Origin of the sequence: Thermanaerothrix solaris (genome assembly GCF_032334255.1) — a bacterium.
GTDB lineage: Bacteria > Chloroflexota > Anaerolineae > Anaerolineales > Anaerolineaceae > Thermanaerothrix > Thermanaerothrix solaris.
In genome coordinates, this window is the sequence record NZ_JAUHMF010000001.1 from 460,867 (window position 1) to 518,537 (window position 57,671).

General features: G+C 50.1%; 56 protein-coding genes and 1 tRNA gene (2 of these 57 only partly in view). 18 read left to right on the top strand and 39 right to left on the bottom strand.

What is annotated here, in order from left to right:
• The 13 genes from QYE77_RS02095 to QYE77_RS02155 all read right to left on the bottom strand — a co-directional run.
• Positions 1 to 247, bottom strand: partial view of an AzlD domain-containing protein gene (locus tag QYE77_RS02095; protein ID WP_315623692.1) — the 5' portion only. Its footprint begins 71 nt before the window's first position; 247 of the gene's 318 nt are visible here — the first part of the coding sequence; its start codon is at positions 245 to 247; its stop codon lies beyond the left edge, outside the window.
• On the bottom strand, positions 244 to 936 hold the full coding sequence (locus QYE77_RS02100) for an AzlC family ABC transporter permease (protein WP_315623693.1): 693 nt from the start codon (positions 934 to 936) through the stop codon (positions 244 to 246). Before QYE77_RS02100 ends, QYE77_RS02095 begins: the two co-directional genes overlap by 4 nt.
• Positions 937 to 1,050: 114 nt before the next feature.
• The gene (locus tag QYE77_RS02105) at positions 1,051 to 2,037 is read right to left on the bottom strand and encodes an ABC transporter permease (RefSeq protein WP_315623694.1); all 987 of its coding nucleotides are present in this window, start codon (positions 2,035 to 2,037) and stop codon (positions 1,051 to 1,053) included.
• Positions 2,030 to 3,550 carry a sugar ABC transporter ATP-binding protein gene (locus QYE77_RS02110; protein ID WP_315623695.1) on the bottom strand — a complete coding sequence of 507 codons (1,521 nt, stop codon included), beginning with the start codon at positions 3,548 to 3,550 and terminating at the stop codon, positions 2,030 to 2,032. Before QYE77_RS02110 ends, QYE77_RS02105 begins: the two co-directional genes overlap by 8 nt.
• A gap of 75 nt (positions 3,551 to 3,625) precedes the next feature.
• Positions 3,626 to 4,663 carry a substrate-binding domain-containing protein gene (locus tag QYE77_RS02115; RefSeq protein WP_315623696.1) on the bottom strand — a complete coding sequence of 346 codons (1,038 nt, stop codon included), beginning with the start codon at positions 4,661 to 4,663 and terminating at the stop codon, positions 3,626 to 3,628.
• A gap of 41 nt (positions 4,664 to 4,704) precedes the next feature.
• Positions 4,705 to 5,859, bottom strand: a complete 1,155-nt coding sequence (locus QYE77_RS02120; protein WP_315623697.1) for a sugar kinase — start codon at positions 5,857 to 5,859, stop codon at positions 4,705 to 4,707.
• Between the two features lie 14 nt (positions 5,860 to 5,873).
• A complete protein-coding gene (locus QYE77_RS02125; RefSeq protein WP_315623698.1) occupies positions 5,874 to 6,650 on the bottom strand; it encodes an SDR family NAD(P)-dependent oxidoreductase in 777 nt (258 codons plus the stop codon).
• Between the two features lie 63 nt (positions 6,651 to 6,713).
• Entirely contained in the window at positions 6,714 to 7,886 is a 1,173-nt protein-coding gene (locus QYE77_RS02130; RefSeq protein WP_315623699.1) for a Xaa-Pro peptidase family protein, read from the bottom strand.
• Between the two features lie 32 nt (positions 7,887 to 7,918).
• The gene (locus QYE77_RS02135) at positions 7,919 to 8,599 is read right to left on the bottom strand and encodes an RraA family protein (RefSeq protein ID WP_315623700.1); all 681 of its coding nucleotides are present in this window, start codon (positions 8,597 to 8,599) and stop codon (positions 7,919 to 7,921) included.
• A 40-nt stretch (positions 8,600 to 8,639) separates the two neighbouring features.
• Positions 8,640 to 9,443, bottom strand: a complete 804-nt coding sequence (locus QYE77_RS02140; protein ID WP_315623701.1) for an IclR family transcriptional regulator — start codon at positions 9,441 to 9,443, stop codon at positions 8,640 to 8,642.
• Positions 9,440 to 9,727, bottom strand: coding sequence for an antibiotic biosynthesis monooxygenase family protein (locus QYE77_RS02145; RefSeq protein ID WP_315623702.1), 288 nt, complete (start codon positions 9,725 to 9,727; stop codon positions 9,440 to 9,442). Before QYE77_RS02145 ends, QYE77_RS02140 begins: the two co-directional genes overlap by 4 nt.
• Before the next feature lie 9 nt (positions 9,728 to 9,736).
• Positions 9,737 to 10,384 (bottom strand): bifunctional 4-hydroxy-2-oxoglutarate aldolase/2-dehydro-3-deoxy-phosphogluconate aldolase, encoded by a 648-nt coding sequence (locus tag QYE77_RS02150; protein ID WP_315623703.1) that lies wholly within the window; start codon positions 10,382 to 10,384, stop codon positions 9,737 to 9,739.
• Positions 10,385 to 10,636: 252 nt separating this feature from the next.
• Positions 10,637 to 10,709 (bottom strand) — tRNA-Asp (locus tag QYE77_RS02155).
• Positions 10,710 to 10,785: 76 nt separating this feature from the next.
• Between QYE77_RS02155 and QYE77_RS02160 the strand changes: the two genes are divergently transcribed.
• Positions 10,786 to 12,066, top strand: a complete 1,281-nt coding sequence (locus QYE77_RS02160) for a hypothetical protein (protein WP_315623221.1) — start codon at positions 10,786 to 10,788, stop codon at positions 12,064 to 12,066.
• Between the two features lie 122 nt (positions 12,067 to 12,188).
• Here the strand turns inward: QYE77_RS02160 and QYE77_RS02165 are convergent, their stop codons facing one another.
• On the bottom strand, positions 12,189 to 12,797 hold the full coding sequence (locus tag QYE77_RS02165) for a gluconokinase (protein WP_315623704.1): 609 nt from the start codon (positions 12,795 to 12,797) through the stop codon (positions 12,189 to 12,191).
• The gene (locus tag QYE77_RS02170) at positions 12,787 to 13,734 is read right to left on the bottom strand and encodes a VOC family protein (RefSeq protein WP_315623705.1); all 948 of its coding nucleotides are present in this window, start codon (positions 13,732 to 13,734) and stop codon (positions 12,787 to 12,789) included. Before QYE77_RS02170 ends, QYE77_RS02165 begins: the two co-directional genes overlap by 11 nt.
• Positions 13,735 to 14,019: 285 nt before the next feature.
• Here QYE77_RS02170 and QYE77_RS02175 point away from each other — a divergent pair, with 285 nt between their 5' ends.
• Genes QYE77_RS02175 through pckA form a run of 4 tightly spaced genes read left to right on the top strand, consistent with a single transcriptional unit; the run spans position 14,020 to position 18,954 of the window.
• Complete coding sequence (locus tag QYE77_RS02175) at positions 14,020 to 14,358, top strand: Asp23/Gls24 family envelope stress response protein (RefSeq protein WP_315623706.1); 339 nt, start codon at positions 14,020 to 14,022, stop codon at positions 14,356 to 14,358.
• 18 nt (positions 14,359 to 14,376) lie between these two features.
• Positions 14,377 to 14,844: a transcription antitermination factor NusB gene (gene nusB, locus QYE77_RS02180; protein ID WP_315623707.1), complete on the top strand. Its 468-nt coding sequence runs from the start codon at positions 14,377 to 14,379 to the stop codon at positions 14,842 to 14,844.
• A gap of 58 nt (positions 14,845 to 14,902) precedes the next feature.
• Complete coding sequence (locus QYE77_RS02185; RefSeq protein WP_315623708.1) at positions 14,903 to 17,317, top strand: glycoside hydrolase family 113; 2,415 nt, start codon at positions 14,903 to 14,905, stop codon at positions 17,315 to 17,317.
• 47 nt (positions 17,318 to 17,364) lie between these two features.
• Positions 17,365 to 18,954, top strand: coding sequence for a phosphoenolpyruvate carboxykinase (ATP) (pckA, locus tag QYE77_RS02190; protein ID WP_315623709.1), 1,590 nt, complete (start codon positions 17,365 to 17,367; stop codon positions 18,952 to 18,954).
• A 39-nt stretch (positions 18,955 to 18,993) separates the two neighbouring features.
• On the opposite strand, the gene QYE77_RS02195 is transcribed toward pckA, so the two are convergent.
• Together QYE77_RS02195 and QYE77_RS02200 are read right to left on the bottom strand one after the other, a co-directional pair.
• The gene (locus QYE77_RS02195) at positions 18,994 to 19,758 is read right to left on the bottom strand and encodes a prepilin peptidase (protein WP_315623710.1); all 765 of its coding nucleotides are present in this window, start codon (positions 19,756 to 19,758) and stop codon (positions 18,994 to 18,996) included.
• Positions 19,755 to 21,086: an MFS transporter gene (locus QYE77_RS02200; protein ID WP_315623711.1), complete on the bottom strand. Its 1,332-nt coding sequence runs from the start codon at positions 21,084 to 21,086 to the stop codon at positions 19,755 to 19,757. Before QYE77_RS02200 ends, QYE77_RS02195 begins: the two co-directional genes overlap by 4 nt.
• Before the next feature lie 118 nt (positions 21,087 to 21,204).
• Here QYE77_RS02200 and QYE77_RS02205 point away from each other — a divergent pair, with 118 nt between their 5' ends.
• Genes QYE77_RS02205 through QYE77_RS02225 form a run of 5 tightly spaced genes read left to right on the top strand, consistent with a single transcriptional unit; the run spans position 21,205 to position 26,222 of the window.
• Complete coding sequence (locus tag QYE77_RS02205) at positions 21,205 to 23,757, top strand: DEAD/DEAH box helicase (protein WP_315623712.1); 2,553 nt, start codon at positions 21,205 to 21,207, stop codon at positions 23,755 to 23,757.
• Entirely contained in the window at positions 23,750 to 25,012 is a 1,263-nt protein-coding gene (locus tag QYE77_RS02210) for a ribonuclease H-like domain-containing protein (protein ID WP_315623713.1), read from the top strand. The genes QYE77_RS02205 and QYE77_RS02210 overlap by 8 nt, the downstream gene beginning before the upstream one ends.
• Entirely contained in the window at positions 25,002 to 25,568 is a 567-nt protein-coding gene (locus QYE77_RS02215) for a class I SAM-dependent methyltransferase (protein ID WP_315623714.1), read from the top strand. The genes QYE77_RS02210 and QYE77_RS02215 overlap by 11 nt, the downstream gene beginning before the upstream one ends.
• Before the next feature lie 13 nt (positions 25,569 to 25,581).
• A complete protein-coding gene (locus QYE77_RS02220; RefSeq protein ID WP_315623715.1) occupies positions 25,582 to 25,920 on the top strand; it encodes a hypothetical protein in 339 nt (112 codons plus the stop codon).
• A complete protein-coding gene (locus QYE77_RS02225) occupies positions 25,920 to 26,222 on the top strand; it encodes a putative signal transducing protein (RefSeq protein ID WP_315623716.1) in 303 nt (100 codons plus the stop codon). The genes QYE77_RS02220 and QYE77_RS02225 overlap by 1 nt, the downstream gene beginning before the upstream one ends.
• On the opposite strand, the gene QYE77_RS02230 is transcribed toward QYE77_RS02225, so the two are convergent.
• The 16 genes from QYE77_RS02230 to ssnA all read right to left on the bottom strand — a co-directional run bounded on the left by QYE77_RS02230 (position 26,211) and on the right by ssnA (position 44,109).
• Positions 26,211 to 27,074 (bottom strand): aminotransferase class IV, encoded by an 864-nt coding sequence (locus QYE77_RS02230; RefSeq protein ID WP_315623717.1) that lies wholly within the window; start codon positions 27,072 to 27,074, stop codon positions 26,211 to 26,213. The genes QYE77_RS02225 and QYE77_RS02230 overlap by 12 nt on opposite strands.
• 41 nt (positions 27,075 to 27,115) lie before the next feature.
• A complete protein-coding gene (locus tag QYE77_RS02235) occupies positions 27,116 to 27,739 on the bottom strand; it encodes a nucleotidyltransferase family protein (protein WP_315623718.1) in 624 nt (207 codons plus the stop codon).
• A gap of 7 nt (positions 27,740 to 27,746) precedes the next feature.
• On the bottom strand, positions 27,747 to 29,081 hold the full coding sequence (gene yqeC / locus QYE77_RS02240) for a selenium cofactor biosynthesis protein YqeC (protein WP_315623719.1): 1,335 nt from the start codon (positions 29,079 to 29,081) through the stop codon (positions 27,747 to 27,749).
• A complete protein-coding gene (yqeB, locus tag QYE77_RS02245) occupies positions 29,078 to 29,899 on the bottom strand; it encodes a selenium-dependent molybdenum cofactor biosynthesis protein YqeB (RefSeq protein WP_315623720.1) in 822 nt (273 codons plus the stop codon). Before yqeB ends, yqeC begins: the two co-directional genes overlap by 4 nt.
• A 50-nt stretch (positions 29,900 to 29,949) precedes the next feature.
• Positions 29,950 to 32,172 (bottom strand): xanthine dehydrogenase family protein molybdopterin-binding subunit, encoded by a 2,223-nt coding sequence (locus QYE77_RS02250; RefSeq protein WP_315623721.1) that lies wholly within the window; start codon positions 32,170 to 32,172, stop codon positions 29,950 to 29,952.
• 22 nt (positions 32,173 to 32,194) lie between these two features.
• Positions 32,195 to 32,572 (bottom strand): hypothetical protein, encoded by a 378-nt coding sequence (locus tag QYE77_RS02255; RefSeq protein ID WP_315623722.1) that lies wholly within the window; start codon positions 32,570 to 32,572, stop codon positions 32,195 to 32,197.
• Complete coding sequence (locus QYE77_RS02260) at positions 32,572 to 33,996, bottom strand: FAD binding domain-containing protein (protein WP_315623723.1); 1,425 nt, start codon at positions 33,994 to 33,996, stop codon at positions 32,572 to 32,574. The genes QYE77_RS02255 and QYE77_RS02260 overlap by 1 nt, the downstream gene beginning before the upstream one ends.
• 12 nt (positions 33,997 to 34,008) lie before the next feature.
• A complete protein-coding gene (locus QYE77_RS02265) occupies positions 34,009 to 34,809 on the bottom strand; it encodes an XdhC family protein (RefSeq protein WP_315623724.1) in 801 nt (266 codons plus the stop codon).
• Positions 34,810 to 34,822: 13 nt separating this feature from the next.
• Positions 34,823 to 37,837: a molybdopterin-dependent oxidoreductase gene (locus QYE77_RS02270; protein ID WP_315623725.1), complete on the bottom strand. Its 3,015-nt coding sequence runs from the start codon at positions 37,835 to 37,837 to the stop codon at positions 34,823 to 34,825.
• A 20-nt stretch (positions 37,838 to 37,857) separates the two neighbouring features.
• A complete protein-coding gene (locus QYE77_RS02275; RefSeq protein WP_315623726.1) occupies positions 37,858 to 38,610 on the bottom strand; it encodes an FAD binding domain-containing protein in 753 nt (250 codons plus the stop codon).
• Positions 38,611 to 38,675: 65 nt separating this feature from the next.
• Complete coding sequence (locus tag QYE77_RS02280) at positions 38,676 to 39,671, bottom strand: LLM class flavin-dependent oxidoreductase (protein WP_315623727.1); 996 nt, start codon at positions 39,669 to 39,671, stop codon at positions 38,676 to 38,678.
• 18 nt (positions 39,672 to 39,689) lie between these two features.
• Positions 39,690 to 40,304, bottom strand: coding sequence for a 2-phospho-L-lactate guanylyltransferase (gene cofC / locus QYE77_RS02285; RefSeq protein WP_315623728.1), 615 nt, complete (start codon positions 40,302 to 40,304; stop codon positions 39,690 to 39,692).
• Entirely contained in the window at positions 40,301 to 41,248 is a 948-nt protein-coding gene (gene cofD, locus QYE77_RS02290; RefSeq protein ID WP_315623729.1) for a 2-phospho-L-lactate transferase, read from the bottom strand. The genes cofC and cofD overlap by 4 nt, the downstream gene beginning before the upstream one ends.
• Positions 41,249 to 41,257: 9 nt before the next feature.
• The gene (cofE, locus tag QYE77_RS02295) at positions 41,258 to 42,031 is read right to left on the bottom strand and encodes a coenzyme F420-0:L-glutamate ligase (RefSeq protein ID WP_315623730.1); all 774 of its coding nucleotides are present in this window, start codon (positions 42,029 to 42,031) and stop codon (positions 41,258 to 41,260) included.
• A 14-nt stretch (positions 42,032 to 42,045) separates the two neighbouring features.
• Positions 42,046 to 42,738, bottom strand: a complete 693-nt coding sequence (gene npdG, locus QYE77_RS02300) for an NADPH-dependent F420 reductase (protein ID WP_315623731.1) — start codon at positions 42,736 to 42,738, stop codon at positions 42,046 to 42,048.
• A 24-nt stretch (positions 42,739 to 42,762) separates the two neighbouring features.
• Positions 42,763 to 44,109, bottom strand: a complete 1,347-nt coding sequence (ssnA, locus tag QYE77_RS02305) for a putative aminohydrolase SsnA (protein ID WP_315623732.1) — start codon at positions 44,107 to 44,109, stop codon at positions 42,763 to 42,765.
• Positions 44,110 to 44,430: 321 nt separating this feature from the next.
• On the opposite strand from ssnA, the gene QYE77_RS02310 reads away from it, so the two are divergent.
• A complete protein-coding gene (locus QYE77_RS02310) occupies positions 44,431 to 45,819 on the top strand; it encodes a dipeptidase (RefSeq protein WP_315623733.1) in 1,389 nt (462 codons plus the stop codon).
• Between the two features lie 9 nt (positions 45,820 to 45,828).
• The gene (locus QYE77_RS02315) at positions 45,829 to 46,788 is read left to right on the top strand and encodes a DUF1385 domain-containing protein (RefSeq protein ID WP_315623734.1); all 960 of its coding nucleotides are present in this window, start codon (positions 45,829 to 45,831) and stop codon (positions 46,786 to 46,788) included.
• On the opposite strand, the gene QYE77_RS02320 is transcribed toward QYE77_RS02315, so the two are convergent.
• Positions 46,727 to 47,143: a secondary thiamine-phosphate synthase enzyme YjbQ gene (locus tag QYE77_RS02320; RefSeq protein WP_315623735.1), complete on the bottom strand. Its 417-nt coding sequence runs from the start codon at positions 47,141 to 47,143 to the stop codon at positions 46,727 to 46,729. The two genes, QYE77_RS02315 and QYE77_RS02320, sit on opposite strands and share 62 nt — an antisense overlap.
• 134 nt (positions 47,144 to 47,277) lie before the next feature.
• Between QYE77_RS02320 and QYE77_RS02325 the strand changes: the two genes are divergently transcribed.
• The 6 genes from QYE77_RS02325 to QYE77_RS02350 all read left to right on the top strand — a co-directional run bounded on the left by QYE77_RS02325 (position 47,278) and on the right by QYE77_RS02350 (position 52,205).
• Positions 47,278 to 47,856: a ComEA family DNA-binding protein gene (locus tag QYE77_RS02325; protein ID WP_315624910.1), complete on the top strand. Its 579-nt coding sequence runs from the start codon at positions 47,278 to 47,280 to the stop codon at positions 47,854 to 47,856.
• A 25-nt stretch (positions 47,857 to 47,881) separates the two neighbouring features.
• The gene (locus QYE77_RS02330) at positions 47,882 to 48,340 is read left to right on the top strand and encodes a GatB/YqeY domain-containing protein (protein WP_315623736.1); all 459 of its coding nucleotides are present in this window, start codon (positions 47,882 to 47,884) and stop codon (positions 48,338 to 48,340) included.
• Complete coding sequence (locus tag QYE77_RS02335; protein WP_315623737.1) at positions 48,337 to 50,475, top strand: HD family phosphohydrolase; 2,139 nt, start codon at positions 48,337 to 48,339, stop codon at positions 50,473 to 50,475. The genes QYE77_RS02330 and QYE77_RS02335 overlap by 4 nt, the downstream gene beginning before the upstream one ends.
• A 5-nt stretch (positions 50,476 to 50,480) precedes the next feature.
• Complete coding sequence (ybeY, locus tag QYE77_RS02340; protein ID WP_315623738.1) at positions 50,481 to 50,930, top strand: rRNA maturation RNase YbeY; 450 nt, start codon at positions 50,481 to 50,483, stop codon at positions 50,928 to 50,930.
• Positions 50,931 to 50,942: 12 nt separating this feature from the next.
• Positions 50,943 to 51,320, top strand: a complete 378-nt coding sequence (locus QYE77_RS02345; protein ID WP_315623739.1) for a diacylglycerol kinase family protein — start codon at positions 50,943 to 50,945, stop codon at positions 51,318 to 51,320.
• A gap of 111 nt (positions 51,321 to 51,431) precedes the next feature.
• Positions 51,432 to 52,205 carry a TIM barrel protein gene (locus tag QYE77_RS02350; RefSeq protein ID WP_315623740.1) on the top strand — a complete coding sequence of 258 codons (774 nt, stop codon included), beginning with the start codon at positions 51,432 to 51,434 and terminating at the stop codon, positions 52,203 to 52,205.
• Positions 52,206 to 52,269: 64 nt separating this feature from the next.
• Here the strand turns inward: QYE77_RS02350 and QYE77_RS02355 are convergent, their stop codons facing one another.
• The 5 genes from QYE77_RS02355 to QYE77_RS02375 all read right to left on the bottom strand — a co-directional run.
• Positions 52,270 to 52,923 carry a response regulator transcription factor gene (locus QYE77_RS02355; RefSeq protein ID WP_315623741.1) on the bottom strand — a complete coding sequence of 218 codons (654 nt, stop codon included), beginning with the start codon at positions 52,921 to 52,923 and terminating at the stop codon, positions 52,270 to 52,272.
• Positions 52,924 to 53,016: 93 nt separating this feature from the next.
• Entirely contained in the window at positions 53,017 to 53,448 is a 432-nt protein-coding gene (locus QYE77_RS02360; RefSeq protein ID WP_315623742.1) for a hypothetical protein, read from the bottom strand.
• Positions 53,441 to 55,030 (bottom strand): hypothetical protein, encoded by a 1,590-nt coding sequence (locus QYE77_RS02365; protein WP_315623743.1) that lies wholly within the window; start codon positions 55,028 to 55,030, stop codon positions 53,441 to 53,443. The genes QYE77_RS02360 and QYE77_RS02365 overlap by 8 nt, the downstream gene beginning before the upstream one ends.
• 303 nt (positions 55,031 to 55,333) lie before the next feature.
• Complete coding sequence (locus QYE77_RS02370; protein WP_315623744.1) at positions 55,334 to 56,215, bottom strand: hypothetical protein; 882 nt, start codon at positions 56,213 to 56,215, stop codon at positions 55,334 to 55,336.
• 276 nt (positions 56,216 to 56,491) lie between these two features.
• On the bottom strand, positions 56,492 to 57,671 hold the 3' portion of the coding sequence (locus QYE77_RS02375) for a peptidoglycan DD-metalloendopeptidase family protein (RefSeq protein ID WP_315623745.1). 143 nt of this gene lie beyond the right edge of the window; the window shows 1,180 of its 1,323 coding nt (coding positions 144-1,323); its start codon lies off the right edge, out of view; its stop codon occupies positions 56,492 to 56,494.

Genomic DNA, 57,671 nt, shown 5'->3' on the forward strand with positions numbered 1-57,671 from the left:
TTTTCCACGCCACACCACAGGCAACGAATGCCGCCAAGTAGTACGAGTTCGTCAAAGGCGATGGCGCGGACGACGCATAAGAAGTCAATTGGGAAATTACCAACGCAGATAACATAGATGCTGGGATAAAACGAAAAGCCCTCTCCACACGCTGTGGAATCCGAACCTTCCCCAAAAGCCCAATCAACGAAAAACGAATAAAAAACGTACCTATCCCCAAAGCCAACATGATCACCCAAACTCTCATGATGACCTCCATTCGTCCACCATAGCGCCAATGCCAATCCCGATGATCGCAGCAATTACAACTCCAATTTTGAATGGAAGCCCATTCATCAGTAAGGCAGCTAAACTAGCCACGAGTGCAGAAAATAGGGTTGATTTGTCTTTAACAGTGGGTACTGCAAGCGCTAAAAATGTTAATGGCACTGTGAAATCCAGAGACCAACCCGGGGGCACGTTAACCCCCACTACCATTCCCAAGAATAAGCTTCCTTGCCAAGTTAACCACATGGCAATAGCTGCTCCTAAAAAATACCAGTGCCCTGTTTTTTGGTTAGAAGGATCTTCTAGATAGGAAATAGATACAGCATATGCCTGGTCGCTTAAAAGATAGGCGAGTAATATTTTCCAACGAGATGAGAGCTTCTGAAAATGGGGAGCCAAAGAGGCACTATACATCAAAAATCTCAAGTTAACCATCAGCGCACTTAAAATAGTTATTAGAATCGGGGTTCCCAATTGAATTAACTGAAGCGCTACCAACAAGGCTGCACCCGAGTAAACCAGTAGGGACATAATTATCCCGTCATTGGGAGATATTCCCGTTTGAGATACAGCAATCCCTGTGATCAATCCAAACGGAACAACTCCTACTAAGAGGGGAAGAAAGGCCTGAACTCCCCTCATGAATTCGTTCCTTACCCATTTGTTCATCGCTTCACCCCATAATTTCAGAACCGAACTTATCAGGATAAAAAGTGCGCCCAAATCGCCCTATGACGATCTGGACGCGCTAAAAACAAGGCGGAAAAAAGATTTATACCATTTTTATCCTTTCACCTGTGTCCGATTTTTACGACGCTCGTTCACTACATCAATGACGACCGCCCCAATCAGAATCAGACCAGTGATCAGATTCTGCCAATACACATCTACTCCGAGGAGGTTGAGCGCATTGGCCAAAACACCCATGAACAAAGCACCCAAGAATGCACCCAACACCGAACCCTCACCGCCGCTCAGACTGGCACCACCAATGATGGTTGCTGTGATTACCCGAAGTTCTGTGCCGCTTCCAACCGTAACCGAGGCCGATCCAAAGCGCGCTGTAATCATCAGACCCGCTACACCAGCCAATAAGGCCACGATGCAATAATTTATGACCTTTACCCAATCCACATTAATACCGGATAAACGTGCTGCTTTCTCATTACTACCAATGTAATAATTTTGGCGGAAGAAGCGCGTATTCCTTAAAAGGAAGTCGCCAATGAGAACTAAAGCCAACATGACATAGATGGGATATTGAATACCGAATAGGCGACCTTGACCGATGATCGTGAATTCCGGCGGAAGGTTGAGCACGGCACGGCCTTGCGCAATTACTAATAACAACCCGCGAACGGCCATATTCGTGCCCAGAGTAACAATAAATGGATTTATCTTCATTTTTGCGACCAACAGACCGTTAACCAAGCCAACACCGAGCGCTGCCAATAGCCCCAACAGGATGGATATCACAACTGGCACACCAGCATTTAAGGCCAAGCCAGTAACAACGCCAGTAAAAGCCAAGGTTGAGCCTACTGAAAGATCTAATCCACCCGAAATAAGTAGATTGACCATGCCCACTGCGATAGTGGCTTCAACCGACAGCGCCAAGAGAATCGCCTCGATGTTTTCTTTTGTTAAGAACACCGGTGAGGCTAATGACATCACAAATCCAAACACCACTAAAACAATAATTAATGCAAATTCGCGGAATGTGGACAGCATCCGAAATGTTCGAAGGACCAGCGATTCCCGCTTAACCATGATTCACCTCAAGGGAAACCTGAGTTTGTAAACCTGCTGCATAGGTCATAATCCATTCTTCTGAAAATTCCTCACGTGAGAGTTCTCCGGTGATTCGCCCCTGATGCATGACCAAAATACGATCGCACATACCAATGAGTTCTGGAAGATCCGATGAGATCATCACAATTCCAACTCCGCTTTGAGATAATTCACGCAACTTATGATAAATCTCCGCTCGGGCTCCAACATCTACACCTCGGGTTGGTTCATCAAAGAGGATTACGCGCGGATTAATTCCCATCCACATCGCAATGAGACATTTTTGCTGATTACCACCAGATAAATTGGAGACTTTCTTTGCCAATGAGGGCGTGACAATATCATAATCACGAGCCGCTTTTTGCGCGAAGGCTTCAATACTACGGAAATCCAACAATCCCCGCGCCCTGGTAAAAACCGGAAGCGAAGGCGCGACCAGATTTTCCCGAATCGTCATGTTTAAAAATAGGCCATCACCTTTTCGGTCTTCTGTAAGATAAGCAATACCATGCTGAATTGCATCCCGAGGATTGCGAATGAAAATCTCCCTACCTTCCAGGAATACTCTCCCTGACTGTTTAGGATATAACCCCACGATCGCACGGGCCAGTTCACTCCGTCCAGCCCCAATTAGGCCAAAAAAGCCTAATATTTCGCCTCGTTTCAATCCAAAGGAGATGTTCTCAAACGCGCCCGGCTGGGTAAAATCTTGGACGCGGAAATATTCATCACCCTGGTTCTTCTTGGCGTCTCCATAGAGGCTAGTAATCTGCCGTCCAACCATCATTGATATTAGGTCGTTTTCAGTGACCTCGCTAACGGCGCGAGTTCCTACGTGCTTGCCATCTCGCATGACCATAACACGGTCAGCAATTTGAAATACTTCTGACAATTTATGAGTGATGTAAATGAAAGACATCCCTTGTTTCTGGAGTTTGCGGATGTTCTCAAAGAGATAACCGGCCTCCGATTCGGTGAGGGATGAAGTCGGCTCATCTAGAATCAGCACCTTGGGGTTAATGGAGATAGCTTTCAAGATCTCAAGAATCTGTTGCTGTCCCATCGAAAGGTGCTTTACCAACTGACGTGGGTTCAAGTGCAAGTTGAAACGGCTCAAGAACTCTTGGGTCTGTCGGTAAAGTTCATCCCAGCGGATGGTGCCAACTGCCCCAACCGGTTGCCGATTGGCAAAGATATTTTCAGCAACTGATAGACTCCCAACTAAAGATAGTTCCTGAAAGACAATAGCGATCCCCGCCCGAATGGCATCTACCGGTGCATTGAATGAGACGGGCTTACCCTCTAGGTAAATCGTGCCGCTATCGGGTTTGTGAATGCCGCTTAATATTAGCGAAAGGGTACTTTTACCAGCACCATTCTCGCCGACTAGAGCCAAAATTTCACCTTTGTTCAGGGTAAAGGAGACATCATCTACGGCTAAAACCCCCGGGAATTGCTTTGAGAGGTGCTCAGCACGCAAAACCTCTTCCATAAGACCTTCCTCTTGAGTCATCGGGGCTGTCGAGGGAGGGGCAAGGTCATCCTTACCCCTCCCAATTTTTAGAATTTAGGGAACGTACAGTTTGTTGGCGTCCAGGAAGTACTGGAGGTTGCTCTTGTCAATATAGTTGACCGACATGTAGACGATGGTGGGACCAGTGCGGACACCGGCTTTGGCGTTATCCACGGTTAGAGGCGCTTGATGATGATTGTAGTTGTAGAGGACGAGCAGCGCCCAGTAAGCCATAGCGGCATCATCCTGAGCCACAGTACCGGTCAAAATCCCATCTTGGATGGCCTGCAATACATCGGAGTTGCGGTCCATGGCTACTGTCTTAACTTGCCCGACTTTGCCGGCCTCTTTCACTGCCGTGGCTGCTCCAATACCGCCAGTGGAGTCGGTGCCGACAAATGCGGCTAGGTCCGGATGGCGTTGCAGGATATCCTTAGCCACACTGATAGCGGTTACGGTATCAGCCTTGGTATCGCCGACCTGCACCACCTCAATGCCAGGATACTCAGAGAATGCGGCGCGATAGCCTTGCTCGCGCTCATCAAACATCTGCACGCCGGGGATGCTCAGGATAGCCACTTTACCTTTGCCTCCAAGGGCTTCGGCCAACTTCTTACCGCCAACATAACCGAGATCAAACTGGCGCGATCCCACAAAGGCCAACCGCTTGGAGTTGGGGAGATCGCCCAGGATTGTCACCACCGGAATACCAGCATCAACAGCTTTGTTAATGACCGGCTCAAGCACAGGTTCAACCGCGAAAACCACGATACCAGCAGGTTTCTTGGCGATCGCCTGGTCAAAAGCGGCCACCATGGCATTTAGATCATACTCGGCGGGGCCAACATAAGAGGTTTTCACGCCCAGCACTTCACCCGCCCACTTCCAACCGTATTTGTGGGCATTAAAGAACTCCAGGTTACCCATGCATGAAACATAGATATATTCCTCGTTCGAAGTAGCCGGTTTTGCTGATTGCCCTTCGTTCCCCGATGCGGCCGCCGGCGTCGCCGTTTGGGCTGAAGAGCAGCCCGCAATTAGAGTTGCTACCAGGGCAAGCACAATCATTAGATAGACGGCTTTGAATTTCATGGGATTTCCTCCTTCTTTGAAAGTTGGGGGTTGGTTCGGGTTTAGCGGGAGACTCTCTTCCCACCACCCTCAACATCGGCTTTTAGCAAGTCTTGCACTTCGGTTTTGGTAACCACAGGTAGATCGAACATGAGCGTTTGTTTGATTCGTGTGGCGGCATCACCAACCAGAAGACCCTTCTGAAGGCCTTCGACGTTAAAGCCAGCCGTCAATAGGCCGTAGTAAAAGCCGCCGTTCCAGGTATCACCTCCTCCTAGACGATCAAGTAATGTAATGGATTTAACCGCTGGGGAGCGGAAGAAGTAACCCTGTTCATTCATGACCGCACTCTCCCAGCGATTCTCCTCAAACGAATCGGGATAACGGATCGTGATAGCCACGATTTTGGCCTTAAAATAATCCCCGAGATGCGAGGCGAGCGAACGGAGATCGTTATCGGTAATGTCTCCCATCTCCCCTTTATCAATCTGCTCGGGTGAATATTGACCACATCCAAAACCATAAACCGCTGCCATGTCTTCGATAGTTGTAATGAGGATGTCAACATGATCTCGGATCAAGGGCGTCATAACCTCACGGCATTGCTCGGGAGTCCATAAGGTTGCTCGATAGTTGAAGTCAATACCCACCCAGCAGTGTTCTGGTTTGAAGTTCATGGCCTCGTAGAAAGCTTCCAGCAAATAGTTTTGTTCATATTTGCTGTGGTAGGCCAGCCCAAACGTGATCCCCGAGGTGTGGAACAGTTCGCAGTCTCGCAGGGCTTCTTGCCAATTGACCATTCCAGCTCCCATTTTGCTGGCCGCCGAAAACATCCGTTGGTACCAACCGACACTCTTTCGAGGCGTTCGGCCAATTTCGTAGAGTAGTCGCCCGATGGGTTCTGCTTTATTAGCCCAAACAAAGTAGCGAGTATCAATACCGTGACTGCGGGCTGTATCACGAACCAACCATCCATATGGGTTATCTGGAACTCGAGTGATATAAGCCGAGGGGATACCAAACCGTGCCAGCAACGTAGCAACGGTTAATTCACTACCAGCGAGAGAAATATGCACGTTTGCTGTCCGTTCCAGGCGTTGAAAATCTGCCGGTGTGTCGCGAATCAGTGTTTCCCCAAATGTGACAAAGACGGGACCTTTTCCCGAGAAGCGACTGAGATCGTCTTTGGTGATGTTGAAACGGAGATTTTGCATCATGGCACGACCCCGGCTTACCAGGTTTCAAGTTGGGCGGTCAGACCACCATCCACAAAGAGTTGGGTACCGGTGATAAAACTGGCTTCGTCACTTGCCAGAAATGCAGCTGCATACCCGATATCCTCAGGCCGACCGATTCGTTTCATCACCTGACGTTGTTCCACGGCTTTACGCTGTGCTTCGGGGTCCGGATAACTATCAAAGATGCTTTGGATCAGTGGAGTAAGCACCCAACCAGGGGCAATGGCATTAACTCGGATGGTCGGGCCATAATCAATTGCCATATTACGCGTGAGCGCCGTAATCCCGCCTTTGGATGCTGCGTAGGGCGCAACGCCGTTGACGGTCTGAAAAGAGTGCACCGAAGAGATATTGATAATATTGCCCTTGCCCTGTTTCTGCATATAGGGAATAACATACTTCGAGCACAGGAAGACCCCTTTGAGGTTGACATTCAAGCACCGGTCCCAATCTTCGCTGCTCGTATCCAGGACAGATTTGTACACACCAATCCCTGCATTATTGACCAAGACATCAATGCGGCCAAAGGTCTGAATAGTTTGTTCCACCATAGCCTTGACTTGTTCTTCGTTTGACACATCACACTTTACGTAAATAGCCTCTCCGCCGGTTTGTCGTAGTTCTTCAGCGGTTTTTGGTCCATTAACATCGTCCCAATCTGCGATGACGACTTTTGCGCCTTCCTGGCTGAATACTTTGGCAATTCCCCAGCCAATTCCTTTGGCTCCCCCGGTGACAATTACTACTTGGTCAACAAACCGTTTGCACATAGTGCCCTCCCTTCTTTTAGTAAATTGGATCTATTGGACAAAATGACATGGACGGATGTGGATTTACCACGGTTTCCGTGGCGTTGAGAGGAAAATTGGTCCCGTGGCACCGACGACCACGTTATCTTCAATGCGAAGACCACCAAAGTTGGGAATATAGATGCCAGGTTCTACACTGCAAACCATGCCTTCTTCCAGGGTTCCTTGAGCCCCAGGGGCAAGCACGGGAATAAATTCGTGATACCGCAATCCCACGCCGTGCCCGGTAATGTGGACAAAATAGTCTTCCAGACCCGCTTTTCGTAAAACTTCACGCGCGGCGCGGTCGGGGGCTTCAAAAGAATTACCTGGGTATAATTCGCTTGCTGCAGCCTGTTGAGCCTCCAAGAGAACGTTATAGACCTCTTTTTGGCGTGCCGAGGGTTCGCCGACTACTGCCATGTAGGTAAGATCGGAGAAGTAACCATCCACCATCGTCGCCAATTCAATCATCACCAAATCGCCCTCTTGAATCCGATAGGTTGTTGAGGGGACGAGTAATGTACCCTTTGCGCTCCCAACTGGCCCGGCCCCTACCTCTGCTTCAGCCCGCACTAACTTTGCGCCTTGATAGCCAGGACCCTTAGCGCGAATGGTGTATTCTATAAGCGCTCCGATTTCGGCTTCGGTTTGACCTGGCTTGAGGTTTGAGAGTGCTTCATTAATTCCTAGTTCAGCAATATTATTGGCTATGCGCAATTTTTCGATTTCGTATTCTGTCTTAACTGCCCGCGATTGAAGCAACAACGGCGCAGCATCCACAAGACTTGCGTCTTCAAATAAGAAGTGCAAAAGTGCTTGCCATGGCCCTGAAGGAACAACAGGCTCGGCAATCCGATAACTGGGGGCAACGACCTCAAAAGAGAGTTCGGCACCGACCTTTTTACCTTTAAGCCCCCAAGACGCCACTTTTGAGGCGATCAATTCGCGATAATTTTCGTAGAGATCTCTATCTTTGAGCAATCCCCATCCAAACGGAACCACCTCTGCCCATTCCGATTGGGTGTACTCCTGTTCAACCTCGGGAACGAAGAGTACAGGTAGTCCTTCACGCGGAAGAAGCACAACCGAAATGCCATGATGTGGCCAATAGTCAGTGATATAGACCACATTCTCCGGTAGGCGACAGATAATGGCACTCAGGTCCTCTTTTTGCATCAAGCGTTGTAATTTTTCAACCCGCGATCGCTTGGACATGTTCATTTCCTCCTTCTATTCACATCAAAACCTTAGAGACGACCAAATTCCGCAAGCAATTCTTCAACAGTTTTCCCTTGCCGAATCCGTTCCCGTGTGCGCTCCTCCTTCTCGGCTTGGGCGCGCGCTTTTTCGAGTGTTTCGGCTGCCTTTTCAAGTGGAATGACCACCACACCAATCTCATCACCTAGGATTAAATCACCCGGTCGAACTAGCACACCACCGCATTGAATAGGGACATTGATTTCAATAGGTTCGAGACGACCGGAGAATGGTGAATGAGTCGAACGAGGTACAATGGCTTTAGAGAAAATATAGAACCCCAAATCCCGAATCTCGTCGGTATCACGGATGGCGCCATCCACCACCGCACCAACTACACCTTTCATTTTGCATAATCCGGCCATCAACCCACCCCAAACGGATGTTTCAGTCTCACCCGCCGCATCAACTACAATCACATCTCCCGCCTCGGCTACCGCTAATGCATCCAAACAATCTACCTGATTACCCGGTTCCAAACGAACCGTCAGTGCCGGGCCTACGAACCGCGTTTCGCGACTCAACGGACGCAAGTATGAGTGCATAACACCATACCGCTCCTGCGCATCAGCCACCACGCACGAAGGACTATAAATTTTCAATAAATCCTTAAAACCCTTTAATATTTCGGGGTCAATTTGGACATTTCTCGGGTTGATTATCCTGCGCATATCTCGCCTCACTCGTGTTTTTTAGAATTCCAAGGGAAAATCATGCTCTGGGCCGAAAGCCCAGTTTTTCGGAAATTGCCCGTGCCGCCTGACATGCCCTTTCAATCAGCCCAAGATTGGCATCAAGGGGCTCCATTCTACCCGCCGGTCCCGAAATGCTGATCGCAGCCACGACTGCGCCGTGCATATCAAAGATTGGCGCAGCCACACAACGGACTTCTGCCTCATGCTCACCGCGATCCAGCGCATAGCCCATTTTTCGAATCTGTTCTAATTCACATTTCAACGTTTCAGGATTGGTTATTGTTTTTTCGGTGAACGGAGCAAGGGGCTGTTTGCGTAAAAAGTCCTCAATTTCTTCCGCCTTGAGATGTGCTAGTAACACCTTCCCCAAACCAGTGCAATAAGCCGGTGCCCGCCCCCCAACCCGAGAACCCATCAAGCCAATGGCGTGCAATCCTGGTAATTTCTCAAGATAAACGACCTCTGTTCCTTCCAGAATCGCAAGGTGAACCGTCTCCTTCACCTCATCCCGTAGAGCTTCAAGTTCGGGTAAAGCCACCTTGCGCAGGTCATTACTTTCATAATAGGCTCGCGCCAGTTCTAAACAGGTAAGCCCAAGGGAATAGCGCCCCAAAGCATCCTTTTGCACAAATTTATAACAAGACAACGTCGCCAGCAGACGAAAAGTTGTGCTGGGGCTCAGCGAAATGGCATCGCTGACCTCCTGAAGCGTGCGGGGTTTTCCATCTGCCAAGGTCAAAAGGATATTAATGGCTCGATCTAGAACGCGAACATTATAGCGATTATTCTTCTCTTCAGAACTGGCACGGCGCGGACTCATGCGATTACCTCATACACCTGCACCTGACTCTCTTGATACAAAGCCTTTAGTTTAGGCTGTAATGATTGATGCAACACAGAATTACGCCATGCTGCTGCTTCCTCAAGTGAACGGAAGCGGATCACCATGTGATAAAGTTGGGGATTTTCACTATCTACCAGAAGATGAACATAAACATATCCTGGCATGGAAGACATCGCAGGACGATATTCTTCTATAAAGAGACGTTCAAAATCTTGTTCTTTACCGGGAATAACCTTGAATGTAACATGGCGTTCGATCATGACGTCTCCTCATCGTCCTCGCGCTTTTTCCACCTCTTGTCGGAAAGCACGCGCGCGACGGGTAATTTCATCAAATGCGCCGCTTTCTAGCAATCGAGCGTTCACCAATTCAGCACCAACCCCAATTACATCAATCCCTGCGCTGAAGAATTGAGCGGTATTCTCGATTGTCACCCCTCCTACTGCTGCTAGACGAATCTGAGGGAGTGGAGCTTTGATCGCCTTGATATAGGCCGGTCCGCCCACGCTGGCCGGAAACACCTTGACAATATCAGCCCCATGCTCCCACGCTGTCAAAATCTCCGTGGGCGTGAAGGCACCAGGGATCACCGGAACTGCGTATCGCTTACACATCTCAATTGTTTCCAGGTTTAAGGTGGGGCTAACCACAAATTGAGCCCCGGCCAATATGGCTAAGCGGGCTGTCTCGGGATCCAGAACAGAACCAGCACCAAAGAGCACTCGATCACCGAACTGGGACACCGCCTGTTCAACGACATTTAATGCACCTGGAGTTGTCATCGTGACCTCAATAATATTCACTCCCCCTTCGTAAATGGCTTTAGCGGCATCGAGTAGCTGAGTAGCGCTGGGCGCTCGCATAATAGCAATCACGCCACCGGATAGGATTTTCTGTAGCGATTGCAAGGCGTTCATTGCATCTCCATGGGATTAAGTTTTGGGTTCACTTCGAGACTATGGGGGAATTCTCTAAAATTTTCATTGTATGAAACCACAATTCACTATATAAAATTATAGTCAAAGTCAAACCAAAGTCAATAGGTGTTTCCTTAAAAATTTCATGTTATATCGAGTATTTGCCTCTATATACGCGTAATTACCTATTTGGGGGATTCGCAGTTAAAACCAAAAACCGGGCTTGTTGCCCGGTTTTTGCCTCTTATTCAGCGGGAGCGACGGGATTCGAACCCGCGATCTCGGCCTTGACAGGGCCGCATGTTAACCGCTACACCACGCCCCCAACTGAGCGATAGTTTATCATGCCCTGGGCTTATCGTCAAGATTCCGCGTTCTATCAAATAAAATGTTACCGAGGTATGATCGTTCACTCAAAAGAAAATGTTACCGGAGTGAACGAGATGGCCGAAACCGATCCAATGACCGTAGATGAGCGTCGCAAGTACTTACACAAGATACGGCTGCGGTACTGGCGGGCGGAAGGGCGCAAAGAGCGCAGCCGTCTGCTGGATGAAGCCCAGGCCGTGACCGGGCTGCACCGCAAATCGCTGATCCGTTTGCTGAATGGGGAGCTAGGACGCAAGCGGCGTAAGCGGGAGCGCGGCAAGAGGTATGGGCCGGAGGTAGATGCGGCGATTGCGGTGATCGCTCGCAGTCTGGATTATCCCTGTGCCGAACGTCTGCAACCGAACCTGGTCTGGATGGCCAGGCACTTGCAAGCGCACGGTGAATTGCTCCTGAGCGAGACAACGCTGGAATTGCTGGGAAAGATCAGCATTTCCAGTGTGCGGCGGCGCTTGCCGGCTTCGCAACGGGCTGCCCAGCGCCTGGCGCATCGGGTGGGACGCCCGGCCCCGACTTCCAGCGTGAAGTCGTTCATCCCGATGCGGCGCATTGCCTGGGAGGAACGTCAGCCCGGGCACCTGGAAGTCGACCTGGTGCACCACTGCGGCTTAAGCTCCCAGGGACAATACGTCCACACCCTGCAACTGGTGGACGTGGCCAGTGGCTGGAGTGAGTGTGTGGCAGTGCTGGGACGCTCCTGGCTGGTCATGCAGGACGGCTTTGAGCGCATTCGCCAGCGTTTACCCTTCGCAATCCGCGAATTGCACCCGGATAACGGCAGCGAGTTCCTGAACGCCCATCTCCTGCGGTACTGGAAGGACAGAGTGAAAGCAGACGTTTCGCGCAGCCGTCCCTTTCACAAGAACGACAATCGCTTTGTGGAAGAAAACAACTTCTCGCTGGTGCGCGCCTATGTCGGCTATGGTCGGCTGGACACGGTGGAACAGACCCATTTGCTCAACCAACTCTATGACAAACTCTGGCTATACCATAACTTCTTCCAGCCCGTCCTGCGCCTGCAAGAAAAACGCATCCGCTCCGAACAAACGCCTGCCAAAGTCAAACGCATGTACGCTCCTGCCATCCCGCCTCTCGAACGGCTCATCCAGGCCGGTGCACTCTCCCCGGAGAAACAGGCGGCCTGCCTGGCCCTGCGTGAGCAAACCAATCCCATGCGCTTGCGTGAAGAGATCCAGGCGCTGGTTGACCGCCTCGCCCACCTGCCCTGTGCTCCAGAGGGTCAGGTGGAGGATGTCCGCCTGACCTTACAACAGCCAGAGCATTCACATGTCTGATCGGCTGGTCGTTGGCTATCAGCGCTTGTGTGGCACCCCCGAAGGCCAACTGGCCAGATTGTTCTTTGACATTCAGCTTTTCCATCCCACCTTCCCTGAAAGGAGTGGCCGCTTGGGTAACATTATCTTTTGGCAGAACAATAGCCGTTCGGTAACATTATCTTTTGGCTTGACACGGATTCAGGTAAGAATTCGATTTTCCTCTCGATCTGGACCGATTCATCCGGGTTTTTAAAGAAAACCGTGATAATCCTTCTGACAATCTCATCCACAGTTAAGCGAATATCTACGGTGAACGCATGATCAGGCTCTTCGAGAGCCTCAAGTTGGCTATCTAGCAACTCAGGTTTCATATAGTGGCCCGAGCGTCTTAGCAAACGATCTCTGATCAAGGCATAATCACCCTTAAGATAAATAAGTTGCCCGCCCGGATTGTCTTTCAGCAAGACATCACGGTATTCTGCTTTTAATGCCGAACAGGCTAACACAAAGGACCTTCCATCCCTCAATCGCGAGGCGATCAGACATCGCAAAGTTTCCAGCCAAGGGTAACGATCCGCGTCCCTTAAGGGAATACCGGCCGCCATTTTGGCAATGTTCTCGGGCGGGTGATAGTCGTCACCATCGTAAAATTCCCATCCTAGAGCCGCCGCCAATGCCCGCCCAACCGTAGTTTTTCCACTACCGGCGACACCCATGATGATGAAGAAACAAGGCCCATTAAAAGACATTCACCGATGTAGAGACCGTAGGATCTATGAACAAGACGCCATTTTGGGACGGATCACGGAGAAATATACCCTCGGACCAACGTTCGAAAGGAATAGACTGCCTGACGAGAAGACTTTCAAAGGCTTGATACTCATCAGGGGCATCCAGAGCAAATGCAATGTAGAACAACCCTAAGGCATCCGGAGGCGAAGGGGGTGCTCCAACACCTTGCCAAGTATTGTAACCGATATGATGATGGTACCCACCAACAGAGACCATCCCCATTTGAAAACGTTGGGCTATCCCCATATCATCGAACCCCAATTGTTCGTGATAAAAATTCCGGGTTGCCATCAAATCCGCCACATAGAGATGAAAATGACCTATCCGTGTCTCCATGGGCACAGTCCCTGTAAGATTATCCTCGGGTTTCAGGTGAGAAAACAGACTTTGCAGATCCAAAGGTTCACGCCCATTACTTGGACGGCCATCCGCCCATTGAGCAATCAATTCACCATCCCGTAACAGAAAAACCCCATCCTCAGGTGACTCACAATACAACTCGATCGTGTTCCCTTCGGGATCATCTAGATAAGTGGTTTTGGTCATTACATGATCCGTGGGATAGTTAGGCCAGCCTAAAGCAAATAAACGGGCAATTGCACGGGCTAGTTCACGCCGATTGGGAAAAAGAACGGCAAAATGATAAAGTCCCGTCACACCACGATAACGTTTTCCATTCGGGATTTGGGTTAAGCGCACTAAATCCCGTGATGAGACCCCTAAACCTGCACGATCATCAGTCTGCCAGTTTAATTCAAAACCCAATACATGTTGATAAAAGGTTATCTCGCGGCCAAGATCGGCTACCTTAAGATGAACATAGGCCGGCCTTGTTCCAAGGGGAATTCGATGCGGAGAAATTGCAACAGGCATAAGCGATTGAGCAGCGCTCATGGTTTGACCTTTCGTTCCCTGCAATTACAGATACCATTTCCCTTAAAGAGTGAACACTCTATTCGGTTTTTGTTGATATTATTTATCAACTAATGTTGTATATTTAACACCCAAGTCTCAACAATGTCAATCATTCTCTCGTGGTTTGTCCAAAAAAGAGATACACAGCCTTTTCCTAACAGCCTGCTCTGTTTTTGGGGTTTATAATACTGGGAAGCAAAATGCTTGGGGGCCAGTCCTTTGGGGTTATAATATTTATAGATATCGTCTACACTCGGAGGCTGAATGGTGACAAATGATCGCCCCCCGGGCAAAACAACAGTCGCACCAGAAGTCCTGGTAACCATCGCCCGCCTGACGACCCTTGGTGTTACCGGGGTTAACCGCCTTGCCACCCACCCTGGTGAGGTAAACCGCTGGTTTGATCGTGGCGTAAGCGAGGGAGTCAAGATCGAGGTTGAAGACGGTAAAGTTTACGTCGACGTTTACGTCATCCTTAACCGCGACGTCAATGTGCGCGAAGTGGCTCGCAATATCCAAGCTCAGGTGGCCCGGGCGATTACTGAAATGGTAGGGATGGACGTGGGACGGGTTAATGTGCACATCGAAGATATCCAATACTAGACTATTTCGATTAATCCCATGAAGCAGCGAACCAAAGCCCGCAGTGTCGCGCTTCAAGTACTTTACGAATGCGATCTCACCCGGCACGCCCCCGGGCAAGCGCTTGAACAGCGCTTAGCCGAAGAGCACCTTGAACCGGAGTTAGCCGAGTTTAGCCGCCAAATCGTATTTGGCGTTTATCCCATCTTAGACAAACTAGATCGTTATATTGCTCAACACGCACCGGAATGGCCACTTGACCAGGTTTCGGTAATTGATCGTAATATTTTACGGATTGCGTTGTGGGAATTCGCAGTGGCGGGATGCACGCCGGTAAAGGTCGCTATCAATGAGGCAATTGAACTGGCAAAAACCTTTGGCTCCGACAGTTCACCGCGATTCGTGAACGGCGTTCTGGGGAGTCTGGCAAATCGCTCAGAAGAAATCCGTCAGCAATTTCACCGCGAAAAGGCCCAAGAAGAAAGTCTTTCGCCACGCACTACTTGAGCCACAGGTTAGGGGGATAATGTCCTCAGACCCACGCCTCAGGAGGAATCATCCTCAAATGAAATCATCTCTTTTCCCTTATACCCCTCGCGCTTATTCTCTATTTTTATTCTTGATCCTATTTGTCCTTGCGGCCTGTCAGAATTTTTCTCTCCCTCGCTCTGCCCCCACACCCACTACTTCCATCCCCAATCTCCCCCTTGTACCCCTCACATTTCAAGTTAATGTGCCCACTTCCGCCTCATCAGGCGACGTTATCCTTGAGATTGTAGACGAAGTTACCGGCATTGCTCTGAATTCAGAACGTTATACCATGCAACTGGAAGGCAATCGTTACATACTCCAGTTAGCGTTTCCAATTGGCAGTGTTGTGTGTTATCGCTATCTTCATCAAGAGGCAGTTCCCCAGGTCGAACGCAATCCATATGGGCAAATCGTCCGATATCGCATGGCTGTGGCACGATCACCAGCCGTAATTGAAGACCATGTGTTTGCGTGGCAGGGCGGAAAAGCACCCACTGAAGAAGGAGGAACCCTTCTGGGTCTCGTATATGATTCCACAACACGTGCCCCTATATCTGACGCTTTGGTTACGATGGCTGGTATTCAAACCTTCACCACCGCAGATGGAACCTTCACCCTTGAAAATATCCCGCCTGGAAAACACAACCTAGTAGTCTTACCCACCGAAGGTGCCTACCAGGTATTCCAGCAAGAAGCGGTCATTGCTAATGGTGCCGTTACACCGGCACAAATCGGGCTACAACCGGTACCCATGGTCAATGTCACTTTTGTGGTTCAGCCCCCATCCGAACATATACGCGGCCTGCCAATGCGAATCGTTGGAAACACGCCCTCACTAGGCAATACATTTTCTGATCTTGAAGGTGGGCTAAGCGTTCTGGCATCACGAGCACCACTTCTTAGCCTACTTGAAGATGGAAAATACACTTACACTCTCAGTCTTCCCGCGGGCACTGACCTGCGTTACAAATATACCCTCGGAGATGGATTCTGGAACGCTGAGCATACCGCCGACGGTGGATTTAAAACGCGCCAATTGATTGTGCCTGATCATGATATTACTATCACGGATAAAATTGAAACCTGGCGAGTTAGTGCATCCGAAACTTCGCCGCTTACCTTCTATATTAAGGCACCACCTGAAACACCAGCCGACGAACGCGTTTCGATCCAATTTCGCCTCTATGCTTGGACACCAGCGATCCCTATGTGGCCGCTTGGCAATCAACAATGGCTCTATGTGTTTTATGGTCCACAACGTGCGTTAGGAGAAGTCAATTACCGGGTCTGTCGTAATGAGCAATGCGGCCTTGCCGATGACGTAACCACCGCAGGCAACACGGCAACGGGGCTTTCTGTTTCTTCTCCTGACGGCACTACCATAACCCATGAAGTCCAACAATGGAATTACTTGGTGGCCCAATCACCGATTTCAGTATCCACCCAGGATGCCACACCTCGATCATCCTTTGTCGCCGCGGTTGAATTTGCGCCACAATTTTCCCCAACAACTTTGCCCCATCTACCCGCTACCCTCCAAGGTCTACGGCATCTTGGCGCCAATTGGGTCATTTTGAGCCCAACCTGGTCGTTGATTTCCGGTCACCCCCCACGTTTAAACTACGATCCTGCCCATGATATGAAGGGGTCCGATCTAAACGCCCTCGTTGCCAATGCAAAGCAACAAGGGCTTTCGGTGGCTATTTTCCCACGCCTTAATCCTTACGCAATTACCCAATCTCTACAAGATAGTCCTGAACTTATTAATGCATGGTTATCCCAATACCTCCACTATATAACCGATATGGCGATAAGGTCAGCCCAATCCCAAATTCACACCCTTATCTTGGGCGGGCCTGAGATTGAACCTTTCCTTGATGGTCAGGATGATTTTTGGAATGAATTAGTGCTCACACTACGGCAGAAATTCTCCGGTCAATTGGTCTGGGCTGTCCCTGAAAACCGGATAGCTTCGTTACCCGACTGGGTAACCCAGATGGATGCCCTGTACATTCTTGTATCCTCCCCTTTCGAAGATAGGAATCTCAATGAAGAAGCCATCACCGAAGCGTTCGGTAATTACCTTGACACCCACCTTTTACCCTTGTACCAACAAACCGGGAAACCCGTCTGGCTCGGCTTGGAACATCCCTCCGCGCAGGATATTCAAAATGATTGCGTTCTAACAGCCGAAGGGTGTTTGCCTTTTGAGCGCTTGATTTGGAGCGGGTCACTCCCATCATCAGCCGTTGATCTCGAACGACAAGCGAGGTTTTACCAAGGAGCGGCCATGGCGATCAACTCTCGTCCATGGATCAGAGGTTTAGTAACTCGAGGATATCAGCCAGCGGTTACTCTAATAGATGCATCACCTTCGATACGTGGTAAGCCAGCCGCCGATGTCATTAAGGCCTGGTACCAGATCTGGACCAACACGACTTCACCTTAATCTTAAATACCACGAATCAATCCTACTTTAAAAGGAGCCATTCCTACATGAAAAATTCAACCCAAACCGTAATCCGCCGCAACTTAGAGCGTCAAGGGATTTACAATCCGGGTGAAATCCATTGGAACTATCCCACTGCGCGGCTGATTGAAGAAATCATACGGAATAAAGAGGGTTGGTTATCCCATTACGGGGCTGTGGTTGTACATACCGGCAAGCATACCGGACGAGCGCCCAAAGATAAATTTATCGTCGCACACTCTGATCATGATGAATTTTGGTGGGGGCCAATAAACACGCCAATGCCTCCGCAAGCTTTCGAGCGCCTGTATAGAAAAATAACCACATTCTTTCAACTTCGCCCTCTTTACATTCAAGATCTCTGGCTAGGTAATCACCCCACTCACCGCGTATCTGTGCGCATAATCACCGAGACAGCTTGGCATAGCCTATTTGCGCGCAACCTTTTTATCCATAAGGATATCTTAAGCACCCCTCACCCAGATCCGGATTTTACTCTCATCCATGCTCCCTCTTTTCGTGCCAACCCTGTTGAAGATGGAACCCGGTCCGAAACGGTTATAGCCATTGATTTCCAACAGCGCCTCATCTTAATCGGGGGCACAGCATATGCAGGCGAAATTAAAAAGGCGATGTTTACCGTCATGAATTACCTGTTGCCCCAAAAGAATGTGCTTCCCATGCACTGCTCGGCCAATGTTGGCCCTGAGGGGGACGTAGCACTCTTTTTCGGATTAAGTGGGACCGGAAAAACCACCCTTTCCTCGGATCCCAACCGTTATCTAATCGGCGATGATGAACACGGTTGGAGTGAGGATGGCATATTTAATTTTGAGGGCGGCTGTTATGCCAAAACCATTCACCTCAACGCCCAATTAGAACCGCTAATCTGGTCTGCCGTTCATCGTTTCGGTACCGTGCTAGAGAATGTCGTCCTGAATTACGACTCTCGCCTTGTTGATTTCGAGGCAGATACAATTACCGAAAACACCCGTGCCGCTTACCCGCTTGAATTTATTCCCCATGCCTTAACCGAGGGACGAGGTGATCATCCACAACATATCTTTTTCTTGAGCGCAGATGCCTTTGGAGTTCTTCCTCCATTAGCGCGATTAACTCCAGATCAAGCCCTTTATTATTTTCTCACCGGTTACACCGCCAAACTGGCCGGCACAGAAACCGGCTTAGGACGCGAACCCCAAGCTACGTTTTCCGCATGCTTTGGGGCGCCTTTTTTACCCCTTCATCCCATGATCTACGCTCGAATGTTACGAGACAAAATCCAGCGCCACAACACGCGTGTTTGGCTGATCAACACCGGCTGGACCGGGGGGCCTTATGGAGTGGGATCGCGAATTCCTCTCCCCTACACACGTGCCATGGTACGTGCGGTATTATCAAATGCCATGGAAAACACCGCATACTATCAGGATCCGATCTTTGGTCTTTGGGTGCCCGAAACCTGTCCCGGAGTTCCCAGCGAAATACTTCATCCGCGTCAGACCTGGGCTGATCCAAACGTCTATGATCGTCAAGCCCTTCTCTTAGCCGAACAATTCCACACCAACTTCGAAAAGATTACCAAGGATTCGCCCGTCGCCATCCCGCACCGGTGAGTTTCTTCATAATGTAGCGAAAACCCTTATACAGTGCTCTTAAGCCAAATACATTAAAACAGCCGCCACAATCAATAAATAAGGGGTGTATGGCAAGGCGGCAAAGGGCTGATAATGCCGCCGCAGTACCAGCCACAATAAATATAATCCACCTACCAATCCTCCCAGTAGAATGGCAAAGAGCAATCCAATGCCAATCCGTGGCCAGCCCAACATTAAGCCCAATACGCCGCTTAAAGTCACGTCGCCAAAGCCGAGCGCGACCTCATCGCCAACCTCAAGCCCTCGCCGCCGCGCCGTCCAGCGCAAAAAAATCTCGCCCAGATAATATAAGACCAGCATGATTCCAAACCCTAACCCACCCCCCAGCAGGGCAGACCGCCAACCATTCAGCCAGATACCAATTCCCGCACCGAGCACGGCGCCCGCAGCACTGACCTGATAAAGGACCACCCGATATTCCCAATCAATAACAAACACAACTCCGAAATAAAAAAGAACGCCCCATGCCACGACAAGCGGAAGCCGATCCGGCGGCGGCCACAACCATAAAGCCAGGGTGAGCAGCGAGAACACAATTTGTACTATATACGCGCGTCGGGACCGTCTCGTTCCACAGGAGGAACAATCGCGTAACAAGAGGTATTCCTTCCAAGAATAGGATTGCTGGCAGTGGTGACAATAAGCCGGGCTCAAGCGTCGTGCACGCGGAAGAACGTCTGCCAAATAATTGACCACAGCCCCTAAGACATATCCCAGCAACAGAACCGCGAACGTTTCAATCACAAAGAAAAAGGCACTCATGCCCGAGCCTCTGGGGATTGAATCGCAGTCGGTTGATAGGTCTGGCGTGCCAATTCTTGTTCAGCACGGGCTCTAAGTTCCGCCCGTAACGTTTGAATATCCTGAGGGAGAAAATAAATAGCGAACAAAAAGAAAAAGAAACATAATAACCACGCTCCAATACAGATGATCAGAATGGCTTCCCGTAAAGAGCCATTAACAGCAATTAGACCCGCAATTGCTGGCGCCGCTGCCGATCCACCCTGCTCAATTAAGTTCTGTACCGAGTTGGCTGTGCTGCGCACTTCTGGCAAAGTAACATCATAAACAGTTGAAAGAACGTTGGGAGATGCAAAAGGAATAAAAATTGCAGTTAAACAAAGCAAACCCATAAACAGTCCCTTTTGCTCCAAGGGGACATTAATCGTGATCCAAAGTAGCAAAGCCCCGGTAATGACCCCAAACGCACTGACGATCAAACGCCCACGCGGTGTTCGTTTGAACAAAAAATCCCCTATCGCCCCTCCAATGGGATAACCGGCAGCCAGGAACAGTACCGCTGCCACCATTGTAATAAGCACCTCGTTCGACGAAAACCCCCGCTCTGTCTCTAAATAACGGAAAAACCAGAAAGTAATGACTTGCCAAGGGAAAACTCCAAAGAAGCCCTGCGTGAAAAGAAATAAAAGACTCCGTTTTTTGAACAGACCAAGAGCAGTTTTCCAATCAAACCGGTAGGTACCGATCTGCTCCAGTCCTTCAAACTCAGGCTCAGCGCCACCGCGCGGCATTTCTTTAATCCCGAAAAAGATAACAATAGCCAGAAGTATTCCCAACGAACCAGTAAGATAAAAAACTCCTTGCCAATGCCATCGTGAAACCAAGGTGAGTGCCAACACTGTGCCAGTGATATAACCCAAAGGGGCGGTGATTTGTAGAAACCCATAAACTTTGCCTCGGATCTTGGGAGGAAAATAGTCAGACACCAAACTGTAAAGACCCGGATAACTGGCATCATCAATTCCAGTAGAAGCACGTGTGATGACAAACATCGGAAATGTGCGCGCTAAGGCGCTTAACCACGTGGTCGCTCCCCAGATAAACGAAGCCAGTGCCAGCAATTTTGAACGGGCATAGCGATCGTATAAATACCCCCATAAAGGATAAAAAATACCCCCCACCAGCAGAGCCCCCGAAAACACCATACCCATTTGGGCTTCATTAATTCCGAAATACTCCATAATCGGGGTGGTCAATGGACCAATGAGAAGTTTATCGGCCTGATGTAAAAGCATGAAAGCAAAGAAAACGGCCAACACAAACCAACGATAGCGATTCTGAGATCTCATTCCCTGGCTCCTGAGTATCAAATTTATTCCGTGCTCTAAAAGATGGGATGTAAAGAGTATAATCTGAAAGCAAATACTAGGCAACTTTGCCGCAAGAACGAGTTAATCGGAGTTCAAAGTGCCGATCTCGAAGTTACATGCCCTTATCGAGGCTTGGTTAAGTCACCCCAGATATTCTGAGGGCATACGCTTTCGAGTTACCCTCCCAGCTCAACCCGGCCAAGCCCATCCCGTACCCCCAACAATACCGAACACTCTGCGTCAGGCCTTGGAAAAGTTGGGGATTTACAATCTATATCTTCACCAAATATCTGCCTGGCAAAGCGCCCTTAGCGGTGAACATATAATGATTGCCGCTGGCGTTGGTAGTGGAAAGTCTCTTTGTTACCATCTTCCAGTATTACATTCCTGGTTAGAAACACCAAACGCTACAGCGTTATATTTATTCCCCACCAAGGCATTGGCGTACGACCAATACCAATTTCTTCAAACCTTTCTGGATGCCCTCCCTTTTTCGCCCACCGAAAGAAAATCATTCAAGAAGCACATTGTTACCTACGACGGAGATTCCACACCCTCTCAACGCAAGCGGAGTCGCGAAATTGCCCGTTTGCTTTTAACGAATCCGGATATGCTTCATTACGGCATTCTTCCCTACCATCCGTATTGGCAGGAATTTCTAGCGAACTTAAAATATATAATCCTTGACGAAGCACATCTTTATCGTGGCGCTTTTGGTTCTCATGTTGCCAATCTCATTCGCCGACTAAAACGCATTGCAGCATTATACGGTGCAAACCCGAGATTTTTAATGACCTCTGGCACTATTGGCAATCCATTAGAATTAGCCCAAACTCTGATTGAAGCCCCTGTAACCCTTATCAGCAATGATACTGCACCAAAACCGGAACGTCATTTACTCTTTTACAATCCCCCCTTTGAAAATGAGGTCACTGGCATCCGCCGTGATGCTACCGATGAAGTTCTCGCTCTAGCGCAGGAATTGTTAGATCACAATGTGCAAACCTTAGTTTTTCTCAATTCACGGCGAGGAGTAGAAATTGCCCTACGCACATTACGTGAAAGCCTCCCTAACACCGAGGGCATTGAGGCTTATCGTAGCGGTTATCTACCCCAGGATCGTCGTTGGATCGAGCAAAGCCTTCGCGAACAAACCAACCGCCTGGTTTTCACCACCAATGCCCTGGAACTTGGAGTTGACATTGGGGGCGTTGAAGCCATTATCATGATTGGTTATCCGGGTTCGGTAACTGCATATACCCAGCGCATTGGGCGCGCTGGTCGCAAAGGTCAACCTGCCTTAGGCCTCTTGATCGCGTCCGATAATCCCTTAGATCAGTATATTATTCATCATCCCGAACATGTGCTTGAGCGCCTTCCTGAAAAGGTCATTCTCAACCCCGATAATCCCGTCATTCTTTACCAACACCTAAAGTGTGCCAGTTATGAGAAGCCTTTCGAAGCAGGTGAATCGTTCGGCGCCCTCACGTGGGAGACGATTGAACCTTATATCAATGTGCTCGCTCATCAAGGCATTCTACGTTCGTCGTTTAACCGATTTACATGGTTAGATAAAACCCAACCTCACCGCGAAACATCTTTGCGCGGCAGTGCCCACTCCACTATCAAACTTCATGTCCAGGCTGCCCCTACCACCTCACTTCTCGGCGAAGTAGACTACGAGAGTGCTTACTGGATGGTGCATCCCGGTGCTATCTACCTCCACCGGGGAGATGTTTATGGGGTTGAAACCTTAGACTTAGAATCTGGTAAGGCATCTCTTAAACCCACTCATTCGGACTATTATACTGAGCCATTGCTTGAAACACAGGTCACGGCTTATAAAGCATGGGAATCGCAAGATTTTTCCTGGGGTACACACGCCTGCGGTGAATTACACCTAACCACCTGGCTCAAAGGATTTAAAAAGCGTTCTTGGGACGATCATACGGTTTTGGAACAGGTATCTCTAGACTTTCCCCCGCTAACTCTCGAGACCACAGGATACTGGCTTAGCCTAAATTCCCGCACCGTCAAACAATTAGTAGACCAAGGACTTTGGACCAATACACCCAATAATTACGGTCCCAATTGGGAGCAGCAGCGCCAACTCGCCCGCGCACGCGACCACTATACCTGTCAGCAGTGTGGTGCGCGTGAGAATGGAAACGCATTTCACGTTCATCATCGGGTTCCTTTTCGTCGTTTTTCCTCTCCCGAGGAGGCAAATCACCTCGAAAATCTAATCACGCTTTGCCCGCGTTGCCATCGTCGCTTGGAGAAGGCAGTCTGGATCCGAAGCGGGCTTTCGGCCGTGCGGCACCTCTTACATCATTTAGCCCCTTTATTTGTCCTCTGTGATCATCATGATCTTGGCTCATTTATGGAACCGCGTTCTAAATTAAGTCATAACCAACCCACCTTGGTTTTTTATGATACATTTCAGGGTGGGCTGGGTTATGCCTTGCAATTTTTTGATCGCCATAAAGATTGGTTTGAGAGCGCTTTCGAGGTCATCACTCATTGCACATGTCAGAATGGCTGTCCATCCTGCGTCGGTCCAGCCCCTGAACAAGGAAGCGGGGGAAAAGAAGAAGCCAAAGCTATCCTCCGCGCCATCTTAGAAGTTAAGCCGGCCTTCCATGGATGAAGAACTCTTAAGACGATTCGAGGCGCTGGGAATTCATCGCGGTTTCCCTCTAAAGGGTAACACCGAAAACCACACCTCCCGCATGATGCAAGGCATAGAAACCGCCATTCCAACAGGAAAGTTCCTGGAAGAACGCCTCCATTCGGTATTCCTATTAGAGCACATTTATCGCAGTGGTTACCTCCATGGGAAAATATCGCTCGAAATAAATCCCGAGGCACCAATCTACGCCGGTTTTATCAATAGCGAATCCATCGTCTCTCACACACAATTGCTGTTTTTAGATGTCGAGACCTCGAGCCTCAGCCCCGGATCAGGCACTCTTGTTTTTCTGGTTGGGTTGGGCTATTGGACTTCTGAGGGCTACCATACCCACCAAGTATTTCTCAACGAACCAGGGGACGAACTTTCGTTTTTGGCCTATCTCGATGATCTGCTTGGTCGGTATCCGGTTTTGGTCACCTTCAATGGCCTAGCCTTTGACCTTCCCATCCTAAATCAACGCTTCTTGGTCAATGGCATCCGCTCAGAGATTCTAAAAAAACACCATCTTGACGTCCTGAAACTGGCTAGACGGCTTTGGCGCAAGCGTTATCCCTCACGACGGCTGGCGTTCCTTGAGCAGGAAGTCTTGGGATTCGCGCGAAGTGAGGAAGAAATTCCGTCTTGGATGGTCCCAGAGATTTATGTGCATTATCTAATGCAGGGGGAAACTCAACATTTACCGGGAGTCTTTTATCACAACGAAATGGACATTCTTTCACTTGCCGGTTTGTTTTTATATATTGAAAACCTGCTTCATAACCCTCGCAGTTGGAACAATTTGTCTGCGGGTGAGATTTATGGGTTGATCACTGAAATGGAGCGTCAGAACCGCAATACAGAGAATCTCATTGCTTTCCTAAATACAATGCTCAAAGATTTTAAGGATCAAGAAAGCGAACCTTCTGAATCTGCCCATCTGCTTCTCACAGCCGGACGAATTTTCAAGCGTTACGGGATGCTCTCCCAAGCTCTCCATTGCTGGGAAAAAGCCGCCCAAAGGGAGTCTATTGACGCCTGTCTAGAACTTTCGCGGCACTATGAACGTAACCAGAGTGACCTTGTAAGTGCCTTAGCCTGGGTAGATCGCGCGATCAAAATCCTAGATGCTCACCCTGGCCCGTCCCACAAAGGACGCTTTTCGATGCTTTCACAACGTCGTCTCAGATTATTAACCTTAATGGGCAAGGGAAGACAGTCCAATGCCACGTGAAGACGCTGAACGCTGGAATGCGCGTTATCGCGAATCCAGTAATATCCCAATCGATGTCCCGCGGGATTTACTAGTGAACTTTTCCCATTTACTCCCCACCTCGGGTTGGGGTTTAGATATAGCCACCGGTCGAGGGGCTAATGCAATCTTCTTATCTCAACGCGGCCTAGAGGTCGTGGCCATTGATATATCCTGGGTGGCGCTTTATTCCACACACCTCCGTTGGCCATCGCTTCACCTTATATTAGCCGATCTAACCGAATATCCGCTACCCTGCCGAGAGTTCGACGTTATCCTCAATTTTTACTACCTAGACCGTTCACTTTTTCCCTTGTTTTCTTCTCGCCTTAAGTCTGGAGGTTTGCTGTTTATCGAAACCCTGACGGAAAAAATGGAAGAGATCTTTCCCAACCGCATAGACCCCATGTATCTACTCCGAGAAGGTGAACTCTATAACATCTTTTGCGATTGGGAAATTCTTTACTATAATGAAGGCGTAACCCAAGGACATTCAGGGTTGAAGGCAATTGCAAGCCTAGTCGCCCGAAAGCCGTAACGCGGAGAGAGGAATGAAAGAATCGGCCATTTTACGGCTACGCAAAGCCATTATCCAGCAAAAGACGGTTCACCTGGATGAGCCAACGCATTGCCTACTGTGCCGTCGGGCTTATGAGCAATTCCAAGATTATGCCGCTTTTATAGCCACGCAGAGCGTCGCAGCGCTCCAAGGTCATCCTAAGAGCGAAGCTTACCCTCATGCCGAGCGGCTTGAAACAGCGATCAGGCAACTTGAAACTTCCCTCGATCCCGAAGATGTCCGTTTTTTCCGCCTTCTAATTAAAGCCAAGCAACAATTGGACACAATTGGTTCATTGATTAACGAGGTTCTACAAGAAAGAGAGTCCTGATGCCCCCTAACCCACCTGGCTATGAAGAAGTCTACCGTGCCAACGGTCGCCTCCATGCCGACATTATTCGTGGTTTCCTGGAGGCCGCCGGCTTCACCGTAGTGTTGTATCAAGAAAGCGCCGGGGCAGTCTACGGGTTAACTGTCGGACCGCTCGGCGAAGTTCGGATTTTTGTTCCCTCCGCGCAAGCGGCCGAAGCCCGGGCACTTCTCGCGGCGATGGACCGTGGCGAAACCAACGCCTCAGAAGAGGACGAGGTTGATCTCGATGAAACGCCATCTGACCCCGCCTCACCTCACTAAATAAATGGGCTCAATCATCCGATCCACACTTAGATCATATAAGCGCGCGATGGTTTGCGTTATCAAACCTGGGTAGCCATTTCCAATGTCACGCTTATCTACTCGCACTATCGGCAATACCCCGCGACTGCTGCTGGTGATAAATGCTTCCTCAATTGTTCCTAAGTCGTTAATGGTTATCGGGCAAAAGAGGATCGGAAACCCCGCCCGCTGAGTTGTATTGATAACTATCGAACGCGTCACACCTGGCAGTATATCTTTGCCCGCCGTAAAAATTTGCCCTTTCTTCACCGCAAAAAAGTTACTCGATAAGCCTTCTAATATCTCCCCCTGCACATTGACCATTAAGATTTCGTTGATTCGGGGATGTTGTTTTAATTCCTGTTCCCGAAACGAAACTGTTTGGTGAATAAACTGACTGGATTTAGCCTCGGGCTGATGGCGGGTTAGAATCCGAGTGATTGCCCAGGCACCTTCTTGAAAAAGCCAATCCGCAGGAACTGCCAACGGTTCAACCAAGATGTAACACCCCGGTATTTCCTCAGCCACAGGCACAAGTAAGCGCACTCGATAATTTTCACTCATACCCGCATGAGTAATCGCCGTGTAAATACCCAACCGAAGTGCCTCCCGGGGTAAAGATATAGAATAACCCTGTAAAAATGCCGTTCTCTCTAAGCGCTGAAAGTGTGTTTCCAGGGCTAGGGCATAATACCCCCGAAACGTACGAAATGTGGTATATGCCCCGGGTGGAAACTCAAGCGTAATAGCATCCAGCGTTCCTTCCCGCTGTCCCAAATTTTTTAGTTGCAATGTCTTAAGATCCAAAAACCAGATCGAAACCATCCCCATTGCCAACCAACCTCAGAGACTAAATTGGCCTTATTATAGCCCTAATCTGCCCCCGAAGAATGGGGAGGTTTCATCTGCTCATAATCTTCTGGCGTATCCAAATCCTGGATGACGCTTGGAGTGTTGACAACTAGATAATCAATTTCATCCGCGTGACGGGCAAGAAAATCCCGTAAAGTTTGTTCCGCCGGTAATGTAATGAGTTCGCTCCATAAACGACGATCCACCAGCCAGGGATGCCCCCGCCGCATCTGGTAACTCGGCACAACCAGCAGTGATTTTTGCTCGGTATACCGCTTGACCAATTGAGTAATAACATCTTGCTGAATTTGAGGTTGATCGCCCAAAACGATCAGCGCTGCCTCAAGATCTTGGGGAAGGTGTGTGAGCCCTACTTTCAGGGACGAAATCATCTCCCCTTCCGCAAACTCGGGATTGTGTACCCATTGAATGGGAAAGGACAACGCCTTCAATAAATTTTCCACTTGCTCGCGATATCCTCCTGTAACAACCTCAATACTCTTTATCCCTGCCTCCCACAGCGTCACGACGACGTGCTCCAGCACTTTACGCTCCCCCCAGGGCAACAAGAGTTTCGGTGCCCCCATCCGCCGCGAGAGCCCGGCAGCCAAAACCACTGCACCGATCTTCACCCCTGCTCCCATAGCCTCCTTACCCCATTCTCTGAACTTGCTCCCAATCCTCAGGTTGGTCAATATCCAATAGAACACGCTCATCAAACCATTCCAAGGGTAATACCGGGAACTGACCGAAAATCGCCCTTCCTCCTACATCACCTTGCAACTGCCTTAACGCAGGAAAGGTTACTTGATCGAATAAAACTGGATTAGCGCGATGCCCTCTAACAAAGGGAGCTACAATTGGCGCTAGCGTGTGCGCATGTTGGTCTCTGAGAGCGCGTATAAGTTCCACAGAAAGATAGGGCTGATCACTTAACAAAAAGACTGCTCCTCCGACACCCTTTGGTAATGCCTCCAGGCCACACGCCACCGAGGTAGAAACTCCGTTGGGCCATCTGGGGTTGACCACAATACGCACTGGCAGGTCAGCCAGCACTTGCTGGATGGGTTCAATCCAAGCCCCTACCACCACAATCACCGGAGAAAGGTGTGCACCTAAGGCAGTTTCCACAATCCATCGGATAAGGGGTTTCCCCTTCCACGACAATAACTGCTTAGGAATCCCAAGCCGCTGGGATGCCCCCGCTGCTAGAACTATGCCCGCAATAGGCTCATAAACGGCGACAACAGCATCCTCACCGCCATGAATGACATTACCCAACACAACCGCATCATAAGATTCATGAAGGAGCGGCACATTTTGCAAAAGAAGAGTTTGATCCTCCGGTTTGCATTCGTCCCACTGGTTAAAAAGTACTATTCGGCGCGCATGCTGCGGAATATTTTTCAAGCCACCTTGGGGGTGTAGTAGATATGCGATCAAAGCGGTAGGTGTTACTGGCTGACCAAGAGGCAAACCCGCCCGTTGGCTAAAAATTTCGGGACGAAAGACAGTAGAGTCATTCAAAGGTTTGCCTAACCCCGAGAGACCACAAACCACTATAACTGTATCTACCCAATCGGGAATGGGGGGTTCATGCTCTGCAGGGGCTTTAAGTGGACGCATCCGCGAGCCATCGGCTTCAATAATAACCGGAAGATTTAACCTTTCGGCATGAGAGTATACCTGGTTTAATACATCAGGCGTTAGACCGATGAGTCGTCCACTTTCTCGTTCAACCCCTGTAATTAGCGTGACTCCATCCCCCAGGGAGGCAAAGATTTCGTCTACCTCTTCGCGTGATTCAACGATCACATGATAATCGGCTAGTGCGGCCTGAGAACGGCCTAGATGAGCACTGTTAGTGAGAATGACAGATCCTTCCAAGGAACGGGCGAGAGCGAACAGCGTGGTCGTTTTACCCCCGGCGCCAACCAACGCCACTTTAGAACGTTCAGAAATTCTTAAGGCATGCTTTAAATTCATGCCCAGTCATCACTATAAAGAACAGATCTAAGAGTCGAAACTGAGAGGATGGCCGTCAGGGCAGCCCCACCAATTGCTAAGGATTTATCTGAAACCAGGTAACAGTACTTAGGATTCTGCCGTGGATCCACATCCCCGATTTTCATCCCCTGGGTTACATACAGCCCATCTGCCACCAAACCCCGAACCACACCATCAAAAGGAGCAAGAACTTTATGCCCGTTTATGGTAGCGATCGGTTGACCTTGCTTAACTAGATCGCCAATTTCAACACAAGCGGTTAAAACCCCTGCCACCGGTGCCCGCAATACTCGCTGAGCATCATACCCCCCTACGCTCTCGGGAATTCCTGTATCCGGTTCAGTACTACCTTCCCAATAAAGGCGCCCCAGCGTATGCCCTCGCATGGACTCTATAACCACATGGCAATCTTGGCCGGCTACAAAACCGGGGCCAATTCCGATCACCAATGGCGCGGCAGGGTGAGGCAAATCTGAACCCTTTTTGGTTAGACGGGCATCCACAAGCACATGGGGTTTGAACCAAAAACGTGCTTTTGCCTCTGGGTCTACCATCACCGGTACATCACCGCGCAAAAAGCATTCTCGGGCTTCCTCCGCAGTGGCAACCCGGTGTGCTAAGATTTCCTCCACATGGGTGACTCCGGCATAAATGGCCTCGGCAAAAGCCACTTTACGCCGTACAACTAGAGGCTTTTCTAATTCAGTCACCAAAACCCAGAAGCCAGCCTGGTGCAACCGCATCACCACGCCGCTTCCCAGATCACCACCACCGCGCACCAAAACCCGTAACGGCATTACGCAATTCCTCTTTGACAGAGGGGACGGGAAATCCCGTCCCCAGGTGTTTACTTCGTTTCCAATCCCTGACGGACTCGTTCGGGGGTATAAGGAAAAGCGTCATACCACCTTCCGGTGGCCTGGCGCAACGCTGCAGAAATCGCCGGTGCTAAGGGTAAATAGGGCATCTCTGCCATGCCACGCGCGCCCCAAGGGCCAATTGGATCAGGAATTTCGACAATAAGCGATTCAATCTGCTCCGGAATGTCCAACACAGTAGGGATCAGATAAGTCGAAAGGGTCTTGGTCAGTACCTGACCCTCTTGAGTAATGAAGTTTTCCAACAGGGCATAGCCCGCTGCCTGTACCACCGCCCCCTCGATTTGCCCCTGCACTTGCTGTGGATTGACCGCTTTTCCCACATCGTCGGCGCACCACACATTGACCAAACGTGCTTGCCCAGTTTCGAGATCCACTTCTACCTCAACGGCTTCGGCAACGTATCCGTAAGCAAAATTTGGCTCCGATTTACCCGTTTCTGGATCCAAAGGGGTTGTCTTAGGTGGCCGATATTGATAAACGGCTCGCGCTGGGCGTTCTTCGTTTCGCCATTTTTCCAGTGCGAGTTCAGCCGCCCCTCGAATGGCATTACCCGCCATGAAAGTCATCCGCGATGCTGAGGCGCTTCCGGAATTGAGGGTATAAGCGGTGTCCGATGCTACCAACGAGACTTTTTCAATTGGCACCCCCAATGCCTCGGCAGCCATTTGAACGAATACCGTATGTGCCCCCTGCCCAACATCAGCGCCTGCATGGTAAAGGGTAGCCTTTTCAATTTCTGCTCCACCTTCCAACTCTATAATCGCCCAACAATTTTCCGGTGCGCCAAAGGAGAAACCCACATTTTTGAAACCACACGCAAACCCTATCGCGCGGCGCAGGTTAGGTGAACCCTCAACTTGCCACACATATCCTGTTGGGCGCTGCCAACCTTGCTCCGTTTTTTCCCATCCCGCCGCAAGTGCGCAAGTTTCAACCACTTGTTTAATGCTGACCCCTTTGGGAAGCGGGGTCCCTACTGAGAGCAAATCGCCTTCATCCAAAAGATTTCGCATCCTAATCTCAACCGGATCCATTCCCAAGGCTTCAGCCAATTTATTCATCTGGGATTCAGCCGCAAAGATCGCCTGAGGACCTCCAAAGCCACGGAAAGCACCAGTGGGAATATTGTTGGTATAAACCGCGTAGGAATCCACTTTTACATTTGGAATGTTATAAGCCCCCGTGCAGAGCAGGGTTGCGTTGCCTAAAACTTTTGTCGAGGTGTAGGCATAAGCCCCACCATCTGCAATTAGTTCTACCTCTGCAGCGATGACTTTACCTTCACGGTTGGCACCCCACTTGGCCCGGATGTAATAGGGATGACGTTTATGATGCCCGATGATAGACTCTTCACGCGACCAAACAATTTTCACCGGGCGGTTAATGCCCCGCTGATACAGTCGCCAAGCAGCCAACGCTAACACAATTTGTACCGACATATCCTCGCGCCCACCAAAGGCTCCGCCAATGGCCGGGTAAATGACTCGTACTTGATCCTCAGGCAAATTGAGCGCATGAGCGATTTGCTCGCGATCTTCATGCGTCCATTGCCCGGCGACAACTACGGTAACTCGTCCTTCCTCATCAATATAAGCCACCCCCGCCTCGGGTTGCAGATAAGCATGTTCTTGAAACGGGGTCTCATAATAACCTTCGACAATCACATCGGCTTGGGCAAAGGCTTTTTCAACATCACCTTTGCGGATACGATAGCGGCAGAAAACGTTAGAGCCCTTATCGGGGTGTAGCAAAGGGGCATTCTCTTTCATTGCCTCGCGCGGATCGGTAACCACCGGTAAATCTTCATACTCCACGCGAATGGCCTGGAGGGCCTTTTCGGCAATGGCTTCGTTTTCCGCCACCACCAATGCGACTTGATCACCGATAAAACGCACGCGATCCGCATACGGCTTATTTGAACCTGGCCCGCATAACACCGGTTGATCAGGCATAATCAGGCCATATTCATTAACGGGAACATCTGCTGCGGTAAAGACGGCTATAACCCCTTCCATGCTCAATGCTTCTGAAACATCAATTGACCGAATGCGTGCATGTGGGCGGTTAGCGAAAAGAATTTTCATATAAGCCTGATTAGGAAAATTGAAATCGCCCGGGTAGAGTGCCTCACCTTTAACTTTTGCGATTGCATCCACCCGAGTCACAGATTGCCCAATATATGTGTTCATAAAGTGACCTCCAAACTACGGCTCAGCGCTGCTTTTTTCGGCGTTTCGGATATGAGACCGGGGGTACATCTAGAGGCCCGTAACGCGAAGGACCGAATAGGCGATAGAGCACATAAGTGAATAATTGAAAAACGGTAAAGATAACCAACATCAACGCCACCGTTAGAATAATTTTCGCAAACAACAACGGGTCTTTCCCAGGGGCTAATAGATCTGCTGGGATCGTAACCCAATTGCGACGCGAGTTTTCTTCCAGCAGGACTAAAGCCCCAAAATAACCCAGTAACGGCGTGAGAATCATCAGTCCAAAACCCACCCCCTGCCAAATAGGGTGCAATTTTGTGCTGGCTTCACGCTCGCTCATGGACGGTTGGCGTTTGTAGTCGGTATATTTACCCATCACACCCTCTCCTCATGTTGCTCCGCTGCCCGCTCAATGGCCTGAATGATCTTATAGTATCCCGTGCACCGGCACAAATTGCCAGTAATCGCATACTGAATGTCCTCAATCGAAGGGCGCGGTTTTTCTTCCAGCAGTTTAACCGCCGACATGATGAACCCAGGTGTACAATAGCCGCATTGAACCGCACCTTCCTCCACAAACGCTTGTTGCACCGGATGTAAGCGATCACCCTCTGCAATACCTTCAATGGTGCGGATTTCAGCCTGATGTGCCCGCACCGCTGGAACCATACAACTCATCACGGCAACCCCATCTAAGAAAACGGTACATGCACCACATTCCCCTTCTGCGCAGCCCTCTTTAGTACCAATGAGGCCTGCTTCCTCGCGCAAGAGCCGTAAAAGGGTTTTGTTTTGACCGGTGCTGAATTCGTAGTGTTTACCATTGATAACGGTTTGAATGGGAGTATTATGAGTATGAACAATCGTTTTAGTTAAACCATTCGAATTGGGACTGCTCTTTCCCCACAACAAAACAGGCATATCGGGCAAATTGCCCCGTTCTTGCCCTTGAGCAATGGCAGTTAACCCGCGTCGGATCAAAACTCCCACCATATAACGCCGATATTCGGCTGATCCGCGGATATCTGAAATAGGGCGCGCTGCTTGCATGGCCAACTCAGCCGCACGTTGTATCGTTTCCGAATCGAGCGACTTACCCACCAGATAGGCTTCTGCTTCAGTAGCGTGTATAATCGTTGGGGCTACGGCGCCTAATGTGATGGCTGCCTTGTTCACCCGTTGATTTTCAAAAGTCAACACGATAGCCGCATTGACTACCGATATGGCTTGCGCCCGGCGCAGGGCATATTTTAAGAAGATTCCGCGTTGATTGGCTTTTAGCGCCGGGAAAACAATATCCACAAGCATTTCATCCGGTTCAAGCACTGTTCGCCGAACCCCGGTGTAAAAATCTTTCAGCGCCACCACGCGCTCGCCACGTAATGAGCGCAAACGCACCTTGGCATCTAAAGCCATAAGGGGGGTAATTGTGTCATTTGCGGGCGAAGCAGTAATGAGGTTCCCGGCGATTGTGCCACGGTTGCGAATCTGAGGCGACCCCACTTCCCAAGTCGCCTGGGCTAATGGCAGTGCGTATTCTCGGATTAATTTAGAAGCCACACAGTGATTATGAGTTACCAGTGGTCCTAAATGCAGGTTGCCATCCTCGTCCAGGACAATCTGATCCAATTTAGGAATACGAGTTATATCAACCAGGGTTTCAATGCCTTTACGAACACCCCGTTCTATCTCTAAAATAAGATCGGTTGCACCGGCTACCACACGCGCTTTTTCGCGTTTTTCAGCCAAAACTCTTAATGCATCATCTAAAGATGCCGCGCTGACATAGGTCTGCCACATAGGGATTCCTCCTTATTGGTTTTCTTTCATCCGCTTTCCGTTACCACCGTTGCGTAACATGATGATTTCGGCCATGATACTTACAGCAATTTCTTCAGGGGTTTCAGCATTTATTTCCAACCCAATCGGCGAAACTACACGATTAAGCGAGTCTTCTGAAACACCACGCTCCAATAGCGTCTTGCGCGTTACCGCCCAACGGCGCTTTGACCCAATGACACCAATGTATGCTGCCGAGGTTTCCAGAAGTGCAGGTAAGCCTTCCACATCCACAGCGCTACCACGCGTCGTAAGGATAAGATAGGTTTGCGAGTGGATGCGCAGGTGCTGCGGTAATTCGGCCATGGGCACCGGATAGAATTCGTCCGCTTCAGGGTTAAATTCGGGGTTACAAAATTCTGGGCGATCATCACAAACTGCAACTCGAAAGCCGAGCCATTTCGCCAAGTGAACCACGGCCTTTCCTACGTGGCCTCCCCCAATAACAACGATCATCGGTTTGGGGAGAATCGGTTCCACATAAACCTCCAATTGGCCACCGCAAACCCCAGGATCGCCCCGCTGGGGATCAACCATATCATACCGCAACAAGCGAGCCCGTCCATCCTGGATAGCCGCCAGCGCTTCTTTTATAACTCGACTCTCTAATTCACCACCGCCGACGGTACCTATGAAGTGACCATCGGCATACACTAACATTTTACTTCCGGTGTGGCGAGGCGTGGAGCCCCGTGCATAAACAATCGTGCACAGAGCCCCAGCCTCGCCCTTTTCCGCCAAGTTGACCACTTCCCGATAAATCTCTTCATTCATAGCCCAACCAACCTTATTTCTGTTTCAACACGCGCCAGACCTTTTCCGGAGTCAATGGATTATCCAGAATATCAGCACCGCATGCATCGAGAACTGCGTTTGCGACGGCCGGCGCCACGCCATCCATTGGAATCTCTGCTACAGCCTTAACGCCAAACGGATGAGAGGGTTCAAATGTCTCAACAAAGATGGTCTCCAACTTCGGCATCTCGTTGGCGCGGAAGATATGATAATTTAGCCAGTCTTTTTCGCGCGGACGCCCTTGTTCGTCATATTTGAGTTCTTCGCAAACCGCGTACCCTAAGGCTTGGGTCATGCCCCCCTCAATTTGCCCAGAAGCCGTGATCGGGTTGACGATTACCCCAGAATCCACCGCCATCACCAACCGATCCACCGTCACCTGGCCGGTTTCGATATCTACGGTTACCTCGGCAAATTGAGCCGCGAAGGGCGGGGGGGCAACCGGAGAAACATAAGAGCCAATGCCCATAATTTGCTCTTGATCGGCGTGGTGTAGGCTATTGAGTGCAATCTCTTCCATGGTCACGAAACGTCCATCTGGGGCAATTGCCTTGCGGTCGGCCAAGCGAATTTCCTCAGGTTTCACTGTGCCGTGGCCATTACCCTGCTCGTTCAGCATCTTCGCTGCTCGGATCCGAATTCGCTCTGCCGCTTGTTGAGCCGCTTTTACGACTGCCGCGCCGGAGATATACGTCGTGCTAGAGGCATAAGCACCCTTATCAAAGGGGGTGAAATCGGTATCGGAGGAATAGACAATAATATCCTCAAGGGGTACCCCCAAAACCTCTGCTGCCATCTGCGCTAACACAGTATCCGAACCGGTGCCTAAATCGGTCGCTCCGACCATCAAGTTGAATGAACCATCATCGTTCATCTTTATTGAGGCGCCTCCCATATCCAGGTATGGGATAGCCGTTCCCTGCATAACCATTGCCACACCAATACCACGGCGCAAGTGGGGTTTTCCTGGTACCTGATGCCACTCCGGGTTTCCAAACTTTTGATCCCAGCCGATAACAGCTTTGCCCTGGGCGACGCATTCCTCCAAACCAACTGTATGAATGATCTCCGGACGGGGCTCACGTCCTTCGCTCCACGCCGTGCTGAACGGATGCAACTCACCGGCACGAATGGCATTCTTCAAGCGAAACGCAATCGGATCTAAACCCAAATCGCGGGCTATGCGTTCCATATGGCGCTCAACTGCCCAGAACCCCTGAGGGACACCATAGCCCCGAAACGCACCGGAAGGCGGTTTGTTGGTGTAAACCACATCTGCGTAGAAGCGGATATTTGGCGCCTTGCGATACTCTCCATCACCGACGTACAGCGCCATCGCCTTGTGCCCTGTGTTCCCAGTGACCGTCAAACCATGACAGCCATAAGCGCCGGTATCACTCAGCACATACATCGCGTTAGCCGTAATCGTGCCATCCAGTTTAACCCCGGTTTTCATCCGTATTCGCATAGGATGACGCGAACGTGCTGCCGTGAATTCTTCTTCGCGGGTATAAACGTACATCACAGGGCGGCCGGTTGCAATGGTCAGATGAGCTGCCACATCCTCAATGAGCACTTCTTGTTTTCCGCCAAAGCCGCCGCCAATGCGTGGTTTAATCACTCGAATTCGCTTAACCGGCAGACCTAGCACTGGCGCCAAGATACGGCGTACGTGGAATGGCACCTGGGTGCTGGTGCGAATCACCAAACGATCATCCTCATCCCAATAGGTAACGACGACATGAGGCTCAATGTGAGACTGTTGAACCTTGGGAACCTCGTACTCAGCCTCATAAATGCGATCGGCTTCCTGGAAACCCTTTTCGACATCGCCGATGTCTATTCGGATCTGGGCGGCAAGGTTACGTTTTGGATCCGACTCGGCGAAGTTTACATAATCGGGTTCGTCATGAATGATCGGCGCCCCCTCTTTCAACGCATCCGCCGGATCTAATATTGCCGGAAGTGGTTCATATTCCACTTCTATCAACTTAAGGGCTTGTTCGGCAATTTCCTCGGTTTCGGCCGCCACGAACGCCACACGATCCCCCACAAACCGCACTTTCTCATCTAATGAGAAAGTATCCAATGGGCCAGGGATAGGATCAGATTGGCCGGCAGTGGAATATGGAACGCGCGGAATATCCTTATAGGTTAGTACTGCCGCAACACCGGGCAGCGCACGTGCCTTCGAAACATCGATCCGCTTTATCCGGGCATGAGCCACTGGGCTATGCAAAACCTTGGCAATTAACATGCCCCTCATCTCGATGTCGGCGGCAAAGGCCGGTTTACCTTGGACTAGTTTAACTGCATCCACTTTAATCTCGGGTTTGCCGACCCGCTGCATTGCTTGCCGCTCCGGACGCATGACTGTCCAGATGCGCGGCATCACCTGGGTACGCACCATAGGTGAAGGCGTCGATCCGGATTTTGCTATTGGGGTATCCTCACCCGAACCCGGCCAATCGGTTGGAAACGCTAAAGTTTCGACCTCACCCTCAATCGGAGGCACCTGTTCACCACGCATTATCGCCGCAGCGCGTAGGATTGCCTGCACCGGTTTCAGATACCCGGTACAACGACATAGCACGCCCGATATGGCCTCCCGAACTTCGTCTTCGGTCGGCTTTGGATTACGATCCAACAGAGATTTGGCTGCAAGGGCAATGGCAGGAGTACAGTAACCGCATTGAATCGCGCCGCTCTCCACCAGCGCTTGTTGAATAGGATGCAAACCCTCCGTTTTCCGCCACCCCAAATCAGGGTGTTTCCCCATCCCCTCAATCGTTTCAATGCGATGTCCATCGGCTTGAGCCGCCAACATGACACACGTATTAGTCGGTACACCATCCAATAACACCGCACAAGCGCCGCATTCGCCATGCTGACAACCACCGTCCTTTACACCATAATAACCATGACGACGCAATGCAGCCAATAATGTTTCATTAGGAGTTACATGCCATTCTTGTTCTACGCCATTGACCCAAAGTTTTATCTGCATGGCTCCCTCCTCTTAAGACCTCATAGCGCACTCAAGCACCGTTTCAGTAGTACTTGAGCAACCTCTTGACGGTAGGTGGCGCTTGCCCACTCGTCCTCTGCGTCTTGCAACATCGCACGGAGTGCCATTTGTGCCCCACCAGCATCCGGTCCATCCACCACCAGGCCAGGTGCTTTGCCAAAACCTCCCACGACTACCCGAGTTCGTCCAGAAGGCCATTTGGCTACAGCGATTAAAAGGATTGGGCGGTCTTCTGGTGTACGGGCAACATATTCATATTTCAGTTGGAGGTTATTGGCTACACGAATTTCTGTTATCAATACCGCATCTGGGGAACGCACTCCCCGTAACGCCAAAAAATCGCCCAAAGACATTTGTTGTTCCCCCGGCGCCCAAATCAATATCGCGTCCAGCGCCAATAAAGCACTTAGCAGATGTGAGCGACCATCACCGGTCACAATACTCCCCGCAATAGTAGCACGTTGGCGCAGGTTGTAAGTTGTCTCCTTACGGGCCGCCAGGATCAGATCGGGTTGAAGCCCCTCACACTCTACCAGTTGTTGCAAGGTAACGGTAGCCCCAATCTTTACCAGGTTACCTTGAGAGATAATTTGATTCAAACCCAAGTCTTGCAGGTCAACCACCGCACAATCCGGTTCTTTCATACGGCTCACCGTTACCCCACCCCCTAACGGAATGGTAAGAGGATGTGGGCGTTGCAATAACGCCAATGCCTCATTTAATGTTTTGGGACGATGATACTCAACGATCATGACCAACCCTCCTTGATTGAGGGCCACCCGGGAAGCCCAGGTGGCCGATCTGCAAAAGCAAAGCCTTAAATCTGAGCAAAGGTATCAATGAGGAGTTTATAGTCTCCACCAACCGGATATAAAATCGGGCAGGTTGCCCCAGTCTTGAGATATTCCTTGACCTTGGCTTTGGCTTCTTCTGGAGTACCCGAAGCCGTAATGCGATAAATCAAGTCTTCTGGAACCAGGTGCTTGGCCTTTTGGATCTGCTCATGGGTAGCCGGCCAGCCCAAGATGCTTTGAATTTCCGCTACGACATCGGGTGAAACCCCAGAGGCTTTTGCAATATGGGGTTGCTGGGCCAAATACTGACACAGCAGTTCGCGCGTCGTATCAATCGCACGATCATGATCCGGGTCTACCGAGCACACAATTAGTTGCGGTCGGTCTAAATCATCCACCCGACGTCCAGCCTTCTTAGCGCCTTTATCTAGCAATTCCATCGCCCGATAGTTATACTCTGGGGGCACGCAATAATTGAGCACCACCCCATCGGCAATCTCGCCAGCCAATTCCATCATTTGATCTCCAGTGGCGCCGATCATGATTGGTACATTGCGCGGTTCGCGCCGTCCATGGACGACATCCAGTTCAATCCCTTCCACATGGATAAATTCTCCATGAAACGTAACCCGTTCCATATTGAGCAGGCGACGCAACACAGTCACCGTCTCACGCATGGCTACCAACGGCTTTTTACGTTCAATGCCCACATTGCGCGCTAAAGGATCCCACCAGGCGCCAATACCACAAATGATTCGATTGGGCGCTAAATCATCTAAGGTTAGAAAGGTCGCTGCCAACAAGCCAATGTTCCGCGTCCAGTTATTGATTACACCGGAGCCGATCTTAATCCGTTCAGTGACCGCAGCATACGCCGCCATGGGCACAATGGCATCCCTTACCAGACGGCTTTCGGCTTGCCACACGGCTTCGAAACCCCGCTGCTCAGCATAACGAACAAATTCCAACCCTTCGCGCAGATCATGAGCATCTTGTAAGTAAAGTGCTACTCGTTCCATGATTTCCTCCTGGGGTAATTATAGAGTGAGTGGATTCATTTGGTGTTCGCGCCAGTACTCCAAATCTTCGGGCCAATCCAGGTCGAACGCAATTGAAGGCAATTCCAAGGTCCGAACCTCTAACCCTTTTTGGTGCGCCTGGCGACAATGAGCTTCGAATGAATTATTTCCAAACTGATACTCTAATGCTCCTGGCGGTCGAACCAGCAATGCATTGGTACCTCGCGAGTGACGATCAGGCACAATCACAATACCCCGTTCAAAGCGCGCCGATTTGAGGATTGTCCTAATATCTTCGGGGCTCGCCAACGGTAAATCTACCGGCAAGATCAACACCTCGCTGGCAGCATAAATTTGAGCCATGGCCGTGGCACGCCGAAGGGCCAGATTCAGATTGATGCGTCCATCTTCCTGTAAAGTGCGCGCGCGATACTGACGCGCCGTTGAGAGGATCGAAGAATCGCGGCTGACAACTAGAATTTCTTCGATCTCTTGCACGTCCTGCAATACTTGCAGAAGATGCACGTACAACATCTGATTTAAAAGCACTCGTTCGTGCTGGGATAACACAGCCGCTAACCGTGACTTCCCTTGATAGATCGGTTTAACCGGAACAATCGCCCAAGTGCTCATAGCGTGAGAGTCTCCACTATCTTTCGACCAAAAGCCATAACCTCTTTTGCCAGGCGAACACGATCCTGAACATTGTGCATTACAATGTCAGTTATCTCAGGTATTATACCGAGTTGCCTGATCTCCTCAGCCCATTCGATGTCCGAAACATCAATGACCAAACCTTGCAATAAGCCAGAATAATAATGCGCCACTGCCAGCGGACTCGGTTGCCATCCCATTTCCCGGAACATCTTTGCCGCAGGTCCCTTTAACGCCTGACCACCTATCAAGGGTGAAACTGCCACAACGGGTTTTCGACTAATCATCTCTCGAATCCCCGGCACCGCAAGTATTGGCCCAATGCTAACCCATGGATTAGAGGGACATATAATAACCAAATTGGCTTCACTTAGAGCATCAAGCACACCCGGCGCGGGACGCGCGGTTGAGACTCCCTCAAAACGAAAGGCTTTTACTTCCGGTTCGCATCTCTGGGCTACAAAGTAGTCCTGAAAACCAAGTTCTTCATCCTGTCGGGTTATCACAATCGTGGCGACGGGATCATCAGACATAGGAAGAACTTTGACCATTATTCCCCACGCGCGACAAAATGCGGACACAATTTGGGAAAGGCTTTCCCCCTCTTGCAGACGGCGCGTCCGTTCAAGATGCGTGGCTAAATCACGATCCCCAAGGCGGAACCAAGTTGGCCCACCTAGTCGCGCCAACTCTGACATGACCGTCCAGGTTTCCCCTTCGCGCCCCCAGCCCGTCTCCGGATTTGCCATTCCCGCCAGGGTGTAGCAAACCGTATCCAAATCGGGAGCAATGTACAGCCCCATATGCCGAAAGTCATCCCCCGTATTGACGATAACGGTCAGGCGGTCTGGTGAAACACAACGCGCCAGCCCATCCACCAGTTTCGCACCACCAACTCCACCTGCCAGGGCGACCACCCGCATGACTCACCCTTACCGGAACAAGTCTTGCTCTTCGGGACGGCGCAATTCCGAGAACGAAGACTCCCGCAGTGGATATGGGAACCCCCTCACGTGAACAACCGGACGTTTCTCATCCGCCTGTCCCATGATCAGTGAAGCCGCTGCAGCCAATTCATCCGCTGCGGCAACTTGTGTAACCCGCAATTGATAACCAAACAAATCGGGATGACCTCGTAAATCAACCAGCGCTGGTACACCCGCTACACCGATACAGACTCCCACAGTCCCTAACCGCCACGCTCGACCATGCGAATCTATGATCAACACCCCAAGATTAACCCCGCTGCGTTCGCGTAAAGCCGCTCGGATACGCCGCGCCGAGGCATCTGGATCCTCGGGTAAAAGAAGCACCCAGTCCTCGGGGTTACCATAAAGACCTTCAACATTGGAATGATCAATGCCCGCATTGGCACAGACAAAACCCCATCGGTGTTCAACAATAAGTGTCCCAGGGCGGTAACGCAACACGGCGCGGCTCTCTCGTAAAACCAATTCCACAAACCGGGCATCTTTACTGGTGAGCCGCGCCAATTCTTCCGCCTGTGCCGAAGGTGTAATTTCGCTTAAGTTGACCAGGCGCCCCTCAGCCTTCGATACAATCTTCTGGGCTATGACCAGGATATCGCCATCCTGCAACGTAATTCCATTGGACATTAATGCATACCACAAAATCTCACCCAAATCATCGCCCGGGCGAATCAACGGAATACCCTGCAGTGCGGTCAACGTCATGGAAACATTCATAACGTCATAGCCTCTCAGTCAGGCCGTGGCACCCCGGTAATGCGGATACCCGCTGATTGAACGCCAAATTGTTTATTGAGGCCAATAAGGATGGAGGTCAACCCTTCGACGACTACCGCGTTCTCAGATGGGCCTGCATCCCACCCTACTAGCCCTGCCTCTTTGACTAAGTCAAGTACAACGTTTCGGGCTTCCTTGTTCCCACCGCAAACCAGTACATCACATTCTACAGGTTCATCGTGTAATAGGTGCTCATAGGAAATGTTTTGAAAAGCAGCCACCACCTGAACATTCTCACCCAGAATGCGCTGCGCCTCCATGGTGGCGCTTCCATCTGGTGGCATCTGTACTTTGGTCACCTTGGGGGGAACTAAAGGTACCGTGACGTCAATCACGATTTTGCCCTGGACATAGGGTTTGATAAACTCGCACATATCACGATGAGCTGCATAGGGCACAGTTAACACCACAATCTCGGCCCGTTCTGCCGCTTGCTCATTGCTCATTCCGATCACTGGACGACCCTTCGAACCCAATAACTGATTGATGTCGCTGGCCGCTGCCTGTGCTTTTGCCTCCTGACGCGATCCGATGATCACCTGGTGCCCAAAACGAGCCCAACGATAGGCTAATCCTTTCCCTTCTTTTCCCGTACCGCCGATAATGGCAATGGTCCGCTGTGGGGTGTTCTGAAATCCTTCCGTCATGTCTTCAAGACTCCCAAGATGAGATTAGAACAAAGCATGATAACGTTCCCAAATGCGGGGAGCCAGTTGGCGCGCCTCGTAGGCAATTTTTTCCGCATCCAACGTGAGCAGTTCGCGATCCCGCATTAGCACTTTCCCCGCCACAATGGTTGTCGTCACCATGCTCTCGTGGAATCCAAACACGATATGCCAGGGTAAATTGTCGGGTGTCAGGGGTGTGAACGGTTGATAATCCACAAAAATGAGGTCGGCTTGAGCACCAGGTGCAATCACACCAATGGGACCACAGTTAAATTGCTGCGTAGCCAATGCGGCGTTGTTGTAAATTGCCATCCGAACAACATCTGTAGCGGGCATGCGGCGCGGATCCAAGTGCCATAATTTATGCGCCAGATAAGCCGCTTTCCACTCCTCCCACATCGCATTAGAAAAACCATCATTACCTAAGCCAACCTTTACTCCCGCCCGTAACATCCCTTCCGTTTGTGCCATGCCAACCGCGTTATTCATATTGGAGCGCGGCTGATGTGTAACCCAGGTGCCGGTCTCGACCAACAGATTGATTTCACGCACATCTACGTGAACAGCGTGAACAACGATGGATCTTGGCCCCAAAATGCCGTGGCGGTTAAGACGATCTACTACCCGTTCTCCGTATTTGTGTAGGCTATCATATTCATCAACGGGGTGCTCAGCAACATGAATATGAAATCCTATGTCTTCGCCTACCCTTTCCCGGCAAGTTTGCAAAGTGGCTTCACTTAATGTTAGAGAGGCATGCAGACCAAACATTGCCGCCAACCGACCGTTGAGCGGACGTTCGCGTTTGACATACTCAATAAAGCGAAGATTCTCCTCTATCCCGGCTTTGGCACGTTCGGGCCCATCCCGGTCAGTAACCTCATAACACAATGAAGCCCGGACACCGCTTTCTTCTACCGCGCGCGCAATTTGGTCAAGGGATCCTTCAATCGCATTCGGCGACGCATGATGATCAATTAAGGTGGTTGTGCCATGACGCACTGCGTCAACCAGGCAGACTAAAGCGGAATAATAGACCGCCTCTCGAGAAAGCGATTTATCTAATGACCACCAAAGTTTTTCCAAAATCTCAGGAAAGTCCGCTGGCGCCGGCCCCGGAATGGCCAACCCTCGTGCAAAAGCCCCATAAAAATGGGTATGCGCACAAATATTGCCAGGCATGACATACTGCCCTTTTGCATCCAAACGCTCTTCGTGAGGATATTTTGCGATCAAATCTTGGGTCGGGCCAATTTCACGAATATGATCCTTTTCAATGTAAAGCGCGTGATTCTCTAATATTCGATTGGGTGTTTCCCATGTGATTAGTGTGCCATTTGTGATTAACATAGCCACCTCGGGATCTTGTTCTTAAAAAATACGCCCGTGTCTAGTCATGTTCACGGGCGAAAACAAAAAATCCAGCAGACGTTATAGTTTACCGAAAGGGGGGAAGGGCAAATGGAGCTCTGCAAAACCATCGGATCGGTGGACCTTAGCCGGCGGCACTTTTCGACGGGCCCATGGGATTGCCCGACGCCAGTCAAGCAGCGCTTGAACTGACCACCGATTCCTGCATTTATTTTAGCACAAATCTAAGTCAGATGAAGTGTTTTTTGTCTTACAATTCAATTATAATCGGCTTATCTCGTTTTATTGAGGAGTTTTACTATGATGACGAACAAAGCTCACGCCTTGCGCTATGTTGATGCTAATCGTCAAGCGTTTCTCAACGCCTTGAAGGAATTCGCCAGCATCCCTTCGATTTCAACGGATCCTGAACATAAAGAAGACATACGCCGCGCTGCGAATTGGTTAGTCTCCGAACTCAAGCGGCTTGGTTTTGATAATGCCCAAACGGTCGAAACCGCAGGCCATCCAGTCGTGTTGGCTTATACGGAGCCTCGTCTAAACGATGCTCCCACAGTCCTAATTTATGGTCACTATGATGTTCAACCCCCTGACCCTTATGAGGAGTGGGAAAATCCCCCTTTTTCACCATGGCAGAAAGGTGAATATCTCTACGGCCGTGGTGTTTCAGACATGAAAGGGCAGGTCGTGGCAGCCTTAAAAGCTGTAGAAGCCATCACCGCGACGGCTACCCTCCCCTTAAATATTATTTGGTTGATTGAGGGAGAAGAAGAAATCGGTTCGCCCAATCTGAGTCAATTTCTAGAGCAGCACCGCCATTTGCTCAAGGCGGATGTAGCGTTAAATTTGGATACCGGCATGCTCGCCCCGGATCAACCCACAATCACCTATGGGTTGCGGGGTGTGGCCGCCTTTGAATTACGCGTCTATGGCCCTGACCACGACCTCCATTCTGGTCTCTTCGGCGGGGTCGTTCACAATCCAGCCCAGGCTCTCTGTGAATTGATCGCCGGTATGCACGATGCTTCTGGCAAAGTGCTTGTGCCCGGTTTTTACGATCACGTTCGTCCCTTGGATGATGAAGAACGCCAGGAATTAGCCCGTTTGCCTTTCAAAGAGGCCGAACTTAAGCGTAATCTCGGCGTTCCACAACTTTATGGCGAACCTGAATTTACCCCAATAGAACGAATTGGCGCACGACCAACGCTTGAAATCAATGGACTTTATTCCGGATATACCGGGCAAGGTTCAAAAACGATCATTCCCGCTTGGGCCATGGCGAAAATTTCCACCCGCTTGGTGCCTGACCAAGACCCCGAAGATATTCACCAAAAACTACGCGCTTATCTCGAAGCGAACTGCCCACCCACCGTACGCTGGGAATTAATTGCCCTTGCCGGCTCCCCGGCCTCTATTACTGACCGTCATCATCCCGGTGTGCGCGCTCTCGCCCAAGCGCTTAGAAACGTTTGGGGCAAAGAGCCCCTTTATCGCCGCGAGGGTGGAAGCGTCCCTGTCGTTGGAATGATGCAACGCATCCTGGGCTTGGAATCGGCGCTTTCAGGTTTCGGTTTACCCGATGATCACATCCATTCTCCCAATGAACGCCTGCATTTGCCCACATGGTATCGCGGTATCCAGGCAGTCATAGAATTTCTCATGTCCTATCCCGATTTCGCCCATTCCTAAGGATCAAACATGGCCGAAAATCTTAAACTTCCCTCTTACGGAGGACAAGCCCTGATTGAAGGGGTGCTCATGCGTGGTCGTTATGCCGTGGCAGCGGCTATACGCACACCACAAGGCCAGATTGAAGTCGTTAGTGAGCCGCTAAAAGGCATTTATCTCTCACGCCTGACCGCAATTCCTTTTCTGAGGGGCTTGGTTATTCTATGGGATGCGCTTGACTTAGGCATGCGTTATCTCTCACTTTCGGCCAACTTGCAAGCCGAGAAAGAAAGTGAAAAAATTGAGGGGGCTACTTGGGCAGCGACGATATTTGTGAGCCTGGCACTAGCCGTGGGGTTATTTTTCCTTTTCCCGGCGTTAGTGGGCAAAGGGCTTCAATCCCTACTTGGTCTAACTGGTTGGGCAACCAACTTGTTTGAAGGTCTAATCCGTTTGTTTGTGGTCATCGGTTACATTTGGGGCATCGGGCGTATTCCTGATATTCAGCGTGTCTTCGGTTATCACGGAGCCGAACATAAAACCATCAATGCCTTTGAAGCCAGCGCCGAGTTAACCCCCTCGAGTGTTGACCGCTATCCTCTTGAACATCCTCGATGTGGCACATCGTTCATCTTAACACTGGTTGTGCTCTCGGTGGTGCTTTTTTCGTTATTGGGGGACCTTCCATGGGTTGGGGTGATCGCAAGTCGCATCCTCCTCATTCCAATATTGGCTATGCTCGCCTATGAATACATTCGGTGGGCGGCCGACCATCGTAATCACCCACTTGTGGCTTGGTTAATCCGCCCTAACCTTTGGCTCCAGCAATTAACCACCCGTCCCCCTAGCCCAGACATGCTAGAGGTCAGTATCACCGCTTTTAAGGCCATGCTGGAACTTGAAAACCAACTTGCGCTAGAACGTAATCCTAGGTACCAAGTATCTGCACCACCAAGCGACGCTGCCGTGGGCGCACATCGAAGTCAATAAAGATAATTTGCTGCCAAGTACCTAAACACAGATGACGCTCCACGAAGGGGATAGTGATTGAGGGCCCCAACATCGAAGCCCGCAAGTGACTATGTCCATTATTGTCTCCCCAACGATAATGATGAGCATAGTCTCTTTCAGCGGGTATCCACTCGTCAAAAAGGCGTCTTAAATCGCTAACGCACCCCGGCTCGTATTCTATTGTGGTGAGTGCGCTGGTGCTGGAAGGGGTGAAAATAACAACCACGCCGTTTTCAATTCCACTTTCTTCTACAGCACGAGAAACAAGCGCTGTAATATCCTGAACATCCGTATTCCCACGCGTCATCAGCGACAAGTAAGTGGTCTTGACCATCTCCACTCCTCCATCGGCTTATTTGCAGCCGAGAGATTAAAAACTGATGCTATGGCTAGCCTTGACGGAAATATCGCGCATATTATACTGGGGTTGAATTCATCTTACCGAATCAATCCCAGGATGATCTTATGATGAAACCCTGGCAACTCATTCTGGTTGGTGTATTGGGTGGTCTCCTGTCCACAGCGCTTATCCTGCTTATCAGCGCACCTCCACGCTCGGAAACGATCATTCTTCGAACTCAAACGCCCTCCCCCTGGGTTATACACCTGTCGGGCGCAGTGACTCGTCCCGGGGTTTATGAGGTTCCCCCAAAGAGTCGGTTAATGGACGCTATAAATATTGCTGGCGGTTTGCTCCCCCAAGCCGATACGGACGCCATAAATTTAGCCGCACCTCTTAAAGATGGCATCAAAATCCGTATCCCGTTTCTTGGCGAAGAAACCTCATCTTCGTCGGCAGATATCACCTCTTCCGTTGAAATATATGATGAGGCTTCAGGAACAGAATCCGACCGTTTGGATATCAACCAAGCCAGTGTTGAACAATTAGAAACGCTTCCGGGCATTGGTAAAACCCGTGCCGAGGCGATCATCGAATATCGGCAGAAGCATGGTAAATTTGATACAATAGAACAAATTCAAAATGTTCCCGGAATAGGTCCTGGGATCTTTGAGCAAATTCGCGAATTTATTACTGTGACTCCATAAACGTCACTTTGTTGGGAGAACAGCCATGGCGGAATTAAAAACCAAACTTGAACTAGCGCTGCGCGATGCCATGCGTAGCAACGATGATGTGCGCAAGCGAACGTTACGCATGATCCTCTCAGCCATCCGCTTGGCCGAGGTTGAGAAAGGCAATCCGCTCGACGATAATTCAATCCTAGCCCTTTTACACAAAGAGATCAAATCCCGTCGCGAAACTATTGAAGACGCACAAAAAGGGCAACGCCCTGATTTGGTAGCCGCAGCACAAGCCGAGATCAAGGTTATCCAGGAGTTCTTACCCCAAGCCCTTTCAGAGGAAGAACTGATCGCGATGGCAAAAGCCGCAATTGAAGAAGTAGGCGCCAAAACGCCGGCAGACCTCGGAAAGGTAATGAAATTGCTTATTCCGCGGCTACAAGGTCGCGCTAGCGGCGATGAAGCCAGCCGAGTCGTGCGGCAACTCCTCCAAAACCAGGGGACATGAAAGGCATCACGGCAATTCCAAAACGGTTTGAGCGCTTGAATCGCCTTCTCATCAAGCGCGCCTTGCTAATCATCTGTAGCCTTCTTTCTCTTGGCGCGTTGCTTTTTCCGATTGCTATACGTCCTCCTTACCTCAGCCTCAAGGTTGGTGATGTGGCGACTCAGGACATCCTGGCTCCTAAGACATTAACTTTTGTGAGCGAAGTCCTGACGCGTCAAGCCCAAGATGAAGCACGTAATGCTGTTGCTCCTGTCTATCTTCCTCCAGACCCCTCTATTGCCCGCCGCCAGATCGAGAAACTGCAACTGGCACTGAACTATATTACAACCGTACGTTACGATCCTTATGCGACGCCTGACCAAAAGATTGAAGATCTGCGCGCTCTGAGTGATATTCCTCTTTCCGAGGAAACAGCCCGTTTGCTCGTTGATCTTAACGATAGCCAGTGGCAAACCATTCAAAAAGAAGCCCTTTTGACCCTTGAACAGGTCATGAGAGGTACCATCCGTGAAGATCGAGTTGAGGAAGCCCGGCAAAGCGTCCCCGGAATGATCAGCTTCACCCTTCCCGAAGAACAAGCCCGCATTGTAGCCGATTTAGTCACCCCGTTGGTTCAACCTAATAGTCTTTACAGCGAAACGTTAACCCAGAAAGCCCGAGACGAGGCGGCTAAAAAAGTCGAGCCCGTGACCCGTTCTTACTTGGCAGGTGAGGTTATTGTGCGGCGTGGGCAGTTAATCACTCCAGCGGTAATGGAGGCTTTGGAGAAATTTGGCTTGGTCGAAACCGAAAATCGTGTACGCGAAATCGCTGCGGCTACTGCGCTTGTGCTTTCTCTTACAGTTTTTATTGGGCTATATTTTACCCGTCGGCACACACACGCGCTTGAAAGTCTCAAAGCATTGCTCCTTCTGGCTTTGACCTTTCTTCTTTTCCTCTACGCTGCCCGTATCATTGTTCCTAACCGTGTGGTTGTCCCTTATTTGTTCCCCTTACCTGCTTTTGCACTCACAGTGGCCAGCCTATATAACTTGGAAATTGGACTAATCTTCTCCCTCGTGTTAAGCCTGCTCTCCGCCTATAACCTCCCCAATGCGCTCGGGCTATTTATGTTCTATCTTATGACCAGCATTGTGGGAATCCTGGCGCTAGGAAAGGCACGGCGTGTGGCAAACTTTTTCGCGGCAGGTATCGCTATTGGATTGGTAGGAAGCGCTATGGTCATTGCCTTCCGGCTGCCCGATCCCTTTGCGGATTGGATCGGCATTGCTACACTTATTGGTTCTTCCTTCATCAATGGAATTGCATCAGCGAGCCTAACCCTTTTACTTCAATTTCTTTTCTCCCAGGCCCTGGGTGTCGTTACACCGCTTCAACTCCTGGATTTATTGCGTCCCGATCACCCCCTGCTGCAATTTGTTCTGCGCAACGCACCGGGATCCTATCAGCACAGCCTGCAAGTCGCCAATCTTGCCGAACAAGCCGCAGAAGCCATTGGCGCAGACACATTGCTAACACGGGTTGGGGCAATTTATCATGATATTGGAAAGGCCGTAAATCCAGCCTTTTTCATTGAAAATCAAGCCATCGGAACACCAAATCCCCATAACGAATTAGATCCTTACACCAGCGCAGATATTATTATTCGACATGTCGAGGACGGGGTACAACTCGCCCGGAAATATCGTCTGCCCCCCCGCATCATTGATTTTATTCGCGAGCACCACGGGACCCTAATTGCACGTTATCAATATGCTCGCGCTCTTGAGGCTGCCGGAAATGATCCTTCTAAGGTCAATCCGGATCGTTTCCGTTACCCTGGTCCACCCCCTCAATCCCGGGAAACAGCATTGCTCATGTTGGCTGATATGACTGAAGCTCGCACCCGAGCCGAAATGCCCAGCGAGGAAGAGGAATTTCGCGCCCTAGTTCGCAAAGCCATTGAGTATTGCCAACGCGAGGGACAGCTCGACCAAACGAACCTAACTCTGCGCGATTTTTATTTGATCACGGAGTCCTTTACCAAAACACTGCGTAACGCTTATCACCCAAGGATTAAATATCCTGAAGTACAACCCACATCATCTTCACGCGTGGAGCAAGCTACCCATCCTATTGAGACTACTTCCCGCTAAAGATTATGATTAACCTGGTCATATCTCCCTCCTTTGAGTCCACAATCCCCCAAAAAGTAATCCTTAAATCAGCCGAGGCGGTTTTACTGCACGAACGAAAGGACGTGGATCTTTCCATTGTTATTAGCGACAATCAGGAATTACAGCGTCTTAATCGGGAGTTTCTGGGACATGATGCACCTACCGATGTGCTTTCATTTCCCCTGGGTGAAATAGATCCCGATACTCAACGTCTTTATGCGGGAGATGTGATCATCTCCTGGGAAAAGGTGGTCGAGCAAGCCCAAAAATCCGGTCATTCTCTTGAGTGCGAATTAGCCTTGCTAGTCATCCATGGGGTATTGCATTTATTCGGCTACGACCATGCAACGAAAGATGAAAAACAAGAAATGTGGCAAATTCAGGGCGATATCCTAAAAAATCTTGGCTGTGATCCGCAAATTCTTCCCGAATAGCGAGGCGGAAAGATGATCCAATTTCTACGTTCGCGCCTCCCGGCATTTCGACACGCTTTTAGTGGTCTGGGTTATGTATTGCGCACTCAGAAAAATGCCTGGATTCACGCCTCGGCCACCATACTGGTGATCGTTCTGGGATCTTGGCTAGGTCTCGACGCACTCCGCTGGGCAATTTTGATCTTTGCCATAGGGCTAGTCTGGCTAAGCGAAGCCTTTAACACTGCTATCGAGGCGTTTATAGACCTTGTCAACCCTGATACGCATCCCCTCGCCGGCATCGCCAAAGATACAGCCGCGGCTGCAGTTCTCATTGCAGCCATCACCGCCGCAATTATCGGCATCCTTATTCTTGGTCCCCCACTTCTTCAACGCTTTTTCCTCTCCTGATAAATGACCATCCCATTACCAGAAAGGGTTTCCGCTATGCGTCCATTCCGATTTGGTACTGTTGGGTCTCCCCTCTCCACACCTAAAAAACCCGGAGGATCTGTTGGGGCTGTGCATCAAATTGCGACTCTGGGGCTTACGGCGTTGGAATTGGGTTGGGTACAAGCCGTACGCGTCACACCCGAGACCTGTGCTCAAATTGCTTCGACGGCAAAAGAGTTGGGCATAACAATTAGCGTCCATGCCCCTTACTTCATCAACCTGAACGCCTCTGAAGAAGAGTGGCCAAAATCGCGCCAGCGTTTGATGGATGCGGCTTATTATGGCTACTTGGCTGGGGCTACGGACATCGTGTTTCACCCTGGCTCTTACTTTGGCGAATCCTCGGTTCAGGTGATGAAAAAGGTCATCGCTCGCCTCACGGGATGCGTAGAGGAACTTCAAGCGAGGCAAATTCAGGTTACTCTACGCCCGGAAACGATGGGCAAATCAGCCATGATTGGCTCATTAGAAGATGTCTTAATCATGAGTCGAGAGGTGCCTCAGGTACAGCCTTGCCTGGACTTTGCCCATCTTCACGCCCGGGCTGGGGACGGCTCTATGAATAGTTATGAAGAATGGATTGGGGTATTAAATGACTATGCGAAAGCCCTGGGGGAAGAAACTTTGCAACGGCTTCACATCCATCTTTCCGGAATTGAATACTCCGCGAAAGGGGAGCGGAATCACCTTCCCATCCAGGAGTCGGATTTCAATGTCCACGCTCTTTTCACAGCCTTACGCGACCGAGGCTGTGCCGGCCGCATTCTCTGCGAGAGCCCCAACCTCGAAACCGATGCCCTCTGGATGCAACAAACATGGGATGATTTGGCAACCAAGAAATAAAAAGGTGGGTTCCCAAGACCCACCTTCACTTTCGTCAGATTTTCAAGGGATAAGCCCTTGCCCTTTAAAGGTAATCCCGCAAATTATGCTCCACGGCATAGGCAGCAGCCTCGGCACGGTTGCTAACCCCCAGTTTGGAGAGTATGCTGCTGACGTAATTTCGCACCGTCCCTTCTCCCAGATAGAGGGCTTTCGCAATCTCACGGTTTGTCTTACCCTCGGACACCAATAACAAGACGTGCTTTTCTTGTTGGCTAAGGTTAGCAAAGGCCGAAGCCTCTTCCTCGCGCACCGCACGCCGTACCTCTTGAAATACGCGCTGGGTGACCGCAGGATCGAGCAACGCCTCACCTCGCCCAACAGCCTCAATCGCCCGAATTAGATCCTCGCGACCTATCTGTTTGAGGACATATCCGGATGCCCCCGCACGGATCGCCGAGAAGAGCATTTCATCCTCGGCGTAAGAGGTGAGCATGATCACCTTAGTTTCGGGGTACTTTTGGGTAATTTCTTCGCAGGCCTCGATACCCGAAGCGCCCGGTAAACGGATATCCATTAAGACCACATCTGGGCGTTGTTGAGCAACCTGCTCCAAGGCCTCTTTGGCCGTACCCGCTTCCCCAACCACCTCAAACTGGGGATGGTGTTCCAGCAACGCTCTCAATCCCAATCGTACAACCTCGTGATCGTCTACCAACAAAATTCTTTGTTTCGCCATAGCGATCTGACCTCCTCATCCCATTACCACGCCATTGAGTATATTCAAAAGGCCCGATTATGACAAGATGAGGAGGTTATATGAAATTAGTCATCACGATTTGTAAGGTCGGATTCCATGATAAACCTGAGGGCCAGAAAGGGTGCGGAGGATTACCTCTGCCGGGCGTCCCACCAGCGGTGACATCTCCTCAGGGGTCATTGGACGATTCCCGTTCGCCAAAAGCAACTTAAAAATCTTGTTGATTAAGGACGTCTCACGCAAGAGAAAGTCGGGTTGCTTGGCGCAGTGGCTCATTAGGGTATGTTGCAAGCCATCCACTCGATGCACCTCGGCAGTTTGGGGATCTACATGATCAATCCATACCTCGGCCTTATCCTCAAACGCTTTCTGATGTTCTGGGCACAGGAAATCGAACAGGTAAACCCGCCAGTTCGAATCATGATGTTGCCACCACTCAAAATCAATATGAAAGGGTGTCTTTGTCGTGGGGCGAATCATGCTAAAAGTTTGAGGATTACTCATGGCTGGCCTCCTCTTCGCTCAAGCGGAAATAGAGGTCACCCAAGTGCGAAATGTTGGGTAAACTCGCTAAAATGGCCAAGAGTGCGCTCGGAGGGCAACGTTTGACCAGATTAACCGCGGCATACAGTTCTTGTGCATGCACATGACCTTGGGGATTAAGTTTCGCCAATTCCTTCGTCATCGAACGCACTATACGGTCTAGAGGAACTCGTTGACGATATGTTTGCTCCCATACTTGATCCAACCGCTCGGGGTCAGGGATGATGATGATCATCCGTTCATCGTATTCAACCCCAACGGTGTGTTTCAGCATTGTAAAGACAATACCTCCATCTGAACCAATAAGCACAGTTCGCAACCACTCTTTGGTGGGGCGTTTCTTGCGCGCCCGGATAAATACCTCGCCTGGCTTTTCCCCTTGGCGAACGGTGATAAGGCTGCCGGGTATCACACCTTGCCGGGTATACCATTCCTGTAGTCCATAAATATAGCGATGAGAACGAACCACCCAACCGGGATAAATGTTTCCATCGTCTTCATCCACAAAATTGAAGCGCACACGGGGTGATTCATAAGCCGTGGGGAAAAGGTTAACCATCGCACCGGTCAAAGGGAGGGTGCCTGCCCGCCAATGAGGGAAAATCAGACTGAGCGTGACTTCACCAACTTCCTCTGAAGGTGTTTCCGGATTTTCCAATTCATCAAAGACCAAACGATTGAGTTCCTGAAGGATGCTTTGCGATGGTTCGCCGGGCAATTCAGTGGGTGAGTATTTCAAAAATATGGGCGGCGTTTGCACTGCCTCTGGTTCTAAGCGCTTTAGAAACCACAATATTTGCCCTGCCGGACCAACTTCATCAAAACGTCCATCTTCCTGCAAAGCCAGGTTCAAAGAAAACTCGGTCAATTTCGGATTCACATCCGAAGGCAACTCAATTTGTTCTAAGATCGCCTGCGTCGGTAACGGCCCCCCACCCGCCATCTCTAACACAGCCTCCGCTAAGTTTAGATAGCCCACTGAAACATCTACCAGTAAAGCCCGTGGGAACCAAGCACCGGCAATGCGTACTAGATCCGGATTGGTTTCAAATACTGCGGTCAATTTCGCCGCAATTTCGCGTCCATAGTGTTTAATCACATACTTGGGATCTAACAACGGATCTTGTTCACTAATCCTGATTGGCGCGTTAAGGGCATGCTCGGGCAGACCAGCAGCAAACTCTTTGCGCGTTTGAGAATCAAACTCGACCTCAACAACTTCGAAAGGGGGTAAATCAGGGTTAAAGCCCGGGCGCACCCCAACCACAACGCCTTGCGTCATCCCCAAAGCCGGGAAACGCAGCGTTTGCCCGGGGCGATAATGATTTTTAGGCTGATAAATCTCGCCTCCGGCCACTTGCTCTTGCTTCAGCCGTTCAATTTCACGCCGAATCCGTTCGCGGATCAATACTTCCGCCAACTCGGCGGCGGTTTGGGGCGTTTCGGTCTCGAGAAGGTGGTTATATAAGAACTGCAAATCTTCTTCGGTGATGGTGAGATTTTTCCAATAATTGGGATCTAAGGATAAAGCTAATGAGGCCATGTCTCCATCCGTTTGTTTCGGATTCGTTAAATGGATTGCAACAAAAAGCACAAAAATTATACATCAAAAGGAAAGAGTAGACCTCACAGGGTTCGGGAATGTTTAATGCAAATAGCTGGGTGTTTACTTACGGTCCGTTCGTCTTCAAATAAATAGAGGTTTTGGAAAAATTGCCTCAGGCAGATTCGCACAATGCTCTCAATGTCTGTGTGATATATACTGTGATTATCCAATTTTAGGCACAGGTATTCCCTTCTAAAGAAATATTCCTTTTATTACATTCAATTGTCCTCCAATGACCGGCTATTCTCGCTTATACCCCAAGCGCAGTCCAATGGTAATCACCAGGGCCGGGAAAACGCCCATTAACATCGCTAAAGGGATGGGCATTGGCGAGAGAAAAATTAACTGATACCCCAACGGCACCACCGTATCTACCAACCAGAAAAGAAGGAAAACCTGCCACAAGGTAATCTTATGCGCTGTCCACAACCGGGAGAGCAAAAGGATAAAAACAACATTGAATACGAATGCGACCACAAACATGATTTGTGTTGTCCAATCCGAGGCGGCGGCTTCAAAATTAATGGCAACCCTGGCAATAACGGCGCTCAAAATACTACCAATTGCATACCCCATATAAGCAAAGCAGGCGATCATCACCGCCTTTATCACATCAGCCCCCTGGGCACTTCGGCGGCGCGATGATTCGGGTTGATAGCGCCGTCGTTCCCATCCAACCAGAATCAGCGAGAATGTTAGTGTCTGTAAAAGCATTTCCGGCAATCCAATCAGGTGATACCAAAGCGGCAATTTAGTGTAAATGATCCCTTCCAGTGATGAGGGCGCCGCAGCAGGGGTACCCAGAATCCCAAAGATAACAAAAATGCCCCATAGAATCAGCCAACCTCGTTTGTGGGTCATAATCGTCCTGCGCAGCGGCCACAGGGCTGCCGCATAGAGTAGCCCTCGAAGAGGCTGAAGTAATGGCCCCAGGTACGCCGCTGAAGAACCCATTGGACGCATGTAGTCCCGGATGACCTCTTGCTGAAAAATCCTGCCATAATCGAACACGTTGGACATGATCAGTCCGAATACAAAATATGTCGCTGTATGGATCAAAACGACCTTCGCGGCAAAGATGAGAAACTCTTTGGTAGAACTCGCCCCCGTTGATTGTTGCATTAGCCCCTCCCTTATAATAGAACCAGAAAAACCAAACGGTTTAGTCAGGCCCGCGGTTCACGCCGTCATTGGATTTTCGATTGAGTTTAGAAGTAGGCTTGAATTCGAGGGATAAAGAACACCGCAAAACCCCACGCACCCTTGGCGATTCTATCAAATAGCCATAACTTTTTGGGGATCAATTCCACCCCAGATCAGGGATATCGCCACACCAATTTGAGTATACCACTAACCCACACCGAACGAATGGATATTTCCCAGGGCCGAACCCCTCACCTACGGATATTCGCGTTCCAACCAATCCAAAGGTTCTACCTGCACACCGTTGACCCATACTTCCCAATGCAAATGAGGTCCGGTGACGCGCCCAGTTCCCCCGATCTCGCCGATGAGTTGACCTGCTTCCACTCGATCGCCGACATTAACCAAAATCTTGCTCTGGTGCCAGAATCCACTATAAACCCCCCAACCATGATCAATGATGGTTGCGTTGCCTCGTACCGTGAGTGGTCCGGTAAACACCACCACCCCTGCCGCGGGGGCATAAATGTTCAAGTTAGCACAAACACCGTAATCCACCCCGGTATGAAAATAAGTGTAGCCACTATTGTTGTAGGAACGACGGTTCCCAAACCAGGACTTGATGCAACTGGGCTCATCTACTGGTTTGCGAAAAACCCCTTGCCAATACTTCACCGGGGTATGATTAGCCACTACCGAGCGCACTAAGCTATCTTCCGGTTCGGTATTCGCCTTATCCAGCGTTTGTGGGTCTACTACCAAAGGGGGATCTTGTGGATAGTTACCAGGTTGGAGCAAGACCGGTTGACTAAACGAAAAGCTCGTTCCTTCGACTGTGGCAAGGGTCAACGAAAAGTCCAGCAATCCTGGCTGAGCCATCGCATGGATTCCCTGCAACGCCACATAGGTGTTCGTATCCAGGGCATCGAATTGGAGCGGCCACTCCCCCAACATTCCGATTGCACGAACTGGCTGATTCACGCTTACCTTAACCACTACCGTTTTTCCTTGAATTACCGGCAGAGGATAGAGATCAATCCCCTTTACAAACGCCGGCGCCCCTGGAAATGCCGCTGCATTTTGCGCCGCTTGCTCATTTCCCAATGCGATCAACGGATCCATGGGGAGAAGCTGGGCACTTGATCCAACACCATTCGCCAGCAGATAGTCCCACATAGATACACCGGACGCCGTTGCCAATTCAAGGAGCGTCTGCCCTTCGGATAACGCAACCAGAGATGTCGTTGGGCTTTGCGAGGAATTCTCTTGCACTGGGAGAATTAACGTCGCCCCTACAAATAATTGAGAGGGAGTTACCAGACGATTAAGGTGCACAATCTGCTCTTCAGGGATGTTGTATTGGCGACTCAAGAAAGACAAAGACGCGCCTAAAGGGACAGAGACTGTGGTTAATGTACCTCGAACACCTTCAAAA

Bases quoted from the DNA above. Each gene is read 5' to 3' on its own strand.
- QYE77_RS02100 (WP_315623693.1), bottom strand. From the start codon at position 936: ATGAACAAATGGGTAAGGAACGAATTCATGAGGGGAGTTCAGGCCTTT.
- QYE77_RS02105 (WP_315623694.1), bottom strand. From the start codon at position 2,037: ATGGTTAAGCGGGAATCGCTGGTCCTTCGAACATTTCGGATGCTGTCC.
- QYE77_RS02110 (WP_315623695.1), bottom strand. From the start codon at position 3,550: ATGGAAGAGGTTTTGCGTGCTGAGCACCTCTCAAAGCAATTCCCGGGG.
- QYE77_RS02115 (WP_315623696.1), bottom strand. From the start codon at position 4,663: ATGAAATTCAAAGCCGTCTATCTAATGATTGTGCTTGCCCTGGTAGCA.
- QYE77_RS02120 (WP_315623697.1), bottom strand. From the start codon at position 5,859: ATGATGCAAAATCTCCGTTTCAACATCACCAAAGACGATCTCAGTCGC.
- QYE77_RS02125 (WP_315623698.1), bottom strand. From the start codon at position 6,650: ATGTGCAAACGGTTTGTTGACCAAGTAGTAATTGTCACCGGGGGAGCC.
- QYE77_RS02130 (WP_315623699.1), bottom strand. From the start codon at position 7,886: ATGTCCAAGCGATCGCGGGTTGAAAAATTACAACGCTTGATGCAAAAA.
- QYE77_RS02135 (WP_315623700.1), bottom strand. From the start codon at position 8,599: ATGCGCAGGATAATCAACCCGAGAAATGTCCAAATTGACCCCGAAATA.
- QYE77_RS02140 (WP_315623701.1), bottom strand. From the start codon at position 9,443: ATGAGTCCGCGCCGTGCCAGTTCTGAAGAGAAGAATAATCGCTATAAT.
- QYE77_RS02145 (WP_315623702.1), bottom strand. From the start codon at position 9,727: ATGATCGAACGCCATGTTACATTCAAGGTTATTCCCGGTAAAGAACAA.
- QYE77_RS02150 (WP_315623703.1), bottom strand. From the start codon at position 10,384: ATGAACGCCTTGCAATCGCTACAGAAAATCCTATCCGGTGGCGTGATT.
- QYE77_RS02160 (WP_315623221.1), top strand. From the start codon at position 10,786: ATGATCGTTCACTCAAAAGAAAATGTTACCGGAGTGAACGAGATGGCC.
- QYE77_RS02165 (WP_315623704.1), bottom strand. From the start codon at position 12,797: ATGTCTTTTAATGGGCCTTGTTTCTTCATCATCATGGGTGTCGCCGGT.
- QYE77_RS02170 (WP_315623705.1), bottom strand. From the start codon at position 13,734: ATGAGCGCTGCTCAATCGCTTATGCCTGTTGCAATTTCTCCGCATCGA.
- QYE77_RS02175 (WP_315623706.1), top strand. From the start codon at position 14,020: ATGGTGACAAATGATCGCCCCCCGGGCAAAACAACAGTCGCACCAGAA.
- nusB (WP_315623707.1), top strand. From the start codon at position 14,377: ATGAAGCAGCGAACCAAAGCCCGCAGTGTCGCGCTTCAAGTACTTTAC.
- QYE77_RS02185 (WP_315623708.1), top strand. From the start codon at position 14,903: ATGAAATCATCTCTTTTCCCTTATACCCCTCGCGCTTATTCTCTATTT.
- pckA (WP_315623709.1), top strand. From the start codon at position 17,365: ATGAAAAATTCAACCCAAACCGTAATCCGCCGCAACTTAGAGCGTCAA.
- QYE77_RS02195 (WP_315623710.1), bottom strand. From the start codon at position 19,758: ATGAGTGCCTTTTTCTTTGTGATTGAAACGTTCGCGGTTCTGTTGCTG.
- QYE77_RS02200 (WP_315623711.1), bottom strand. From the start codon at position 21,086: ATGAGATCTCAGAATCGCTATCGTTGGTTTGTGTTGGCCGTTTTCTTT.
- QYE77_RS02210 (WP_315623713.1), top strand. From the start codon at position 23,750: ATGGATGAAGAACTCTTAAGACGATTCGAGGCGCTGGGAATTCATCGC.
- QYE77_RS02215 (WP_315623714.1), top strand. From the start codon at position 25,002: ATGCCACGTGAAGACGCTGAACGCTGGAATGCGCGTTATCGCGAATCC.
- QYE77_RS02220 (WP_315623715.1), top strand. From the start codon at position 25,582: ATGAAAGAATCGGCCATTTTACGGCTACGCAAAGCCATTATCCAGCAA.
- QYE77_RS02225 (WP_315623716.1), top strand. From the start codon at position 25,920: ATGCCCCCTAACCCACCTGGCTATGAAGAAGTCTACCGTGCCAACGGT.
- QYE77_RS02230 (WP_315623717.1), bottom strand. From the start codon at position 27,074: ATGGGGATGGTTTCGATCTGGTTTTTGGATCTTAAGACATTGCAACTA.
- QYE77_RS02235 (WP_315623718.1), bottom strand. From the start codon at position 27,739: ATGGGAGCAGGGGTGAAGATCGGTGCAGTGGTTTTGGCTGCCGGGCTC.
- yqeC (WP_315623719.1), bottom strand. From the start codon at position 29,081: ATGAATTTAAAGCATGCCTTAAGAATTTCTGAACGTTCTAAAGTGGCG.
- yqeB (WP_315623720.1), bottom strand. From the start codon at position 29,899: ATGCCGTTACGGGTTTTGGTGCGCGGTGGTGGTGATCTGGGAAGCGGC.
- QYE77_RS02250 (WP_315623721.1), bottom strand. From the start codon at position 32,172: ATGAACACATATATTGGGCAATCTGTGACTCGGGTGGATGCAATCGCA.
- QYE77_RS02255 (WP_315623722.1), bottom strand. From the start codon at position 32,572: ATGGGTAAATATACCGACTACAAACGCCAACCGTCCATGAGCGAGCGT.
- QYE77_RS02260 (WP_315623723.1), bottom strand. From the start codon at position 33,996: ATGTGGCAGACCTATGTCAGCGCGGCATCTTTAGATGATGCATTAAGA.
- QYE77_RS02265 (WP_315623724.1), bottom strand. From the start codon at position 34,809: ATGAATGAAGAGATTTATCGGGAAGTGGTCAACTTGGCGGAAAAGGGC.
- QYE77_RS02270 (WP_315623725.1), bottom strand. From the start codon at position 37,837: ATGCAGATAAAACTTTGGGTCAATGGCGTAGAACAAGAATGGCATGTA.
- QYE77_RS02275 (WP_315623726.1), bottom strand. From the start codon at position 38,610: ATGATCGTTGAGTATCATCGTCCCAAAACATTAAATGAGGCATTGGCG.
- QYE77_RS02280 (WP_315623727.1), bottom strand. From the start codon at position 39,671: ATGGAACGAGTAGCACTTTACTTACAAGATGCTCATGATCTGCGCGAA.
- cofC (WP_315623728.1), bottom strand. From the start codon at position 40,304: ATGAGCACTTGGGCGATTGTTCCGGTTAAACCGATCTATCAAGGGAAG.
- cofD (WP_315623729.1), bottom strand. From the start codon at position 41,248: ATGCGGGTGGTCGCCCTGGCAGGTGGAGTTGGTGGTGCGAAACTGGTG.
- cofE (WP_315623730.1), bottom strand. From the start codon at position 42,031: ATGAATGTTTCCATGACGTTGACCGCACTGCAGGGTATTCCGTTGATT.
- npdG (WP_315623731.1), bottom strand. From the start codon at position 42,738: ATGACGGAAGGATTTCAGAACACCCCACAGCGGACCATTGCCATTATC.
- ssnA (WP_315623732.1), bottom strand. From the start codon at position 44,109: ATGTTAATCACAAATGGCACACTAATCACATGGGAAACACCCAATCGA.
- QYE77_RS02310 (WP_315623733.1), top strand. From the start codon at position 44,431: ATGATGACGAACAAAGCTCACGCCTTGCGCTATGTTGATGCTAATCGT.
- QYE77_RS02315 (WP_315623734.1), top strand. From the start codon at position 45,829: ATGGCCGAAAATCTTAAACTTCCCTCTTACGGAGGACAAGCCCTGATT.
- QYE77_RS02320 (WP_315623735.1), bottom strand. From the start codon at position 47,143: ATGGTCAAGACCACTTACTTGTCGCTGATGACGCGTGGGAATACGGAT.
- QYE77_RS02325 (WP_315624910.1), top strand. From the start codon at position 47,278: ATGAAACCCTGGCAACTCATTCTGGTTGGTGTATTGGGTGGTCTCCTG.
- QYE77_RS02330 (WP_315623736.1), top strand. From the start codon at position 47,882: ATGGCGGAATTAAAAACCAAACTTGAACTAGCGCTGCGCGATGCCATG.
- QYE77_RS02335 (WP_315623737.1), top strand. From the start codon at position 48,337: ATGAAAGGCATCACGGCAATTCCAAAACGGTTTGAGCGCTTGAATCGC.
- ybeY (WP_315623738.1), top strand. From the start codon at position 50,481: ATGATTAACCTGGTCATATCTCCCTCCTTTGAGTCCACAATCCCCCAA.
- QYE77_RS02345 (WP_315623739.1), top strand. From the start codon at position 50,943: ATGATCCAATTTCTACGTTCGCGCCTCCCGGCATTTCGACACGCTTTT.
- QYE77_RS02355 (WP_315623741.1), bottom strand. From the start codon at position 52,923: ATGGCGAAACAAAGAATTTTGTTGGTAGACGATCACGAGGTTGTACGA.
- QYE77_RS02360 (WP_315623742.1), bottom strand. From the start codon at position 53,448: ATGAGTAATCCTCAAACTTTTAGCATGATTCGCCCCACGACAAAGACA.
- QYE77_RS02365 (WP_315623743.1), bottom strand. From the start codon at position 55,030: ATGGCCTCATTAGCTTTATCCTTAGATCCCAATTATTGGAAAAATCTC.
- QYE77_RS02370 (WP_315623744.1), bottom strand. From the start codon at position 56,215: ATGCAACAATCAACGGGGGCGAGTTCTACCAAAGAGTTTCTCATCTTT.